The sequence below is a fragment of the Rhodovulum sp. BSW8 genome (genome assembly GCF_003314725.1).
In the GTDB taxonomy this organism is placed as follows: domain Bacteria; phylum Pseudomonadota; class Alphaproteobacteria; order Rhodobacterales; family Rhodobacteraceae; genus Rhodovulum; species Rhodovulum visakhapatnamense.
On the sequence record NZ_QNVX01000049.1, the window covers coordinates 55,140 to 112,214 of the forward strand.

Annotated in this window: 48 protein-coding genes, 1 pseudogene and 1 riboswitch (1 of these 50 cut by a window edge); of the genes and pseudogenes, 22 read left to right on the forward strand and 27 right to left on the reverse strand. The window is 70.1% G+C overall.

What is annotated here, in order from left to right; all coding sequences use genetic code 11:
- Nucleotides 1-26 precede the first annotated feature (26 nt).
- From DSD19_RS17300 to DSD19_RS17315, 4 genes are all read left to right on the forward strand, one after another.
- Nucleotides 27-737 (forward strand): HAD family hydrolase, encoded by a 711-nt coding sequence (locus DSD19_RS17300; RefSeq protein WP_075785526.1) that lies wholly within the window; start codon nt 27-29, stop codon nt 735-737.
- Nucleotides 738-832: 95 nt separating this feature from the next.
- On the forward strand, nt 833-2,602 hold the full coding sequence (locus DSD19_RS17305) for a DUF4153 domain-containing protein (protein WP_113670503.1): 1,770 nt from the start codon (nt 833-835) through the stop codon (nt 2,600-2,602).
- Between the two features lie 99 nt (nt 2,603-2,701).
- Nucleotides 2,702-3,289 carry a heme NO-binding domain-containing protein gene (locus tag DSD19_RS17310; RefSeq protein WP_075785528.1) on the forward strand — a complete coding sequence of 196 codons (588 nt, stop codon included), beginning with the start codon at nt 2,702-2,704 and terminating at the stop codon, nt 3,287-3,289.
- Nucleotides 3,286-4,323 (forward strand): GGDEF domain-containing protein, encoded by a 1,038-nt coding sequence (locus DSD19_RS17315; protein WP_075785529.1) that lies wholly within the window; start codon nt 3,286-3,288, stop codon nt 4,321-4,323. Before DSD19_RS17310 ends, DSD19_RS17315 begins: the two co-directional genes overlap by 4 nt.
- 87 nt (nt 4,324-4,410) lie before the next feature.
- Here DSD19_RS17315 and DSD19_RS17320 read toward each other — a convergent pair whose 3' ends face one another.
- Together DSD19_RS17320 and DSD19_RS17325 are read right to left on the reverse strand one after the other, a co-directional pair.
- On the reverse strand, nt 4,411-7,515 hold the full coding sequence (locus DSD19_RS17320) for an efflux RND transporter permease subunit (RefSeq protein WP_113670504.1): 3,105 nt from the start codon (nt 7,513-7,515) through the stop codon (nt 4,411-4,413).
- 19 nt (nt 7,516-7,534) lie between these two features.
- Nucleotides 7,535-8,734: an efflux RND transporter periplasmic adaptor subunit gene (locus tag DSD19_RS17325; protein WP_113670505.1), complete on the reverse strand. Its 1,200-nt coding sequence runs from the start codon at nt 8,732-8,734 to the stop codon at nt 7,535-7,537.
- A 186-nt stretch (nt 8,735-8,920) separates the two neighbouring features.
- On the opposite strand from DSD19_RS17325, the gene DSD19_RS17330 reads away from it, so the two are divergent.
- The 3 genes from DSD19_RS17330 (at nt 8,921) to DSD19_RS17340 (ending at nt 12,232) form a co-directional block, all read left to right on the forward strand.
- Nucleotides 8,921-9,523, forward strand: coding sequence for a TetR family transcriptional regulator (locus tag DSD19_RS17330; protein ID WP_113670506.1), 603 nt, complete (start codon nt 8,921-8,923; stop codon nt 9,521-9,523).
- Between the two features lie 94 nt (nt 9,524-9,617).
- Nucleotides 9,618-11,102, forward strand: a complete 1,485-nt coding sequence (gene glpK / locus DSD19_RS17335; RefSeq protein WP_075785533.1) for a glycerol kinase GlpK — start codon at nt 9,618-9,620, stop codon at nt 11,100-11,102.
- A gap of 2 nt (nt 11,103-11,104) precedes the next feature.
- Entirely contained in the window at nt 11,105-12,232 is a 1,128-nt protein-coding gene (locus DSD19_RS17340; RefSeq protein ID WP_113670507.1) for an iron-containing alcohol dehydrogenase, read from the forward strand.
- Nucleotides 12,233-12,439: 207 nt separating this feature from the next.
- Here the strand turns inward: DSD19_RS17340 and DSD19_RS17345 are convergent, their stop codons facing one another.
- The 8 genes from DSD19_RS17345 to urtA form a co-directional block, all read right to left on the reverse strand.
- Nucleotides 12,440-16,288, reverse strand: a complete 3,849-nt coding sequence (locus DSD19_RS17345) for a PAS domain-containing protein (protein WP_113670508.1) — start codon at nt 16,286-16,288, stop codon at nt 12,440-12,442.
- Between the two features lie 206 nt (nt 16,289-16,494).
- Nucleotides 16,495-16,677 carry a hypothetical protein gene (locus tag DSD19_RS17350; protein WP_075785536.1) on the reverse strand — a complete coding sequence of 61 codons (183 nt, stop codon included), beginning with the start codon at nt 16,675-16,677 and terminating at the stop codon, nt 16,495-16,497.
- Between the two features lie 100 nt (nt 16,678-16,777).
- A complete protein-coding gene (gene urtE, locus DSD19_RS17355; RefSeq protein ID WP_113670509.1) occupies nt 16,778-17,473 on the reverse strand; it encodes an urea ABC transporter ATP-binding subunit UrtE in 696 nt (231 codons plus the stop codon).
- A gap of 3 nt (nt 17,474-17,476) precedes the next feature.
- Nucleotides 17,477-18,217: an urea ABC transporter ATP-binding protein UrtD gene (urtD, locus tag DSD19_RS17360; protein WP_113670510.1), complete on the reverse strand. Its 741-nt coding sequence runs from the start codon at nt 18,215-18,217 to the stop codon at nt 17,477-17,479.
- Complete coding sequence (gene urtC / locus DSD19_RS17365; RefSeq protein WP_113670511.1) at nt 18,214-19,446, reverse strand: urea ABC transporter permease subunit UrtC; 1,233 nt, start codon at nt 19,444-19,446, stop codon at nt 18,214-18,216. The genes urtD and urtC overlap by 4 nt, the downstream gene beginning before the upstream one ends.
- Complete coding sequence (locus tag DSD19_RS17370) at nt 19,443-19,940, reverse strand: GNAT family N-acetyltransferase (protein ID WP_113670512.1); 498 nt, start codon at nt 19,938-19,940, stop codon at nt 19,443-19,445. The genes urtC and DSD19_RS17370 overlap by 4 nt, the downstream gene beginning before the upstream one ends.
- 4 nt (nt 19,941-19,944) lie before the next feature.
- Nucleotides 19,945-21,966 (reverse strand): urea ABC transporter permease subunit UrtB, encoded by a 2,022-nt coding sequence (gene urtB / locus DSD19_RS17375; RefSeq protein WP_113670513.1) that lies wholly within the window; start codon nt 21,964-21,966, stop codon nt 19,945-19,947.
- Nucleotides 21,967-22,020: 54 nt separating this feature from the next.
- On the reverse strand, nt 22,021-23,298 hold the full coding sequence (gene urtA, locus DSD19_RS17380; RefSeq protein ID WP_113670514.1) for an urea ABC transporter substrate-binding protein: 1,278 nt from the start codon (nt 23,296-23,298) through the stop codon (nt 22,021-22,023).
- Between the two features lie 488 nt (nt 23,299-23,786).
- Between urtA and DSD19_RS17385 the strand changes: the two genes are divergently transcribed.
- From DSD19_RS17385 to ureG, 10 genes and pseudogenes are all read left to right on the forward strand, one after another.
- Nucleotides 23,787-24,569 carry an urease accessory protein UreD gene (locus DSD19_RS17385; RefSeq protein WP_075787542.1) on the forward strand — a complete coding sequence of 261 codons (783 nt, stop codon included), beginning with the start codon at nt 23,787-23,789 and terminating at the stop codon, nt 24,567-24,569.
- A gap of 1 nt (nt 24,570) precedes the next feature.
- On the forward strand, nt 24,571-24,873 hold the full coding sequence (locus DSD19_RS17390; RefSeq protein WP_075785543.1) for an urease subunit gamma: 303 nt from the start codon (nt 24,571-24,573) through the stop codon (nt 24,871-24,873).
- Nucleotides 24,874-24,882: 9 nt separating this feature from the next.
- The gene (locus tag DSD19_RS17395; RefSeq protein WP_075785544.1) at nt 24,883-25,188 is read left to right on the forward strand and encodes an urease subunit beta; all 306 of its coding nucleotides are present in this window, start codon (nt 24,883-24,885) and stop codon (nt 25,186-25,188) included.
- Nucleotides 25,189-25,230: 42 nt separating this feature from the next.
- On the forward strand, nt 25,231-25,875 hold the full coding sequence (locus DSD19_RS17400; RefSeq protein WP_113670515.1) for a hypothetical protein: 645 nt from the start codon (nt 25,231-25,233) through the stop codon (nt 25,873-25,875).
- Nucleotides 25,872-26,234, forward strand: coding sequence for a lysozyme inhibitor LprI family protein (locus DSD19_RS17405; protein ID WP_207802486.1), 363 nt, complete (start codon nt 25,872-25,874; stop codon nt 26,232-26,234). Before DSD19_RS17400 ends, DSD19_RS17405 begins: the two co-directional genes overlap by 4 nt.
- A gap of 128 nt (nt 26,235-26,362) precedes the next feature.
- Nucleotides 26,363-28,105: an urease subunit alpha gene (gene ureC / locus DSD19_RS17410; protein ID WP_113670516.1), complete on the forward strand. Its 1,743-nt coding sequence runs from the start codon at nt 26,363-26,365 to the stop codon at nt 28,103-28,105.
- Nucleotides 28,106-28,254: 149 nt separating this feature from the next.
- Entirely contained in the window at nt 28,255-28,479 is a 225-nt protein-coding gene (locus tag DSD19_RS17415) for a hypothetical protein (protein ID WP_220086802.1), read from the forward strand.
- A 25-nt stretch (nt 28,480-28,504) separates the two neighbouring features.
- A pseudogene (locus tag DSD19_RS22450) lies at nt 28,505-29,002 on the forward strand (urease accessory protein UreE); the annotation flags it as partial.
- Nucleotides 29,003-29,300: 298 nt separating this feature from the next.
- Nucleotides 29,301-29,945, forward strand: a complete 645-nt coding sequence (locus DSD19_RS17425; RefSeq protein WP_113670518.1) for an urease accessory protein UreF — start codon at nt 29,301-29,303, stop codon at nt 29,943-29,945.
- Nucleotides 29,942-30,565, forward strand: coding sequence for an urease accessory protein UreG (gene ureG / locus DSD19_RS17430; RefSeq protein WP_075785550.1), 624 nt, complete (start codon nt 29,942-29,944; stop codon nt 30,563-30,565). Before DSD19_RS17425 ends, ureG begins: the two co-directional genes overlap by 4 nt.
- Here the strand turns inward: ureG and DSD19_RS17435 are convergent.
- The 9 genes from DSD19_RS17435 to DSD19_RS17470 all read right to left on the reverse strand — a co-directional run bounded on the left by DSD19_RS17435 (nt 30,562) and on the right by DSD19_RS17470 (nt 38,775).
- The gene (locus tag DSD19_RS17435; RefSeq protein ID WP_113670519.1) at nt 30,562-32,043 is read right to left on the reverse strand and encodes an NnrS family protein; all 1,482 of its coding nucleotides are present in this window, start codon (nt 32,041-32,043) and stop codon (nt 30,562-30,564) included. The two genes, ureG and DSD19_RS17435, sit on opposite strands and share 4 nt — an antisense overlap.
- 105 nt (nt 32,044-32,148) lie before the next feature.
- Complete coding sequence (gene modD, locus DSD19_RS17440; RefSeq protein ID WP_113670520.1) at nt 32,149-32,985, reverse strand: ModD protein; 837 nt, start codon at nt 32,983-32,985, stop codon at nt 32,149-32,151.
- A 133-nt stretch (nt 32,986-33,118) separates the two neighbouring features.
- Nucleotides 33,119-34,243 (reverse strand): molybdenum ABC transporter ATP-binding protein, encoded by a 1,125-nt coding sequence (gene modC, locus DSD19_RS17445; RefSeq protein WP_113670521.1) that lies wholly within the window; start codon nt 34,241-34,243, stop codon nt 33,119-33,121.
- Nucleotides 34,240-34,923, reverse strand: a complete 684-nt coding sequence (gene modB, locus DSD19_RS17450) for a molybdate ABC transporter permease subunit (protein ID WP_113670522.1) — start codon at nt 34,921-34,923, stop codon at nt 34,240-34,242. Before modB ends, modC begins: the two co-directional genes overlap by 4 nt.
- Nucleotides 34,924-34,926: 3 nt before the next feature.
- On the reverse strand, nt 34,927-35,706 hold the full coding sequence (gene modA, locus DSD19_RS17455) for a molybdate ABC transporter substrate-binding protein (protein WP_075785555.1): 780 nt from the start codon (nt 35,704-35,706) through the stop codon (nt 34,927-34,929).
- Between the two features lie 43 nt (nt 35,707-35,749).
- Nucleotides 35,750-36,550 carry a TOBE domain-containing protein gene (locus tag DSD19_RS17460; RefSeq protein WP_113670524.1) on the reverse strand — a complete coding sequence of 267 codons (801 nt, stop codon included), beginning with the start codon at nt 36,548-36,550 and terminating at the stop codon, nt 35,750-35,752.
- 314 nt (nt 36,551-36,864) lie between these two features.
- The gene (locus DSD19_RS21320; protein ID WP_117434412.1) at nt 36,865-37,164 is read right to left on the reverse strand and encodes a hypothetical protein; all 300 of its coding nucleotides are present in this window, start codon (nt 37,162-37,164) and stop codon (nt 36,865-36,867) included.
- The gene (locus tag DSD19_RS17465) at nt 37,049-38,293 is read right to left on the reverse strand and encodes a calcium-binding protein (RefSeq protein ID WP_113670525.1); all 1,245 of its coding nucleotides are present in this window, start codon (nt 38,291-38,293) and stop codon (nt 37,049-37,051) included. Before DSD19_RS17465 ends, DSD19_RS21320 begins: the two co-directional genes overlap by 116 nt.
- A 200-nt stretch (nt 38,294-38,493) precedes the next feature.
- Nucleotides 38,494-38,775: a hypothetical protein gene (locus DSD19_RS17470; RefSeq protein WP_113670526.1), complete on the reverse strand. Its 282-nt coding sequence runs from the start codon at nt 38,773-38,775 to the stop codon at nt 38,494-38,496.
- A 292-nt stretch (nt 38,776-39,067) separates the two neighbouring features.
- Here DSD19_RS17470 and DSD19_RS17475 point away from each other — a divergent pair, with 292 nt between their 5' ends.
- Nucleotides 39,068-39,808, forward strand: a complete 741-nt coding sequence (locus DSD19_RS17475) for an alpha/beta hydrolase (RefSeq protein ID WP_133260461.1) — start codon at nt 39,068-39,070, stop codon at nt 39,806-39,808.
- Nucleotides 39,805-41,085 carry a glycoside hydrolase family 15 protein gene (locus DSD19_RS17480; protein ID WP_113670528.1) on the forward strand — a complete coding sequence of 427 codons (1,281 nt, stop codon included), beginning with the start codon at nt 39,805-39,807 and terminating at the stop codon, nt 41,083-41,085. The genes DSD19_RS17475 and DSD19_RS17480 overlap by 4 nt, the downstream gene beginning before the upstream one ends.
- Here the strand turns inward: DSD19_RS17480 and DSD19_RS17485 are convergent.
- The 8 genes from DSD19_RS17485 to cobO form a co-directional block, all read right to left on the reverse strand.
- Nucleotides 41,064-42,317 carry a glucoamylase family protein gene (locus DSD19_RS17485; protein WP_113670529.1) on the reverse strand — a complete coding sequence of 418 codons (1,254 nt, stop codon included), beginning with the start codon at nt 42,315-42,317 and terminating at the stop codon, nt 41,064-41,066. The genes DSD19_RS17480 and DSD19_RS17485 overlap by 22 nt on opposite strands.
- Nucleotides 42,305-44,557 carry a glycoside hydrolase family 3 N-terminal domain-containing protein gene (locus tag DSD19_RS17490; RefSeq protein ID WP_113670530.1) on the reverse strand — a complete coding sequence of 751 codons (2,253 nt, stop codon included), beginning with the start codon at nt 44,555-44,557 and terminating at the stop codon, nt 42,305-42,307. The genes DSD19_RS17485 and DSD19_RS17490 overlap by 13 nt, the downstream gene beginning before the upstream one ends.
- A gap of 77 nt (nt 44,558-44,634) precedes the next feature.
- Nucleotides 44,635-46,530, reverse strand: a complete 1,896-nt coding sequence (locus DSD19_RS17495) for an ATP-binding cassette domain-containing protein (protein WP_133260462.1) — start codon at nt 46,528-46,530, stop codon at nt 44,635-44,637.
- 577 nt (nt 46,531-47,107) lie between these two features.
- Nucleotides 47,108-48,799 (reverse strand): di-heme-cytochrome C peroxidase, encoded by a 1,692-nt coding sequence (locus tag DSD19_RS17500; RefSeq protein WP_243628096.1) that lies wholly within the window; start codon nt 48,797-48,799, stop codon nt 47,108-47,110.
- 134 nt (nt 48,800-48,933) lie between these two features.
- Nucleotides 48,934-50,700 (reverse strand): ABC transporter ATP-binding protein/permease, encoded by a 1,767-nt coding sequence (locus DSD19_RS17505; protein WP_165828168.1) that lies wholly within the window; start codon nt 50,698-50,700, stop codon nt 48,934-48,936.
- A 139-nt stretch (nt 50,701-50,839) separates the two neighbouring features.
- Nucleotides 50,840-52,291 (reverse strand): cobyric acid synthase, encoded by a 1,452-nt coding sequence (locus DSD19_RS17510; RefSeq protein WP_113670533.1) that lies wholly within the window; start codon nt 52,289-52,291, stop codon nt 50,840-50,842.
- Nucleotides 52,288-53,802: a cobyric acid synthase gene (locus DSD19_RS17515; protein ID WP_113670574.1), complete on the reverse strand. Its 1,515-nt coding sequence runs from the start codon at nt 53,800-53,802 to the stop codon at nt 52,288-52,290. The genes DSD19_RS17510 and DSD19_RS17515 overlap by 4 nt, the downstream gene beginning before the upstream one ends.
- Nucleotides 53,803-53,947: 145 nt before the next feature.
- Entirely contained in the window at nt 53,948-54,580 is a 633-nt protein-coding gene (cobO, locus tag DSD19_RS17520) for a cob(I)yrinic acid a,c-diamide adenosyltransferase (RefSeq protein ID WP_075785567.1), read from the reverse strand.
- 107 nt (nt 54,581-54,687) lie between these two features.
- Nucleotides 54,688-54,898: riboswitch (cobalamin riboswitch) on the forward strand.
- Between the two features lie 137 nt (nt 54,899-55,035).
- On the opposite strand from cobO, the gene DSD19_RS17525 reads away from it, so the two are divergent.
- The 3 genes in view from DSD19_RS17525 to DSD19_RS17535 are tightly spaced (at most 10 nt apart) and all read left to right on the forward strand, a layout consistent with a single transcriptional unit that may run on beyond the window.
- Complete coding sequence (locus tag DSD19_RS17525; protein WP_237399934.1) at nt 55,036-55,830, forward strand: DUF4198 domain-containing protein; 795 nt, start codon at nt 55,036-55,038, stop codon at nt 55,828-55,830.
- Nucleotides 55,831-55,840: 10 nt separating this feature from the next.
- Entirely contained in the window at nt 55,841-56,458 is a 618-nt protein-coding gene (cbiM, locus tag DSD19_RS17530) for a cobalt transporter CbiM (protein ID WP_075785568.1), read from the forward strand.
- Nucleotides 56,455-57,075 carry the 5' portion of a cobalt ABC transporter permease gene (locus DSD19_RS17535; RefSeq protein ID WP_165828169.1) on the forward strand. 30 nt of this gene lie beyond the right edge of the window, so 621 of the gene's 651 nt are visible here — the first part of the coding sequence; its start codon is at nt 56,455-56,457; the stop codon falls past the right edge of the window. The genes cbiM and DSD19_RS17535 overlap by 4 nt, the downstream gene beginning before the upstream one ends.

Consider the following 57,075-nt stretch of genomic DNA (forward strand, 5'->3'; position numbering starts at 1 on the left):
ACGGGCCGGGGCAGACAGGAACCGGCATGGGCAAGATTTCGGCAGTCCTTTTCGACAAGGACGGGACGCTTTTCGATTTCCAGCGCAGCTGGGCGGGCTGGGCTCTGGATCTTCTGACCGAGCTTTCGGGCGGCAATCCGGCGCGCCGCGCGGCGCTGGCCGGTGCGCTGGGCTTCGATCTTTGCGCGGCGCGGTTCCGACCTGAAAGCCCGGTGGTCGCGGGCACGGCCGACGATGTGGTGCGGTTGATGCGGCCCTATCTGCCGGGCTGGACCGATGCGGCGCTGGGCGCCTATCTGACCGAGGCCTCGGCCCAGGCGCCGATGGTGCCGGCGGTCGATCTGGGGCCGCTGCTGTCGGGACTGGCGGCGCGCGGCCTGGCGCTTGGGGTCGCGACCAACGATGCCGAGGCCCCGGCGCTGGCCCAGCTCGAGGCGGCGGGCGTGCGCCGGGCCTTCGATTTCGTCGCGGGATTCGACAGCGGGCACGGGGCCAAGCCCGGGCCGGGGCAGGTGCTGGCCTTTGCCGAGGCGACGGGCCGCCGCCCGGCCGAGGTGCTCATGGTGGGCGACAGCCGCTTCGATCTGGCCGCCGGGCGCGCCGCGGGCGCCGCGACCGCCGCGGTGCTGACCGGCACCGCCTGCGCCGAGGATCTCAGCGATCTTGCGGGCGTCGTGCTGCCCGATATCGGCGCCTTGCCCGCCTATCTGGACCGGCTGGGCGCCGGGTCCGCCTGAGCGGCGGGGCTGCGTCCGGCGGGGCTGCATCCGGCGGTCTGGCCGGGGGCAGGGGGCGGCGCTATGCTCGCCCGACAGTCTGAACGGAGGCAGCGATGGCAGAAGCGGCAGAGGCCAGTCCGGGGCGGTGGATGCTGGGCGGTCTGGGCGCCTTGGCCGGGCTTGCGGCCTGGGTCCTCTTCGGCGTCCTGCCTCAGCCCATGGCGGCGATGGGGCTCGCCCGGCTGCATCTGTTTCTGGCGGCCTTCGGGACGGTCTTCTTCGGGGCGGGGCTGGCGATGGTCGGGGCGCTGCGGCCGGGGCGGGCGCTGGGCGCAGCCGCCGGTCTGGGGCTGCCGCTGGCGGGGCTGCTGACCTGGGCGAGCCTCCGCTTCGATACGGTCGCGGCCTTTCTGGGAGACGCTGTGGCGGTGCCCGCTTTCGCGGCGCTGCTGGTGCTGGCGACGCCCTTCGCGATCGCGGGGCTGTCGCCCGGGGGGCGCTGGTTCGACTATGCGGCGCTGTTCACCCGGGCCTGGCAGATCGTGGTGCGGATGGCCGCGGCCTGGCTTTTCGTCGGCCTGGTCTGGGGCATCCTTTTTCTGTCGAATGCGTTGTTCGGGCTGGTCGGCATCGGGGTCATCGAGTGGCTGCTCGATGTCGAGGCGGTGCCTTATCTGGTAACCGGGCTGACGCTGGGGGTTGCGCTGGCGGTGGTGGGCGAGCGGTCCGATTACGTCTCGCCCGATCTGGTGCTGGGCCTCTTCCGGCTGCTGCTGCCGGTGGTTCTGGCGGTGGTCGCGGTGTTTCTGGCAGCGCTTCCGGCGCGGGGGATCGGGCAGCTGTTCGGAGGGCTTTCGGCGGCCTCGATCCTGATGGCGATGGTCTTCGGATCGGTCACGCTGATCTCGTCGGCCGCCGATGCCGCCGACGACCGGCTGCGCCTTGGCGCCGTGACCGGCTGGAGCGCGCGGCTTCTGGCGCTGCTGCTGCCGTTTCTTGCCGGGCTTGCGGGCATCGCCATCGCGATGCGGCTGCGCCAGTACGGCGCGACGCCGGACCGGCTGCTGGCGGCCGCGCTGGCGGTGCTGGCGATGGGCTACGGGCTGGGCCATGCGGGGGCCGTGCTCAGGGCGCCGGGCTGGGCGGCCCGGGTGCGGCGGGTCAATGTAGGCATGGCGCTGGCGGCGGCGGCACTGGCGGCGGCGCTTCTGACGCCCGTGTTCGACCCGCAGCGGATCTCGGCCGCGAACCAGCTGGCGCGGTATGACAGCGGCCGGGTCGCGGCCGACGGGCTCGATCTCTGGACTCTGGGCCATGACTGGGGCCGGGCCGGGCGTGCGGCGCTCGACCGGCTGGCAGAGCGGGCCGGGGGGGACCCGAAGCTGGCCGAACAGCTTGCGGCGCTGGAAGCCGCCGAGACCCGCGCCGATTTCGAACTGGCGCGGCGCGGCGCGGATAGCGCGGCCGACCGGGCCGCTCTGGCCCGGACGCTGCCGGTGCGCCCGGCCGGGGCGGCCTTGCCCGAGGGGTTCCTGTCGAGCCTGCGGCCCTGGGAGCTGCAGCAGATCGGCAAGGCCTGCAAGGCGCGCACGCCCCAGGGCAACCCGGCCTGCGTCGCGCTGCTGGCCGATCTTTCCCAGGACCGGCCCGGCGACGAGATCGTCATTCTGGCGCAAGGCCCGGGCGAGGGCCCCTTGCTGCGCGCCTATTTCGCCGATGGCGACAGTTTTTCGATGCGCAGTCCCGATTATGTCGGCGGCGACGATCTTTACCGCGACGCGGCGGCGGCCATCGACGCCCTGCTGGCGGGGCGCTACGACCTGCGGCCGATGCGCCTGAACGCGGTCGAGGTCGAGGGCCGGACCCTGTTTTTCGGTCGTTAAGTCCAGGTGCCGCAGCGGCAGTTCGGTTTCATTTGCCATTTCTTAAGGCGGCGCGCTGAGGATCGCCCAGGCCAATCATCCAGGAGTGGGCCAGTTCGTATGCACGGGCTGATCAATCGCGCTATTCATTTCTTTCTTGCCGACACCTACGGCCGTCAGGTGTGGGGCGAGATTGTGCGCGATGCCGGGCTGGAACGCCATGCCTTCGAGTCGATGCTGAGCTATGACGACAAGACCACCGATGCGCTTCTGATCGCGGCCAGCGCCCGGCTTTGCCTGCCGCGCGCCATGCTGCTGGAAGACCTGGGCACCTATCTCGTGTCGCATCGCGCGCTGGAACCGGTCCGCCGTCTGCTGCGCTTCGGCGGCGAGACTTTTCTCGAGTTCCTGTTCTCGCTCGAGGATCTTCCCGACCGCGCCCGGCTGGCGGTGCCCGATCTCGACCTGCCCGAGCTGCGCCTGGCCGAAGACGTCTCGGACGGGTTCAAGCTCGACTGTCGCGGCGGCTGGCCCGAGGCCTTCTATATCCTGCAGGGCCTGTTGCGGGCGATGGCGGACGATTACGGCGCGCTGGTCCTGCTCGACCCGCTGGAAGAGCGGCCCGATGGCGGGCTTCTCGGGGTGCGCCTGCTCGACACGTCCTTCTCGGCCGGGCGCAGTTTCTCGCTGAAAGGGCCGATGGCATGAACCTGCCGCTCGATTCCCGGCCGCGCGACCGCGTGCTGGGCTTGCCCGGGGCCTCGCTCGACCGGCTGATGCCGATGCATGTCTGGATCAGCGCCACCGGCGATGTGGTCCGCACCGGGCCGACCCTGCCGCGGCTGGCCGGAGGGCCGGTGACCCTGCGGCCCTGGACCGAGGTCGTGACCCTGCGCCGGCCGCGCCCGACGATGCGGCTGGAAGAGCTGTTGCGGATGCAGGGGGTGGCGCTGAAATTCACCCTGAACGCGGTGCCCGAGATCGCCCTGAAGGGGCTGGTGGTGCCCTTGCCCGGCGGGGCGGCGCTGTTGAACCTGTCGCTCGGGATCTCGCTGATCGAGGCGGTCGGGCGGTTCGACCTGACCCTGTCCGATTTCGCACCGACCGACCTGGCGGTCGAGCTCTTGTATCTGAACGAAGCCAAGACCGCCGTCGCGGGCGAATTGCGGCGGCTGGCGCTACGGCTGAACGGGGCCCGCGTCACCGCCGAGGTGGAGGCCGCGACCGACACGCTGACCGGGCTGGCCAACCGGCGCGCCTTCGACGAGGCGCTGATGCGGCTTTCGGCCAGCGGGCTGCCCTTTGCGCTTTTGCAACTGGACCTCGATCTGTTCAAGGCGGTCAATGACAGCCATGGCCATGCCGCGGGCGATGCCGTGCTGCGGGCGGTGGCCGCGGTGCTGCGCGGCCATTGCCGCGGCCGCGATGTGGTGGCGCGGGTCGGCGGCGACGAATTCGTGATCCTGATGGTCGATTTCACCGACAGGGCGAAGCTGTCGGACAATGCCGCGCGGCTGATCGCGCGGCTCGAACAGCCGATGCAGGTGCAGGAGACCGAATGCCGGATCTCGGCCAGCATCGGAATCGCGCTGGCGACCCGGCAACGCCATCCCTCGCCCGAGGTGCTGCTGCAGGAAGCCGATATCGCGCTTTACGAATCCAAGCGCCGGGGCCGGGGCCGGGTGACCTTCTACGACGATTGGCTGGAACGGCGCCGGTCGGCCAACGGCGACACCGGCTGACCGGACGGGTCGGACCGGTTCCCGGCCCATGAAAAAACGCCCGGTCCTGCGGCCGGGCGTTTCGTTGTCCTGGGGGCGGGCGCGCCGCTACTTGGCCATCTTGCCCCCGGCGATCTTGCGGATCGCGGTATAGAAGAGCGGCACGAAGAGCACCCCGAGGATGGTCGCGCTGAGCGTCCCGCCCAGAACCCCCGAGCCGATGGCGTTGCGCCCGCCCGAGCCCGCGCCCGAGCTCAGCACCAGCGGCAGGACGCCGAGGCTGAAGGCCATCGAGGTCATGATGATCGGGCGGAACCGCTGTTGCGCGGCCTGAACGATGGCCTCGAACAGGCTGTCGCCCGCCTCCTGCCGGTCGCGCGCGAATTCCACGATCAGGATCGCGTTCTTGCCGGTCAGGCCGATCACCGTCAGCAGCGCCACCTGGAAGAACACCCCGTTCTCGAAATGCCCGAGCCAGGCCCCCAGAAGCGCCCCCAGAACCCCGATCGGCATGGCCAGCATCACCGCGAAGGGGATCGCCCAGCTTTCGTAAAGCGCGGCGAGGCACAAAAACACCGCCGCCAGCGACAGCGTGTAAAGCAAGGGCGCCTGACTGCCGGACTCGCGCTCTTCCAGCGAGAGCCCGGTCCAGGCGATGGCAAAGCCCGGCGGCAGCTGGCTGGCCAGCCGCTCCATCTCGGCCATGGCCTCGCCGGTGGTCACGCCCTCGGCGGGCGAGCCCTGCAGCTGCATCGAGGGCATGCCGTTATAGCGGTTCAGGCCCTGGGGGCCGAAATCCCAGCTGGCAGTCGAGATGTTCGAGAAGGGCACCAGCCCGCCCGAGTCGTTGCGCACCCGCCACAGCTCGATGTCCTCGGGCGTCGCCCGGGCATCGGGCTCGCCCTGGACATAGACCCGCTTGATCCGTCCGCGGTCGACGAAATCGTTGACGTATTGCCCCGCCCAGGCGACCGAGAGCAGATTGCCCACATCGGTCGCCGACAGCCCCATCGCACCGGCTGCGCGCCAATCTATATCCAGATTGAACTGGGCCGCATCCTCCAGCCCGTTGGGCCGGATCGATCCGATCAGCGGGCTTTGCGCGGCCATGCCCAGCAGCTGGTTGCGCGCGGCCAGCAATTCCTCGTGGCTCTGGCCGCTGCGGGCCTGCAGGTAGAAGTCGAAGCCCGAGACGTTGCCAAGCTCGATCACCGAGGGCGGCACGATCGGGAACACCATCGCGTCCTGGATCTGGCTGAAGGCGCCGAAGGCACGCCCGGCGATGGCCTGCACGCTTTGCGACGGGTCCTGCCGGTCGCCCCAGTCCTTGAGCTGGACGAAGCCGATCCCCATGTTCTGCCCCTGGCCTGCGAAGGAGAAGCCGACGACCGTGAAGACCGAGTCGACGTTGTCGGCCTCGGCGGTCAGGAAGTGGTTCTGGATCTGCCTGGCAACCTCCTCGGTGCGCTGGGCGCTGGCACCGGTCGGTCCCTGGACCAGCGTGAAGAGGATGCCCTGATCCTCGTCGGGCAGAAAGCCGGTCGGCGTCCGGACGAAGAGCAGCGCCATCACCGCGGCCAGCGCGAGATAGACCACCCCCACCCGCAGCGGTCGCCGCACGATCCAGCCCACGGTGGACCCGTAGCCTCCGGCGAGCTTCTCGAAGAAGATGTTGAACCAGCCGAACGGGCCGCGATGAGTGTGGACCGCATCCTTCGAGCGCAGGATCGAGGCGCAAAGCGCGGGCGTCAGGGTCAGCGCGACCAGCACCGACAGACCCATTGCCGAGACGATGGTCACCGAGAACTGCTGGTAGATGACCCCGGTCGAGCCGCCGAAGAAGGCCATCGGAATGAACACCGCCGACAGCACCAGCGCAATGCCGACCAGCGCGCCGGTGATCTGGCCCATCGACTTGCGCGTGGCCTCGCGCGGCGTCAGGCCCTCTTCCTCGATGATCCGTTCCACGTTCTCGACCACGACGATGGCGTCATCGACCAGAAGCCCGATGGCCAGCACCATGGCCAGCATGGTCAGCGTGTTGATCGAATAGCCGAAGATCGACAGGATGCCGAACGTGCCCAGCAGCACCACCGGCACCGCAAGCGTGGGGATCAGCGTGGCCCGGATGTTCTGCAGGAACAGCAGCATCACCAGGAACACGAGGATGATCGCCTCGAACAGCGTCTTGACCACCTCTTCGATCGAGATCTTCACGAAGGGGGTGGTGTCGAAGGGGATCACATATTCGACGTTTTCGGGAAAGAACTCGGAGAATTCCTCGATCTTCGCCTTGACCCGTTCGGCGGTGTCGAGCGCGTTGGCGCCCGAGGCAAGCCGGATCGCCATGCCCGCCGCGGGCTGGCCGTTGCGGTTGGCGATGGTCGAGTAGTCCTCGGCACCGATTTCGACCCGGGCGACATCCTTCAGTAAAACAAGTCCCCCGTCGGTTTCGGCGCGCAGCACGATCTGTTCGAAATCCTCGGGCGTCGACAGAAGCGACTGCGCGGTGATCGTGGCGTTCAGCTGCTGGCCTTCGGGCGCGGGCAGTTCGCCGAAGGCGCCGGCCGAGATCTGCGCGTTTTCCGCCGAGACTGCCGAGACCACGTCCCCGGGCGTCATGTCATAGGCGGCCAGCTTGGACGGGTCGAGCCAGATCCGCATCGCGTATTGCGCGCCGAAGACCTGGACCTCGCCCACGCCCTGGATCCGGGCGAATTCGTCGACGAGGTTCGATTCCATGTAGTCCGACAGGTCGACCTGTTCGAGCGACCCGTCCTTGGAAATCAGCGCGACCACCATCAGGAAGCTGGCCGAGGACTTGCGCACCGTCACGCCCTGGCGCTGCACCGTGTCGGGCAGCAGCGCGGTGGCCTGCGACAGCTTGTTCTGGACCTGCACCTGGGCGATGTCGGGGTCGGTGCCGGTCTCGAAGGTCAGATCGATCGAGGAGGTTCCGGCCGAGGTCGAGGAGGACGAGATGTAGCGCAGCCCGTCGAGGCCGGTCATCTGCTGTTCGATCACCTGGGTCACGGTGTTGGCGACGGTCTCGGCCGAGGCGCCGGGATAGGTGGCCGACACCGTCACGTTCGGCGGCGCGATCTGCGGATACTGCGCGATCGGCAGCGACGAGATCGACAGCAGGCCGATCCCCATGATCAGGATCGCGATGACCCAGGCGAAGACCGGGCGGTCGATGAAGAAACGGGCCATGACTTGGGTTCCCTGCCGATCAGTTGCCTTGGGCCGGCTGGCCCTGGTCGTTCTGGCCGTCGCCGCCCTCGGGCGCGGCGCCGCGTTCCTGCGGGGTCACCGGCACACCGGGCTGGACCTTCTGCAGCCCCGCGACGATCACCCGGTCGCCATCGGCCACGCCGTCGGTCACGATCCAGTCCGTGCCGCTGTCGCGCAGCACGGTCAGGACGCGGGATTCGACCACGTTGTCGGGGGTGACGACCAGCGCGGTCGGGCGGCCGCGCGTGTCGCGGCCGACGGCTTCCTGCGGCACCAGGATCGCGTTCGGCACGACGCCCTGGGGCATTTCGGCCTGCACATACATGCCGGGCAGCAGCAGCCCCTCGGGGTTCGAGAAGTTCATCCTGAGCAGGATCACGCCGGTCTGTTCGTCGACATGGGGCTCGGCCGCGGTCAGCATGCCCTCATATTCATAAGCGCTGCCATCGGGCAGGCTGAGCTGAACCGATACATCGGCATCGGCCAGCGCGGTCTCGGTATGTCCGCGGCGCCAGCGCACCAGTTCGGCCGCGGACATCGTCACGTCGACATAAACGGGGTCGAGCGTGCGGATCACCGCCAGCGGGGTGGACTGACCGGCGGTCACAAGCGAGCCCCGGGTGGTCAGCGACCGGCCGACCGTGCCCGACAGCGGCGCCTTGATCGTCGTCCGTTCCAGATCGATCTGCGCGGTCAGAAGCTGGGCCTCGGCCACCTGCAGCGCGGCCGCCGCCGAGTCGCGCTGGGCGACCGCGTCGTCCACCGTCTGTTCGCTGGCGACATTGCGATTGAGCAGCGCCTCTACCCGGCTCGCGTCCTTCTCGGCCGCCTTCAGATTGGCCTGGGCCTGGGCTACCGAGGCCTTGGCCGCGGCGACCTGCGCCTCGTAGGAGGCCGGGTCGATGGTATAAAGCGCGTCGCCCAGTTTGACCTCGGCGCCTTCCTCGAAGAGCCGGTCGATGATGATGCCGGCCACCTGCGGGCGCACCTCGGCCACGCCTGAGGCCACCACGCGTCCGGGCAGCCGGGTTCTGAGCGTGACGTCGCTGGCATGCAGCGTCACCACGGTCACCGCCGGCGGCGGGCGGTCGCCGCCGCCTCCGGGGGCCTGCGCCTGTGCCGCGGCCGCGCCGAGCGCCAGCACCACGGCAAGAAGGGGAAAGACGGACCGGACGGGTCGCGGACAGGATCGCGGCATGGCGGAGCTCCTCTCGGGGCTGTGGAATTCTGTCGGACGGATTTACAAAACCTGCGAGTTTCGGTATTTGCTTCCGCGCGTTTCTGCAACATCAAACTGCAATGCCGATATGACAGGAACCTTAATCCAGGGACAGTGGCCTTGAACCGATGCGAAGATGCACCAAAGCGGGGCCGCCCGCTGCAGATGACCGCTCTCGAACGCGAGACGGTGATTCTGGATGCGGCCGAACGGGTGCTGCTGGAGCAGGGGCTGACCGGCACGACGATGGCCGCGGTGGCGGGCGCCGCCGGCATGTCGAAGCGGACGCTTTATGCGGTCTTCGACGGGCGGACCGCGCTGTTCGCGGGGGTGCTGCGGCGGCTCCGGGTCCGGGTGGTCCGGCCGCTCGATCCGCCGGATCTGGGGCTGCCGCTGCCGGATCGCCTGCGTCGGCTGCTGGGGCCGGATCTGGCGCCGGGCATCTGTGCGGCCCCGCTGGAATTGCTGCGCGCGACCCTTGCCGAGGCGACCAGTGACTCCGATCTGGTCGAATTGCTGCTGGAGGAGGGGCCGCGCACCTTCCGCCGCGAGATCCGCAAGGAACTCGACCGCGCCGTCAAGCGCGGCGAGATCCGGCTGAGCGATACCGGAAAGGCGGCCGAACTGCTGCTGGACATGGCGCTGCCCTGCACGCTGGAAGACCTGCTGTGCAAGGGCTGCGGCGTGGCCGACGAGGTCGGCAGCATCCGCGAGCGGATCGACCTCGCGGTCGATGTCTTCCTCTCGGGCGCGGACGGTCGCGTCTGAGCGCGCGGCGCCGGGTTTCCCCTGTCTCTTCCTGTCCTGCCGGTTTGGCGATAGCACTTGGTTAACGAATGCAGGACGCAAGGAGGCAAACGCGATGAAGCATATCCTGGCCATCGATCAGGGCACGACCTCGAGCCGGGCCATCCTGTTCGGCACGGATCTTTCCGTCACCGCCACCGCTCAGGAGGAATTCGAGCAGCATTACCCGGCCAGCGGCTGGGTCGAGCACGATGCCGACGATCTCTGGACCTCGACCGCGGGGACCAGCCGCGAGGTGATCGAGCGCGCCGGACTGGGGCCGGAGGATATCGCCGCCATCGGCATCACCAACCAGCGCGAGACGACGCTGGTCTGGGACCGCACCACCGGCCGCCCGGTGCATAATGCCATCGTCTGGCAGGACCGCCGCACCGCCGATCTGTGCCGGGACCTGCGCGAGCAGGGCTGCGCGGCGCAGGTGACCGAGATCACCGGGCTGCTGCTCGACCCGTATTTCTCGGCCACCAAGCTCAAATGGATCCTCGACACTGTCGAGGGCGCGCGGGCCCGGGCCGAGGCGGGCGAACTGGCCTTCGGCACCGTCGACAGCTGGCTGGTGTGGCGGCTGACCGGGGGCAGGGTGCATGTGACCGACGCCACCAACGCGGCGCGCACGATGCTGTTCGACATCCGCAAGGGGGTCTGGTCCGAGGACATGTGCCGGATGCTCGACATCCCGATGTCGATGCTGCCCGAGGTGCGCGACTGCGCCAGCGACTTCGGCATGACCCGGCCCGATCTTTTCGGCCGCGAGATCCCGATCCTGGGGATCGCGGGCGACCAGCAGGCGGCGACCATCGGTCAGGCTTGTTTCGCGCCCGGCATGCTGAAATCGACCTATGGCACCGGCTGTTTCGCGCTGCTGAACACGGGCGACGCGCCGGTCGTCTCGAAGAACCGGCTGCTGACCACCATCGCCTATCAGATGGACGGCAAGCGGACCTATGCGCTGGAAGGCTCGATCTTCATCGCGGGCGCGGTGGTGCAATGGCTGCGCGACGGGCTGCAGGTGATCCGCTCGGCGGCCGAGACGCAGGGGCTCGCGGAACGGGCCGATCCCGGTCAGGACCTGGTGCTGGTGCCCGCCTTCACGGGCCTCGGCGCGCCCTACTGGAACGCCGATTGCCGGGGCGGGGTCTTCGGGCTGACCCGCAATTCGGGGCCTGCCGAATTCGCCCGGGCCGCGCTTGAATCGGTCGGCTACCAGACCCGCGACCTGCTGGAGGCGATGCGGGCCGACTGGTCGGCCGAGGGCGATACCGCGCTGCGCGTCGATGGCGGCATGAGCGCGTCGGACTGGGCGATGCAGTTCCTGGCCGACATTCTGGGCGCCCCGGTCGACCGGCCGAAGGTGCTGGAGACGACGGCGATGGGCGCGGCTTGGCTCGCGGGCCAGCGCGCGGGGCTTTACCCGGCGATGGCCGAGTTCGGCGAGACCTGGGCGCTGGACCGGAGCTTCACCCCGGCGATGGAAGCAGACGAGCGCGAGGCGCGCTACGGCCGCTGGAAACGCGCGGTCGCGGCCGTTCAGGCGGTCTGAGCGTGGCGGGTTTCGACTTCGCCGCGCCGGGGCGCATCGTTTTCGGCCGGGGCCGGGCGGCCGAGGCGGTGCCCGCGCTTCTGGGCTGGGGGCGGCGCATCCTTCTGGTGCGCGGCGGGTCGGTGGCCTTTGCCGACCGGCTCGCGGCCGATCTGGCCGGGGCGGGCGCCACGGTCTGCCAGATCCGCGGCCGGGGCGAACCCGATCTGCCGGGGCTTGAGGAGGCGCTGGCCGAGGCGCGGGCCTTCGCGCCCGAGGCGGTGGTGGCCATCGGCGGCGGTGCGGTGATCGATCTGGGCAAGGCGCTGGCGGCGCTGGTGCCCTCGGACCGGCCGGTGCTCGACCATCTCGAGGTGGTGGGCGCGGGCCTGCCGCTGCCGCGCGCGCCCTTGCCCTTGGCGGCCCTGCCCAGCACGGCGGGCACCGGGTCCGAGGCCACGCGCAACGCGGTGATCGGGGTGCCCGGGGCGGGTCGCAAGGTCAGCCTGCGCGACATCCGCATGCTGCCCCGTCTGGCGCTGGTCGATCCGGCCCTGACCGACGGCTGCCCGCGCGCGGTGACGCTGGCCTCGGGGCTCGACGCCATCGTGCAGGTGATCGAGCCCTATCTGTCCTGCCGCGCGACGCCCCTGACCGATGCGCTGTGCGCCGCGGCGATCCCCGAGGGGCTGGCGGCGCTGCCGCGGCTGATGACGGCCGAGGACCCGGCGGCGCGGGACGCGATGGCGCGGGTCAGCCTCACCGGCGGGCTGGCGCTGGCCAATGCCGGGCTTGGGGCGGTGCACGGGCTTGCGGGCGTGATCGGCGGGCGGACCGGGGCGGCCCATGGCGCGATCTGCGGGCGGCTGCTGGTGCCGGTTTTGCGCGCCAACCGCGCGGCGCTGGACGGGGCCGGGGGCGATCCCGCCCGGATCGAGCGGGTCCTGGACTGGATCGGCGCGGCCTTCGGCGGGCCGGGCGCGGAGGCTCTGGACCGGTTTGGGAACTGGATCGCGGCCTCGGGCCTGCCGCCCTTGCCAGAGATGGACCGCGCGGCGGTGGCGGCCGAGGCGCTGGGCTCGTCCTCGATGAAGGGCAATCCGGTGCCACTTTCGGCGGCGACGCTGGCTGCGGTGCTGGCCGAGGCCTGAGCGGGTCCGGGGTGGCCGGGGCAAGCCGGTCTGTTCGGGCCGGTCTGTTCGGTCCGGTCGGGTCTGGCCGATTGGTCCGGGGCGACTGGTGCGGGGCGACTGGTGCGGGGCGGTCGGGTCTAGCCGGTCCGCCAATCTGTCACCCGGGCAGTCTTGCGAACAGGACGTCCGGCGAACGGCACGTCCGGTGATCAGGCGGTCGGCCGGTCAGGCGGTCTGGCGCGTCTGATCCAGCGCGTAGGTCACCAGATCGGCCTCGCTCAGCGGGCGGGCGAACAGATAGCCCTGCAGCACGTTGCAGCCGATGCCGCGCAGGATGTCGGCATGGGCCTGGGTCTCGACGCCCTCGGCCACGGTGCCGATGCCCAGCGTTTCGGCGATCTCGACAATGGCGCGCACGAGGTTGCGGGCCTGCGGGTCGCGCGCGGCGGGCGAGACGATGCGGCGGTCGATCTTCAGCGCCGAGGGGCGGATCTGCATCACCCCGATGATCGAGGCATGGCCCGAGCCGAAATCGTCGATCTCGATATCGATCCCGGCCTCGCGGATCTTGTCGAGATGGAAGCGGAAGGCGTCGCTTTCCTCCTCGACGAGGATCGATTCCAGCAGCTCGAAGGTCACCCGCGTGTCGGTGGCGGCGATGTCGAGCGCGCCCGAGACCAGATCGGGGTCATGCATCCGCCCGGAACTGACGTTGAAGCTGATCTTGGGAACCCTGAGCCCCTGCGCCTGCCAGCGATCGAGCGCGCCGCGCGCCTTCTGCATCATGATGCGGTCGATCTCGGGCACGATCCTGAGCTGTTCGGCCACATGCATGAAGGCGTCGGGCGCCAGCAGCCCCTTGTGGGGATGGCGCCAGCGCAAGAGCGTCTCGACGCCCACCAGACGCCCGTCCTCGGCCGACACCTGGGGCTGGAAGAAGGGCACGAACTCGTCGTGCTCGAGCCCCTCCTGGATCTCGGCCGCAAGGCGCCGGTCGTTCAGGATCGACTGGTGCAGGTCGGAGGTGAAGAATTCCATCCGGTTCCGGCCCGCCTCCTTGGCGCGGTACAGCGCGGCATCGGCGAACAGCGACAGCTCGGCCCCGGTCTCGCGCAGATCCTCGGTATGGGCGATGCCGAAGCTCGCGCCGAAGCGGCAATGCCGCCCGCCATACATCAGCGGTGCGGCCAGCCGCGCCTGGATGCGTTCGACCGCCTCGCGCGCCTGGGCCGGCGTGACCCCGGCCCCGAGCAGGATCGAAAACTCGTCGCCGCCGATCCGCGCGGCGAAATCCGCGGGCCGCAGCGCGTAGCGCAGGACCTCGGCCACCCGGATCAGCACCTGGTCGCCTGCCTCGTGGCCCAGGGTGTCGTTGACATATTTGAAATGATCCAGATCCATGCGGATCAGCACCCCGTCGCGCGGGCCCCGGCCTTCGGCGGCGCCGCGCAGGCGGGCCGCCAGCTGCTGGTCGTAGGCGCGGCGGTTGGGCAGGCCGGTCAGCCCGTCATGCATCGCCTGATGCTCGTTCTCGCGGCGCATCCTGTCGGCCAGCAGATGCGCTGATTTCAGTTCGTTCTCGCGCTGGACGTCGCGGGTCACGTCGAGCAGAAGGCCGGTGAAGCAGACCGACCCGTCGGGCTCGCGCCGGGGTGTGGCCGAGCCCGACAGCCAGCGCTGGCCGTGCCGGACCGTCCGGATCCGGAACCGCCGACGCCAGGCGGTGAGCCGCCGGGCGCTTTCGTGGATGCTGGCGATGAAGGCCGGGCGATCCTCGGGGTCGATCTGCTCGAAGGCCATCGCCCGGGCATGGCCGGCCCGGGTCACCGGCGTATCGACCAGCTCGTCGAACTGGCCGCTGGTATACAGGAACTCGCTGCGCCCGTCGGGCAGCAGGCGGTATTCGAAGATCCCGCCGGGGGTGTTGTCGGCGATCGAGCGCAGCCGCTCATGGGCGTCGCGCACGGCCCGGGCGGCATCGGCGGCGCGGGTCGCGGCCTCCATGTTGTCGGTCACGTCCATCAGGTTGCCGAACCAGCTTTCGGTGCCGTCGGGCGCCTGGAAGCGCACCGCCGAGACCAGGATCCAGCGCATGCCGTGCCGGGGATGCAGCAGCCGGAACCGGTCTTCGAACCGGCTTTTGTCGCCATCGGCATCGTCGGCGCGGCGGCGTTCGCGGATGCGGTCGCGATCCTCGGGGTGGATGCGGGCATAGATGCACTCGCCATCGGCAGAGATCTCTGTCCGGGTCACGCCCATCAGCTCGGGCAGGCGGGCGCTGAAGTAGGGAAACCGGATCCGCCCGTCCGGCCCCTGCCGCCGCTCGTAAAGCGCGCCGGGCAGGTTGTCGGCGAGGGTCTGCAACAGCGCCCCGGCCTGGCGCGCGCTGGCGGCGGCCTCGGCCAGCATGCGCTCGCGCTCCTTGGTCTCGTCGATCAGGATCATCGCGCCCGCGATCAGATCGGCCAGCCCGCGGGCCGAGCGGTCGATCTTGCGCGCCACCGACCGGTACCAGTGATAGCTGCCGTCGCCATGGCGCTTGCGGTGATCGTGGACCAGCGTGTCGGTCCGCCCGGCCAGCATGTCGTCGAAGGCCGCCACGGCGCCCGGGCGGTCCGCGGGATGGACCAGCGCGTGCCAGTTCTCGACGGTCGAGGCAAAGGCCCAGGGCGCGTAGTTCAGCAGACGGTAGGTTTCGGCCGGGGCCCAGCCGGTCTGTTCGGCCGGGCAGACCGCCCAATGGCCGATCCCGCCCGAGCAGGCCGAGGTGCGCAGCATTTCCTCGCGCTCCCAGGCGGCATTGCGCGAGGCCTCGGCCTCGGCCAGCGCCTCGGCCAGACGCTGTTCGTTCCGTTTGCGCGCGGTGATGTCCTTGAGGCTGCCGCAGATCACCGGCGGGCGGCCCGGGCCTGCGGTGCGCACCGGGCGGGCGCTCGATTCGCACCAGATCCACGAGCCGTCGCGGTGGCGGACCCGGAAATCGGCATGATAGCTTTCGCGCCGCCCGGCGATCAGGTCGTCGATCCCGGCGATGGCGGCGGCGCGGTCCTCGGGATGCACGAGGCTCAGAAAGCTGTCCTGCGCGTCGGCAAGATCGCTGCGTTCGAGACCGAGGATGCGGTAGAAATGGTCGCTGCGGGTTTCGAGCCGCGTCTGGGGGTCCAGCATCCAGGGGCCGATGCCGCCGCTTTCGGTCGCGGCCCGGTGCAGCGCCACGGTGCGTTGCAGCATCCCACGGGCGGATTCGGCCTCGGACAGCGCCTCGGCCAGGTCGGCCGCCGCAGCCTTGTGCGCGGTGATGTCGATCAGGCTGCCGCAGATCATGGCGGGCACGGCCGGATCCTCGGCCCGGTAGCTCTGGGCGGTGACCTCGACCCATTTCCACGAATTGTCGCGGCAGCGCAGCCGGTAGCGCAGGCGGATCTGCGGCACCTCGGCGGCCACCAGGCGGTCGAAGGCCGCCACCGCCGCATCGAGATCGGCGGGATGGATGCGGGCGCGCACCCAGGCCGAGTCGAGCGCGACCGCGCCGGGGTCGAAGCCGAGCATCCGGTAATAGGGGTCGGTGGCCCACATCCGGCGCCGTTCCAGATCGAAATAGAACTGACCCACTCCGGCGGTTTCGGCGGCGATCTGAAGGACGCGGGCGTGATGGTCGGGGGGGATGCCCTCGCCGGTCGCCGGGCGCGGTGGCGGCGTGTCGGCCAGCGCGGGCCGGTCCGGGGCGGCGGCTTCGAGAACGATCGCCTCGATCCGGCCGGTGGCGTCGGGGACCGGGCGCAGGCAACAGTCGAAGACCCGTTCGGTTCCGTCGGCCGCCCGGAACCCCAAGCGCGCCCGCAGCCGTTCGGTGCCGGGCCGCTGCAGCGCCGCGCAGGCTTCGGTCAGGCGGGGCGCGTCCTGCGCGCAGACCAGCCCGTCGGCCCGGACCGGGGCAAGCGGGCGGTGCGGCTGGCCGAGGGCCAGCGCCATCGCCGGGTTGCCAGCCAGGACCCGCCCGTCCGGTGCGATCAGGAGCGCGGGGGCTGCGGCGTTTCCAAACAACCGGTGAAACGAGTTACGCGTCGAATCCATACGCCGTTCCGGAACCTGGGCATGGGGTGCCCTCGGATACGGTCTACGAAGCGAACCCCTAACAAGATCCTTAACGGCTCTGGTTCGGTCGCATTCGAAACGTTTTTCGGGCCGGTTCGGGGCGGTGTGCCACACTTCGCGCCGCGCGCGGCGCCCCCCCGATCATGCGCAGGTCCGCCAGGGCGCCGAGGGGGGAAGAATAAGCCTCAGCCCGCGACCGGGGCCGGGGGCTCGTCCGAAATCCACAGGCGGGCTGCCGCCGCCAGCACCGCGATGGTTCCGGTCAGCGAGAGGGTCGCGAGGGCCACCAGCCAGGACTGCGTCAGCAGAAGGGCCAGTCCCGCGCAGGCATACCCGACGGCCATTCCGACAAAGACCAGACCCAGCATGCCCGTTTCCCTTTCCCCTGCGGCGATTGTCACAGAAAAGGTGGGACTCGGGGCGAAAATAGGGCGGGGTCGGGGCGTTTTCGGTGCGGGGCCGCCGGTCTCAGACCGAGACGGCGCGGATCAGGCGGTCCTTTTCCAACTCGGCCTTGGGGCCCGACAGCGTGACCGCGCCGCGTTCCATCACGTAGAAGCGGTCGGCAAGGCCATAGGCGAATTCGAAATACTGCTCGACCAGCACGATGGCCATCCGGCCCTGGTCGCGCAGGTATTCGATCACCCGGCCGATCTGCTGGATGATGTTGGGCTGGATGCCCTCGGTCGGTTCGTCCAGCAACAGAAGCTTGGGCTTGGTGATCATCGCCCGGGCGATGGCCAGTTGCTGTTGCTGGCCGCCCGACAGATCGCCGCCGCGCCGGTGCGCCATGTCCCCGAGCACCGGGAAGAGTTCATAGATCTCGTCCGGCACGACGCGGTCGGGGCGGGGCAGGCAGGCGAACCCGGTTTCCAGATTCTCGCGCACGGTCAGCAGCGGGAAGATCATCCGCCCCTGCGGCACGTAGCCCACGCCGCGATGGGCCATGCCCTGGGCCGGGACCCGGCCGACGGCGGCACCGTCCAGCTCGATCCGGCCGCCCGAGCGGGGGTGGGTCCCCGAAATGGCCTTCAGGAGGCTGGTCTTGCCGACGCCATTGGTGCCCATGACGCAGGTCACCTCGCCCGCGCGGGCCTCGATATCGACGCCGTGCAGGATCTGCGAGCCGCCGTAATGCAGCGTCAGGCCGGTTGTTTTCAGCATCGCTCAGCGCCCCAGATAGACATCGATCACCTGCTGGTTCTTGGTGACATGGTCGAGACTGCCCTCGGCCAGGACCGACCCCTCATGCAGCACCGTCACCTTGCAGTCGAGCCGCCGCACGAACTCCATGTCATGTTCGACGACCACCACGGCGCGGGTCTTCGCGGCCTCCTTCAGAAGGTCGGTGGTGTGCTCGCGTTCGGCCAGGGTCATCCCGGCGGCGGGCTCGTCGACCAGCAGCAGGCGCGGCTCCTGCGCCAGCAGCATGCCGATTTCCAGCCATTGCTTCTGGCCGTGGCTCAGCTCGCCCGACTTTCGGTAAAGCTGGTCGCCAAGGCCGATCTCGTCGGCCAGCTCGGCCACCCGGGCGCGGTCTTCGGCGCTCTGGCGATAGGCCAGCACCTTCCAGGGCGCGCGGTCCTTCTTCAGCGCCATCAGCAGGTTGTCGAAAACCGACTGGTCCTCGAACACGGTCGGGCGCTGGAACTTGCGGCCCACGCCTTCGCGGGCGATCTGGCTTTCGCTCATCTTCAGGAGCGAGACCGAGCGTTCGCCCCAGAGCACCCGGCCGCTATCGGGGCGGGTCTTGCCGGTGACGATGTCCATGAAGGTGGTCTTGCCGGCACCATTGGGCCCGATGATGGCGCGCAGCTCGGCATGACCGATCTCGAACGAGAGGTTGTTGATGGCGCGGAACCCGTCGAAACTGACCGAGACGCCCGAGACCTCGAGAAGGGCGGTCATTGCTCGGCCTCCTTCTCGCGGAACGACCCGGTATCGGGGCCAAGATCGGCGCCATGGCGCGCGGGCGCGCGGCGGCCCGAGACCAGATCGAAAAGCCCGCCGATGCCCTTCGGTGCGAACAGCGTGACCAGAACGAAGCCGAGGCCCAGCAGCACCTGCCACCAGTCGACCCATTTGATCGTGTAGATCCCCAGCGGCAGGTCGGGCACCTGCCCGCCGGTGAACCAGGTCGACAGAAGCGACACGACGCCCGCGCCGATCACGGCCCCGTAAAGCCGCCCGCGCCCGCCGATGGCGACCCAGACCGCCAGGTAGATCGAGGCGATGGGCGCCATTTCGGCGGGGTTGATGATGCCCGCCTGCGGATAGTACAGCGCGCCCGCGATGCCCGCGATCACCGCCGTCAGGGTGAAGACGAAGAGCTTGTAGGACTCGACCGAATAGCCAAGGAACCGCACCCGGGCCTCGTCGTCGCGGATGCCCCGGATCACCGAGCCGAACTTGCCCGAGACGACGAAGGCCGCGACCAGATAGCCCAGCGCCAGTGCGGCGGCCGACCCCCAGAAGAACCAGATCGACAGCAGCGATTGCGGCACGTCCGCGGCGCCGGGGATGTTCTGCAGCCCCGAGAGGCCGTTATTGCCGCGCAGCCCGCTGTCGTTCTGGAACAGATACAGCGACAGCGCCAGCGTCATCGCCTGGGTCAGGATCGACAGATAGACGCCTGTCACGCGGCTTCGGAAGGCGAGCCAGCCGAAGACCAGCGCCAGCAGACCCGGCACCAGCACCACAAGGGCCAGTTGCAGCGGCAGCGAATGGGCGAAGGCCCAGATCGCCGGGAAGTCGGACCCGCCGACCACGCCGAAGATCTGGGTGCCGATGGCGTCGCGGATTTCCTGCGGCGTGGGCGGGATTTCGGCCTGGGCCAGCGAGGCGGCGACGATGGTTTCGGTCCGGGCATACATCAGCCACATGCCGATCATGTAGCCGCCAAGGCCGAAGAAGGCGAAATGGCCAAGCGACAGGATGCCGGTATAGCCCCAGACCAGATCCATCGCGATGGCGATCAGGCACAGGCACAGCGTCTTGCCCAGCGTCTTGACGAAGCTGGTCGAGATCAGGCCCATGCCGACGCCCTCGCCAAGGACCGTGACGGCGGCCACGAACGCCGCAAGCAGCCCGAGGAAGATCAGCACCGAGGGGTTTCGGGCGAAGAGGCTGTCTTTCATGCGCGTGCCTCCATCGGGGTGACGGATTTCGGGGCGAGGGACTTGGTGTAATAGGCGCTGTGCGGGTCGAGCCGGTAGGCGCCGAACGGGCCGCAGGGATGGAAGCCCTGCCGTTCGTAAAGCGCGCGGGCCGCCGCGAAGGGCGCGGTCGCGCCGGTTTCCAGCCAGAGCGAGAGATAGCCCCGGGCCCGGGCCTCGGTCTGGATCGCGGCCAGCAGCGCCGCGCCGACCCCTTGCCCGCGGTGGGCGGCGGCGGTGTGCATCGACTTGATCTCGCCCGCTTCGGGCGAGAGCGCCTTCAGCGCGCCGATGCCTGCAAGCTCGGGGCCGTCCCAGGCGGCCCAGACCGTGACCTCGGGGACGTCGAGCCCCTCGAGGGGCAGAAAATGACAGCTTTCAGGCGGGCTCGTCGCCGCGCAGAACGCGGCATGGGTGGCCAGAAGGCCGCGGATCGCCGGGTCGCACAGGTCGGCCAGAGCGATGCGAAGGGCCATGGTGTCAGTCTCCTGCCGCGCGGCCCCGCAGCGCGATGATGCCGCGCGGCCGGACCTGGATGAAGAGGATGATGAAAAGGATCATGTAGGTCTGGGCGGCCAGCGTGTTGCTGGGGTTCAGCCACTCGATGCCCTTCTGCAGGAAACCGATCAGCGTGGCGCCCAGCAGCGTGCCCCAGATGTTGCCGACGCCGCCCACCACGACGGTCATGAAGCTCTGCACGATATAGTCCTGCCCCAGTTCCGAGGTGACCTTGGCGTAAAGCCCGATGGCGACGCCCGCGACGCCCGCGATCCCCGATCCCAGTCCGAAGGTCAGCATGTTGATGCGGTCGGGATTGATCCCCATCGAGGCCGCCATGCGCGGGTTCTGGGTCACCGCGCGCACCTCGAGCCCGAGCCGGGTCCGGCGCATGATGAAGACGAAGAGCGCGAGGAACAGAAGCGCCAGCACGAAGATCGCGATCCGGATATAGCTGATCGAGACCACGTCGTTGAGTTGCAGCGCGCCGTCGAGCCAGGAGGGCGAGGTCAGCGGCCGGGCCTGGGTGCCGAAGATGTTCTTGGCCAATTGCTGCAGCGCGATCGAGATGCCGAAGGTTGCAAGCAGCGTTTCCAGCGGCCGGTTGTAGAGCCAGCGGATCACCAGTCGCTCCATCGCGACGCCGGCCGCGAAGGTGACGGCAAAGGCCAGCGGCAGCGCGATCAGGATCGAGACGGTGTAGTTCGGCACGAGCTGCTGGACCACATAGCCGGTATAGGCGCCCATCATGATGAATTCGCCATGGGCCATGTTGATCACCCCCATCACCCCGAAGGTGATGGCCAGCCCGATGGCGGCAAGGAAATAGATCGAGGCCAGCGACAGCGCGTCGAGCGAAAGATCGGCGACCTGGTTCAGCCCCACCTTGAAGGCGATGGCGTCCAGCGCGTCCTCGGCCGCCGCGGTCACCGCCGGGTCGGGTTCGGCATAGCGGTCGTAGAAGCTGTGGGCGTCAAGGGCCGCCTGCACCTCTTGGGCGGTGGCGGTGGGCGGCACGAGGCCCCGGGCCGCAAGCGCCGCATAGGCACGGTCGCGGGCCTCGTCGCTGTTCAGGTCTTCCAGCGGAATGCCCGCGACGGTGCCGTTCTCGATATGGGCCGCCAGCGCGTTGCGCTTGTCGGCGGGGCTGATGCGGGGCCGGGCCAGACCGGCCGCGACCAGCAGACGGTAGGCCTCGGCCTCGGGCAGGGCGTCGCTGCCGGGGGTCAGGCGGCGGGCGACATTCTCGCCCTCGGGCGGCGTGCCGGGGGCGACCGCGCGGGTGGTGGCGACCAGCGGGTTCAGCGCGGCGCGCACGTCGACGCCCAGATCGCCCGCGAAGCTGTCGATGGCGACGATCCGGTCGGCCGCGTCGGGGGCGTAGGCGATGGTCAGCAGCCGTTCCAGCCGCGCCTTGCGGGCCTTCAGCCCCGGGTCGGTCTCGGTCGCGATGGCGCCGCGCAGCGCCTGCAGATGGTCGGGCTCGGCGTCCCGCCCGATGGCATCGAGCGCCGCCGCGCGCCGCGCCGGGTCGGGATCGGACAGCTGGAACTGCACCAGCGCCGCGCCGATCAGCCCGCGGATGCCGCTGTTGGGCTTGAGCTGGTCGACTTCGTCCCGCGCGGCCTCGCCGGTCGCCTCGCCGGTCGCGATGTCGATCAGCCGAAGAGTGCCGCCGTCCGCGGGCTCGGCAAAGAAGAACAGCCCGTCGGACTTGCGCTGGTAAAGCGCCTTGTCCTGCCATTTCTCCAGCACGCTCTGGGCGGCGGGCAGGCCGCTGTCGCGCAGCGCCGCGATGGCGGGTCCTATGGTCCTGCGCGAGCTTTTCTCGATAAGCTCCCGGTTTTCCTGAAGAATGCTCTGGATCGGGCTGGTCTGGTCCGGGCCAGCTTCGACCTCGGCCCCGACCGGGCCGGACTGCGCCAGCGCGGGTCCCGCGTCCAGAGCCGCGAAAACCACCGAAACCACCACAAGGCAGGCGAAAAGGACGGAGAAAAGGCGCATGGGGGACCCTGCTCGGAGAGGAAGGGGGGCGGACAGGCCCGCCCCCGGTCCGGATCAGTAGTTCGACTTGATCTGCACGCAGGTCTTGGTTTCGGTGTTGTACATGCCGCAGTCGAGATCCTTCCAGTCCGAGGTCAGGACCGCCGATTCCGGCAGGTAGTCGGTCCAGGCGTCGCCCGGCACCGGATCGGTCTCGCTGATGATGTCGAACTGGCCGTCGGCGCGGATCTCGCCGATCAGCACCGGTTTGGTCAGGTGGTGGTTCGGCAGCATCTCGGCGGTCGAGCCGGTGAGGTTGGGATGGGTCTGGCCGATCATCGCGTCCGAGACCGCGCCGACGTCGGTGGTCCCGGCCTCTTCGACCGCATCCACCCACATGTTGAAGCCGATATAGGTCGCTTCCATCGGGTCGTTGGTCACCCGGTCCTGACCCATCCGTTCCTTCCACTTGGCCACGAAGGCCTCGTTTTCAGGCGACTCGGCGGATTCGAAGTAGTTCCAGGCCGCGAGGTGGCCGACCAGGTTCGAGGTGTCGAGGCCCGACAGTTCCTCCTCGCCGACCGAGAAGGCCACCACGGGGATGTCCTCGGCCGAGATGCCCTGCGCCGCCAGTTCCTTGTAGAAGCCGATATTGGCATCGCCATTGATGGTCGAGATCACGCCGACCTTCTTGCCGTCGGCGCCCAGCGCCTTGACGTCCGAGACGATCTTCGACCAGTCGGAATGGCCGAAGGGGGTGTAGTTGATGAAGATGTCGCTTTCCGGGATTCCCTTCGATTTCAGATAGGCCTGCAGGATGTTGTTCGTGGTGCGCGGATAGACGTAGTCGGTGCCCAGAAGCGCGAATTTCTCGACCCCCAGCTCGTCGAGGAAATAGTCGGTCGCGGGGATCGCCTGCTGGTTCGGCGCGGCGCCGGTATAGAAGACGTTCTTCGAGCTTTCCTCGCCCTCGTACTGCACCGGATAGAACAGCAGCCCGTTCAGTTCCTCGATCACCGGCAGCACCGATTTGCGGCTGACCGAGGTCCAGCAGCCGAAGATCACGTCGACATCCTGCACCGTCAGCAGCTCGCGCGCCTTTTCGGCGAACAGCGGCCAGTCGGAGGCCGGGTCGACCACGACCGCCTCAAGCTGCTTGCCCAGCAGCCCGCCCTTGGCGTTCTGTTCGTCGATCATCATCAGGACCGTGTCCTTCAGCGTCGTTTCCGAAATCGCCATCGTCCCCGACAGCGAATGCAGCACGCCCACCTTGATCGTGTCCTGGGCCCAGGCGGGCAGCGAGAACGCGCTGGCCGCGACCGCGCCAAGCAGGATTTTCTTCATGGATGTCATGGTCTACCTCCGGACGTCCCCGGCCCGCGCCCGGCCCTGCGCCTGACGCGCGGGCGGCTCTGGCCTGATCGCCACCTCTGTTGTTGCGTCCCGCGCGGCGCCTTCGGTCTGTCCGTCCCCCAGGCCGCCGCACACCCGCCTCGATCGACCCCGGTCGCCGGTGTGGGCGAGCGAAGGTTTTCCCCGGGCAGGCGGACTCGCAATCGCGACCCCGGGACCGGGCGGAGAATTCCCCGGTGGACGTGGAGAACAGCCCAGGAAACGGGCTCTATCGAAGTTGGTGATTAAATTTTGGGCTTAACAATATCCGCCTCCTTGGCTCGCGCCGAAAATCCGTGCAGAGCGGGCGGGGATGCGGGAAAAACCGGGCGGACAGGATGCACGCTTCGGGAAGGGGCAGGGACATCGCCTTTCATGACCCATCGGCCGCGGGCTTCGCGTCGGCCTCCGCGCCTTGCGCGCCGTCCCAGCCGCGCGCCCAGGGCGAGGTGCGGCTGTCGTCCAAGCCCGGCCCGCGCGGATCGGTCCTGGCCGGGCTACGGCAAAGCGGGGCCTTCAAGGCGGTGTTTCCGCGCCCGGCGCCCTTGCCCGGCGGCCCGCCGCTTGACGCGGTGCTGGTCAACACCGCGGGCGGGATCACCGGCGGCGACCGGTTTTCCTGCACACTCGAGGCCGGGGCGGGCAGCCATCTGCGCGTCACCACCCAGGCGGCCGAGCGCGGCTATCGCGCCCAGCCGGGCGAGACCGGGTGGGTCGCGAACCGGCTGACGGTCGCCGCGGGCGCGCGGCTCGACTGGCTGCCGCAGGAAACGATCCTGTTCGAGGGCTGCTGTCTGGACCGGAGCCTTGTCGCCGATCTTGCCCCCGGCGCCCGGCTTTTGCTGGTCGAGCCGCTGGTCTTCGGCCGCGCCGCGATGGGCGAGACCCTGCGTGCCGCGCGCTTCCGCGACCGGATCGAGATCCGGCGGGATGGCGTGCCGCTTTATCTCGACGCGCTGCGCTTCGAGGGCGATGTGGCCGCGCAGCTGGCCCGTCCGGCGGTCGCGGCGGGGGCCGGGGCGCTGGCCAGCCTCGTTCTGGTCGCGCCCGAGGCGGCGGCGCATCTGGCGCCGATCCGCGCGCTGCTGCCCGCAACCGGCGGCGCCAGCCTGCTGGCCGAGGATGTATTGGCATTGCGTCTGCTGGCGCCCGACAGTTACCACATGCGCAAGGTGCTTATCCCGGTGCTGACGCGCCTGACCGAAGCCCTGCCAAGATCATGGATGACCTGACATGCAACTGACACCCCGCGAAAAAGACAAGCTTCTGATCGCCATGGCCGCCGAGGTCGCGCGCAAGCGCCTGGCGCGCGGCGTCAAGCTGAACCATCCCGAGGCGATCGCCCTGATCACCGATGCCGTGGTCGAAGGCGCCCGCGACGGCCGCTCGGTCGCCGACATGATGGAGGCGGGCGCCCAGGTCGTGACCCGGGATCAATGCATGGAAGGCGTGCCCGAGATGATCCACGAGGTGCAGGTCGAGGCCACCTTCCCCGATGGCACCAAGCTCGTCACCGTCCACAACCCGATCCGCTGAGGTGCGCCGATGATCCCCGGAGAGATTTTTCCCGCCGAAGGCGAGCTGACCTTGAATGACGGCCGCGAGTCGCTCACCCTGATGGTGGCGAATACCGGCGACCGGCCGGTCCAGGTCGGCAGCCACTATCATTTCGCCGAGACCAACCCCGCGCTCGATTTCGACCGGGACGCCGCGCGGGGCCTGCGGCTCGATATCGCCGCGGGCACCGCGGTTCGGTTCGAGCCCGGCCAGCGCCGGGAGGTGCGGCTGATCCCGATCTCGGGACAGCGGCGCATCTTTGGCTTCAATCAGAAGGTGATGGGCGCCCTTTGAGACGCGCCCGCATCGAACGCCCCATCAGAAGGAAGTGTTGCGATGACTTTCACATCCCCGGCCTTTTCCGCCGCCAATCCGTTCCTGGCGGCGACTGTGATGTTCGATCAGCAGATGCGCCTTTATCAGGCCGCCACCGACATGATGCTGCGCGCCAACCCCTGGCTGGCGATGATGATGCGGACCAGCGGGTTCGACCCACTGACCGCGGATTCTGGGCTCAGCGCGGCCGACAGCGTCGATGAGATGCCGCTCGATGCCGGGGTGGCGTCCGAGACCGCTCCGGCGGCCATGTCGGGTCCGGCAGCCACGGCCAAGCTCGCACCCGCAAGGCCTGCGCCCGAACCTGCGCCCGAACCTGCGCCGCAGCCCGCCGAGGCCGCCACCGTGACGGCCTTCGCGCCCGCCGCACCCGAGGCCGCGCCCAAGCGTTCGCCGGCGCCCTCCGAGGCGAAACCGGAGGCCGCGCCCGCCCCGGCCGCCGCCGCATCCGGGCCGAAATCCGCGGCGAAATCCGCGCCGAAATCCGGGGGGGCTCCCGCCGACAAGCCCGCCTCAAGACCCGCATCGGCCGCGCCCCGCACGGCCCGGTCCGCGCGTCCGGCGACGCCCGGGCGGGCCCGCCGCAAACCATCGGCGCCGCCCGCCCCGCCCTCGGGCGGCGATGCGCCCGAGGGCGGATCGTGACGGCGCGTGGCGCGGTGGCGGTCCTGCTGATCGCCGCGGCTCTGCCCGGGCTGGCAGGCGCCGCCTGTCCGGGCAATACCCAGATCGAGATGAACGACTGTGCCGCCTCGGCCTATCGCAATGCGGACGCCCAGCTGAACGCGGTCTGGCCTGCGGCCCGGGCGGCGGCGGCCAGCTGGGGCGGCGACGGGATGCTGCTTGATGCGCAACGCAAGTGGATCGCCTTTCGCGATGCCGCCTGCGCTGTCGAAGCCGCCCAGTATCAGGGAGGCAGCATCCAGCCGCTGGTTCATGCCGAGTGTCTTCGTCGCCTGACCGAACGGCGCACGGCCGACCTGCGCGGGGTGTTGCCGCAATGACCGCCCCCGCTCTCCGGCGCATGGCGCGGTGCTGCGGCCGCGCCGGGGACTGCGGGCGTCTGCGTTCTTTCCCAGTTCCCGGCGGCGCACCCGGCGCCGCCCCCCTGTCCATCCGCAAGAGGTTCTAGATGCCTGCCACGATTTCCCGCGCGGACTATGCCGCGATGTTCGGCCCGACCACCGGCGACAAGCTGCGTCTGGCCGATACCGACCTGATCATCGAGGTCGAACGCGATCTGATCGCCGAGCGGGCAGGCGCGGCCGGTAACGGGCCGGTCTATGGCGAAGAGGTCAAGTTCGGCGGCGGCAAGGTCATTCGCGACGGCATGGGCCAGTCGCAGGCGACCCGCGCCGAGGGCGCGGTCGATACCGTCATCACCAATGCGCTGATCCTCGACTGGACCGGCATCTACAAGGCCGATGTGGGCCTCCGGGACGGCCGCATCTTCAAGATCGGCAAGGCCGGGAACCCCGACACCCAGCCCGGCGTCGACATCATCGTCGGCCCCGGCACCGAGGTCATCGCGGGCGAGGGCAAGATCCTGACCGCGGGCGGGTTCGACAGCCACATCCATTACATCTGCCCGCAGCAGATCGAGGATGCGCTCCATTCCGGGCTGACGACCATGCTGGGCGGCGGCACCGGCCCCGCCCATGGCACGCTGGCCACCACCTGCACGCCCGGGGCCTGGCATCTGGGCCGGATGCTGCAATCGGCCGATGCCTTCCCGATGAACCTGGCCTTCGCGGGCAAGGGCAATGCCTCGCTGCCCGGCGCGCTGGAGGAACAGGTGAAAGCGGGCGCCTGCGCGCTGAAGCTGCACGAGGACTGGGGCACCACGCCCGCCGCCATCGACTGTTGCCTGTCGGTCGCCGATGCGATGGACGTGCAGGTGATGATCCATACCGACACGCTGAACGAATCGGGCTTCGTCGAACACACCGTCGCCGCCATGAAGGGCCGCACGATCCACGCCTTCCATACCGAGGGCGCGGGCGGCGGCCATGCGCCCGACATCATCAAGGTCTGCGGCGAGGACTTCGTGCTGCCGTCCTCGACCAACCCGACCCGGCCTTTCACGGTCAACACGCTCGAGGAACATCTCGACATGCTGATGGTCTGCCACCATCTCGACAAGTCGATCCCCGAGGATGTGGCCTTCGCCGAAAGCCGGATCCGGCGCGAGACCATCGCCGCCGAGGACATCCTGCACGACATGGGCGCCTTCTCGATCATCGCATCCGACAGCCAGGCCATGGGCCGGGTCGGCGAGGTGATCATCCGCACCTGGCAGACCGCCCACAAGATGAAGGTCCAGCGCGGCCGCCTGGCCGAGGAACAGGGCGCGAACGACAACCTGCGGGTCCGCCGCTATGTCGCGAAATACACCATCAACCCGGCCATCGCCCACGGGATCAGCCACGAGATCGGGTCGATCGAAGAGGGCAAGCGCGCCGATCTGGTGTTGTGGAGCCCCGCCTTCTTCGGGGTGAAGCCGGAAATGGTGCTGATGGGCGGCACCATCGTCTGTGCGCAGATGGGCGACCCGAATGCCTCGATCCCGACGCCGCAGCCGGTCTATACGCGGCCGATGTGGGGCGCCTATGGCCGCTCGGTCGAACAGTCGGCCGTCACCTTCGTCTCGGAGGCGGCCCTTGCCGACGGCATCCGCAGCAAGCTGGGCCTGGCCAAGCAGACCGTCGCGGTCCGCCATACCCGCGGCATCGGCAAGCGCGACCTGAAACTGAACGACGCGATGCCCAAGGTCGAGGTGAACCCCGAGACCTACGAGGTCCGGGCCGATGGCGAGCTGCTGACCTGCGCGCCCGCCGAGGTGCTGCCGATGGCGCAACGCTATTTCATGTTCTGAGGCGAGAATGATCAAAGTGCCGGTTTGCGCTGCAATGCAGCAAAATAAGGGCGCCCGGGCATTGAATGCTCTGGGGCGGGCCGTATGTAAGCCCTATTTTAAGGGGAAAGGGGGGAAACCATGCCTGTGGACACAGACGGAGGTTTCCGATGGCGACTCCATTCATGACGGTCAAGTCCGTGCCCGGCGGCATGGCGGAACGGCTGGACCTGTTCTTCGCGGGCCTCGGTCTGGGGGTGAACCCCTATGGGCTCCGGCGCGCGCGGATGCGGGAGATCCAGAACCTGAACGCCTGTTCCGACGCGCAGCTGGCCAAACTTGGCATCACGCGGGACGAGATCCCGCGCTATGTCTTTCGCGACCTCTTCAACTAGGGGATTGCGCACCGGAGGCGGCGGCATGAGCGGGCTTCCGGTGGCGCTTGAGATCCGGCCCGGCGCAGGCGCGGGTGCGGACAGCGTGACGCTTGACTATGATGCGCGGTTCCTGCGCCGCAAGCGGCTGGTCAGCGATGGCGGGCTCGCCTTCCTGCTGGATCTGGCCCATACGACCTCGCTGGCCGAGGGCGATCTGATCGTGCTGGAAGACGGGCGCGGCATTGTCGTGAAGGCCGCGGCCGAACCCTTGCTGGAGGTCACGGGCACCGATCTGGCCCGGCTCGCCTGGCATATCGGCAACCGTCACACGCCCTGCCAGGTCGAAGAGGCGCGGCTTTTGATCCAGCGCGATCACGTGCTGCTGGACATGCTGGGCCGGATCGGCGCGACCGTGCGCGAGGTGGTCGAGCCCTTCACGCCCGAAGGCGGCGCCTATGGCCACGGCCGCACCCATGGCCATTCCCATGGCGACGCCCATGGGCATTCGCACGACCAAGGCCACGGGCACGATCATGACCACGGGCATGACCACGGGCATGACCACCACCACGCGCATGACCACGATCATGGGCATGACCACGACCACCGCGACGGGCACGATCACCCCCATCACCACGACCATGGCCACGCCCACGACCATACCCACGGGGCGGCGGACCATCTGCACGCGCATGACCCCGACCACGACCATGGGGCCGAAGGTTGCTGCGGCGGGTCGGGGCAGGGCGGCTGCGGCTGCGGCGGTCACGATCATGGCCCCCATGGGTCCGCGTCCGGACGCAGGACGGGCGGCTGCGGAGGCGGGGGCTGCTGCGGGCATGGCCACTGACGGCCAGATCCTGCGACTGGCGCAATGGCTTTCGCCCGCCTATCCGGTGGGGGCCTTCGCCTATAGCCACGGGCTGGAATCGGCGGTCGCGACCGGCGCGGTCGCGGACGGCGCCGCGCTGACGGACTGGCTGGCCGATATCCTGCGCTTCGGCGCCGGGCGGTCCGACACCATCTTCCTCAGGGCCGCCTATGAGGCGCCGCCCGAGGACCTGCCCCGGATCGACGCGCTGGCCCGCGCCTTCCAGCCCTCGGCCGAGCGGCGAACCGAGACCACGGCCCAGGGCGCGGCCTTCGCCCGGGTCACCGCCGCGGTCTGGCCGGACGATCTGCCCGATTTCACCTATCCGGTGGCGCTTGGCCGCGCCGCGCGGTTGCACGATTTGCCGCTCGGGCTGACCGCGCGGATGTATCTGCAGGCCTTCCTCTCGAACCTCGTCTCGGCGGGCATCCGTCTGATCCCCATCGGCCAGACCGAGGGGCAGAGGGTCCTGACCGCGCTGCAGCCGCTCTGCGAAGAGGTGGCCGGACTGGCGCTGAGCGAAACGCTCGACGATCTTGCCGGGACGAGTTTCCTGGCCGATATCGCGTCGATGACGCATGAAACCCAGTATTCGAGGCTTTTCCGCACATGACTTCCCCGCATGGCCCCCTTCGCATCGGCATCGGCGGCCCCGTCGGCGCCGGCAAGACCACGCTGACCGCAGCGCTGGCCCGCGCCTTTTCGAAGACCCACTCGATCGCGGTTGTCACCAACGACATCTACACCCAGGAAGATGCCGAGGCGCTGATGCGGATGCAGGTGCTGCCCTCGGACCGGATCAAGGGGGTCGAAACCGGCGGCTGTCCGCATACCGCGATCCGCGAGGATGCCTCGATCAACCTCGCGGCCATTGCCGAACTGACCGCCCGCTTTCCCGATCTGGAAATCGTGTTGATCGAGTCGGGCGGCGACAATCTTTCGGCGACCTTCAGCCCCGAGCTGGCCGATGTGACGGTCTATGTGATCGACGTGGCCGCAGGCGAGGAGATCCCCCGCAAGGGCGGGCCCGCGATTACCAAGTCCGATCTGCTGGTCATCAACAAGACCGACCTCGCGCCTTATGTCGGCGCCGATCTGGGGGTGATGGATCGCGACGCCAAGCGCATGCGCGGACCGCAGCCGACCGTTTTTGCCGCGCTGAAACAGGGCGAGGGCGTCGGGGCCATCGTCCGGCTGCTGTGCGAAATCGGCGGTCTGACCGAACCGGCCTAGGCCTCGTCCGGCATCCGGAACGGCCCGGCGCGTCGGCTTGGGCCGATGCCGCAGGCGCTGCCCGCGTTTCCGTGGTCATGGCCGCCGCAGCCGCACCCGCCCTGCCGACCGGCTTGCCCGCCATGACCGCCGCACCCGCCCTGCGCCTGCCCGCCGTGACCATGACCGCCGCAGCCGCAACCGTGACCATGCCCGTGCCCGTGCCCGTGCCCGTGCCCGTGGCCGCCCGCATTGAAGACCGGGTGGGTGACCGGGCCGCGCAGGCTGGGGATATAGCCGGTCAGGAACAGCGCCCAGCCGCCGCAGAAAGCGAGGGCCGTGGCATCGAGAAGGGGCTCGTACAGCGAAGGAACCGCAGGGGCCGCGAGCCGCAGCCAGACCGCGCCCCAGATCAGCGCAAACCCGGCCTTGTGGACCGGACCGATCCGCAAGAGCCCGCCCGCGCGCCGGGCCGCCGCCCGCGCCGCGATCGAGAAGGCGAGCCCCGACATCGCGCCCATCATCAGCGCGTGCACCGCGTCGGCCTCGCGCCAGGGCAGGGGCACCAGCGCCGCCAGCCCGGTCAGCGCCAGCCCCAAGGGCGCCCAGGCGAAGGCCAGCACCAGCATCAGCGCGGGCGCGTAGCCGAAGGCCGAGACGCTCCGCCAGTGCCGCATCCGCCAAAGCTGCGCCGCCCCGGCCGCGATCAACAGCGCCGAAGCGGCGGTCACGGCGCCGCCCAGCGTCAGTGCCATCGCGGCCAGCATCAGGACAAGCCCCGCGCGGCTGGCCATCGGATCGACCTCGGGCAGGCGGCCGCCCGTGCGCCCGACCCAGCCCGCGATGAAGGCGGGGGCCATGGTGCCTGCGATGATCGAGACCTTGATCGCGAAGAACAGCACCAGCACCCGGGTCATGGCGGCGTCGCCCGGAAAGCTCAGATACCCCAGCGCGGTTGCAAGGAAGGCCGCATCGGCCAGCCCCAGAAAGGCGATGGCGGCCGGGATGGCCCAGCGGTCCCAGCGCCTTTGCGAGACCACGGCGCGGGTATAGGCGGCCGTGAACAGCGCATAGAAGGCCAGGCCCGGCGCCAGCACCACCGCCAGCGGCAGCACCTGCCCCAGGGCGGCCGCCAGCCGCGCCAGCGCCCAGAGCCCGGCCAGCCCCATCAGCCCCCGCCCGGTCACCCGCCGCGCCCCGGTCCAGTTGGGCATCGCGGTGAGGAAATAGGCCGCCATCGCCGCGCCGCCGACGCCGACGGTCATCTCATGCGCGTGCCAGAGCGTCGTCGTCCCGAGCGCCGGGACCGGCAGCCCGATCCGGTCGCCAAACCGCCACCAGACCACCGCCAGCACCGCCCAGAGCGCCGAAAGCGCAAAGAACGGCCGGTGCGGCGACAGCCAGACATCGCGGACAAGCCGCCCGGTGGCGATCTCGGTCAGGGACGCGCCCCGGCCGCCGCGCCTGCGGGGCCGGATCTCGGGGACGGCATCGGTCATGGCAGAGTCCTCGGCTGGAATAAAGGTGAGTCTTGCGCTCAGGTTTACGCCCGACACGGCGCATGGGGCAAGAGGCCCGGATCAGGCCAGGTCTCAGGCCAAGGCTCAGGCCGGGGCGATGGCGACCGAAACATCGGCAGGCTTGGCGTAATAGGGCGAGGATGTGACCAGAACCTGCATGCCGGTCGCGGCATAGGCGGCGGCATTGGCGGCAGTGATGCCCCCGGCCGCGGCCAGACAACCGGTCCAGCCCGCCAGCGCGCGGGCGGCGGCGGCGGCCTCGTCGGGGGTGAATTTCTCTAGCTGAAGCACATCGGCCCCGGCCTCGGCGGCGGCCTCGGCCTCGGTCAGGGTCTTGACCTCGACCACCACGCGGCGCTCGGGGCAGGCGGCGCGCAGCCGGGCGATCTGGGACGCCAGCGCGTCCGGGCCGCCGAAGGCGCGGTGTTCGGGAAACAGCAGCACCGTGTCCGACAGCCCGGTGCGGTGGATCTCGGCGCCGCCCGCCACGACCGCCTTCAACGACAGCGCGCGGGTGCCGGGCACGGCCTTGCGGGTGCAGGCGATGCCGATGCCGGGGGTCACGGCGCGGGCCGCGCCGACGAGGGCGGCGGTGGCCGATGCCACGCCCGAGGCCCATTCGGTCAGGGTCTGCGCGACCTTCCAGCCCAGAAACAGCGCTTGGGCCGGGCCGGTGGCTTCGGCAAGCAGCGTGCCTGCCGCGACCGCTGTGCCGCTTGGGGCCGCGATCTCGGCCCGGGCGCCCAGAAGGGCGAAGATCCGCGCGGCCTCTTCGCTGCCGCAGACGGTCATGGGCCCGCGTGCGCGCATCGTCAGTTTGGCCCCGGATGCGCCGAAGCCGAGGCTTCGGGTGGTCAGATCGCCATAGGGGGCGTCTTCCTTCAGAAGGCCAAGCAGGGTGGCGTCGTCGAGCGGCAGCATGGCGATGGGGTCCTTTCGTTTGGGGCGCCCGGGCGGAGCGTCGCGGCCGCGAGTGGGGAGGGGCCTGCCCGGCCGCCTTCTGCCGCGTCGGCGGGGGGCTGGGGCGTGCCCCGCTTCCGGCAATGCGCGGTCCTCACCCCCGGCCCTCAGCGAAAGCGGGCGGCGCCAACGCGGCCGATGGGGCGGGTTCGGCCAGCGCCACGGCCTTGAGCCGCGCAACCACCAGCTCGCCCGGCTTCAGCGCCAGCCGGTCCCAGGATTTCAGCGAGACCCGCGCCAGAAGGGCTGCCCCCCGCCCGTCGGGACCAAGACGCAGGCGCACGGTCATCTGGTGGCCGCCCGCGGGCTCGGCGCCCTCGATCCGGGCGGGCAGGGCGTTCAGGATCGTGGTATCGAGCGGCGCATGCCGCCCGAGGCTGACATCGCTGGCGGGAATGCGCAGCCGCCGCCTGAGGCCGGCCGGCCCCAGATCGCCCGGCACGACGACCACGCCGCCCGGCACCCGCACCTCGGAGAGGCCGTATTTCGTATCGCGGCCCACCACCTCGCCGTCGATCACCGCGGCGGGCTGGGGCATGTGGATCAGGGGCAGCGCCGGATCGGCCAGCATCTCGGCCAGGGGCCCGGCGGCGCGGACCCGGCCCGCCTCCATCAGCACCAGCGTGTCGGCCAGCCGCTCGACCTCGGCGATATCGTGGCTGACATAAAGCACCGGGATCGACAGCGCCGCATGCAGCCGTTCGAGATAGGGCAGGATCTCGTCCTTGGAAAACCGGTCGAGCGCCGAGAGCGGCTCGTCCATCAGCAGCAATTCGGGCTGCGAGAGCAGCGCCCGGCCGATGGCGACGCGCTGGCGTTCGCCGCCCGAGAGCATCCGGGTCGGCCGGTCGAAGAGCGGCGCGATGCCCAGCAAATCGGCCACCTCGTCCTCGCCGATCCGGACCGGTCCCTTCACCCGGCGCAGTCCGAAGGTCAGGTTGGCGCGGACCGAGAGATGCGGGAAAAGGCTTGCCTCCTGAAAGACATAGCCGATGGCGCGGCGATGGGTCGGGCGGAACTGTCGGCCGTCCTGCCAGGTTTCGCCATTCACGCTGAGGCGGCTGCCCGGCAGGCGCAGAAGCCCCGCGATGGCGCGCAGCACGGTGGTCTTGCCACAGCCCGAGGGGCCGAACAGCGCGGTGATGCCCTCGCCCGGGGCGGTGAACTCGGCCGCCAGCGCAAAGCCGCCCAGCTGGCCGCGAAACTCGGCCTCGATCATCGTCGGCCTCCGTTCAGGCGCCGCTCGATCAGCATCATCGCCAGGATCACGACGAAGGACATCGCCAGCATGCCGCCCGCCAGCACATGGGCCTTGGGCCATTGCAGCGTCTCGACATAGTCGAAGATCGTCACCGACAGCACCTTGGTCCGGCCCGGGATGCCGCCGCCGATCATCAGCACCACGCCGAATTCGCCGACAGTATGGGCAAAGCCCAGGATCGCGCCGGTCATGATGCCGGGGCTTGCCAGCGGCAGGGCGACGCTGACGAAAGCGTCGAGCGGGGCTGCGCGCAGCGTCGCCGCGGCCTCCATCGGGCGCGGGCCCATCGCCTCGAAGGCGTTGCGGATCGGGTTCACGACGAAGGGCAGGGAATAGATGACCGAGCCCAGAACGAGCCCGGTGAAGGTGAAGGACAGCTGCCGCCCCAGCAGCGCGGTCAGCGGGCTGTGCGGCCCCATCGCGATCAGCAGATAAAAGCCCAGTACGGTCGGCGGCAGCACGATCGGCAGCGCGACCACGGTGGCGACGATCTCTTTCCAGACCCCGCCGCCCCGCGCCAGCCACCAGGCCAGCGGCGTCCCCACCAGCAGCAGCACGACCGTGGTGATGCCCGCGAGCCGAAGCGTCAGCAGGATCGTCTCGATCATCGCCGCGTCGAAGAGGGGGGACGCCGTCATCGCCTAGTCCTCGGTGCCGTAGCCGTATTTCCCGATGATGGCGAGCGCCTCGGGGCTTTTCAGGAACTCGACATAGGCCTTGGCGGCCTCGCTGTCGGCGCCCTTCGTCAGCAAGACTGCATCCTGCCGGATCGGGGTGTAAAGGTCCTGCGGCACCAGCCAGCGCGACCCGGTGTCATCCGCGATCACCTGCGACAGCGCGACGAAGCCCACCGGCGCGTTGCCGGTCGCGACGAACTGATGGGTCTGGCTGATGCTCTTGCCCTGCACGATCCTGGGCTCCAGCGTCCCGTAAAGCCCGAGCGCCTTCATCGTCTCGACCGCCGCCGCGCCATAGGGGGCGGTTTCGGGATTGGCGATGGCGACATGGGTCAGGTCGGGGTCTTTCAGCGCAGCCGGGCTGTCGTCGATGGCCTCGGGATCGGTGCTGAACAGCACGAGCTTGCCGACCGCATAGGTAAAGCGGCTGCCGGGCACGGCCAGTCCTTCGGCCTCGGCCTTTTCGGGGCGGGCCTGGTCGGCGGCGAGGAACACCTCGAAGGGCGCGTCCTGGGTGATCTGGGTGTAAAGCTGGCCGGTCGAGCCGAAGCTGTAGGTCACGTGATGGCCGGTCGCCGCCTCGAAGGCCGCGCCGATTTCGGTCGCGGCATCGGTGAAGTTGGCGGCAACGGCGGCAATGGTGTCGGCGGCGCGGGCCGGGGCGCTCAGCGCAAGGGCTGCCAGAAACGCCGCAGAGCCCGCGCGCAGGGCAGTCAGACGGAAGGTCATGATGGGTCCTTTCATGGAAGAAGACGGGGCCGGGTGTCGGGCAGGGGGACGGGTCGGGTCACGGCATGGCGACGATCACGTGACTGGCCTTGAACAGCGCGGTCGCGGTGCTGCCGACGGCGAAGTCGAGCGCATCGGCGCTGGTGCGGGTGATGATGGCGGTGATGGTCTTGCCCTCGCCCAGATCGAGCGTGACCTCGCTGTTCACGGGGCCGTCCTCGCGCGCCGAGACGGTGCCGGTCAGCCGGTTGCAGGCCGAGATGTTCGCGGGCGCCTCGCCCGCGGCCAGCATCACGAAGGTCGCCTTGATCAGGGCGAAGACCTCGGAGCCTTCGGCCAGCCCCATGTCGGCGGCGCTGCGCTCGGTGATGACGGCGGTCAGGGTGTGGCCGTCGGTCAGCGCCATGTCGACCTCGGTGCTGACGGCGCCGGGCGTGATCCGGGTCACGGTGCAGCGGAACGTGTTGCGGGTACTCGTTTGCATCATCAGGCTCCAAAGTGTGTTCACCGCGCCGCCCGGCGAGGTCTTCAATCCTGTGTCGATGGCGGCCAGCGCCTTGCCGAGCGAGGCCTCCAGCATGGAAAAACAGGCGATCAGGGCATGGCCCGCGCGAGTGACGCGCGCGCCGCCGCCGGTCCGCCCGCCCGGCGCGGCCTCGACCAGGGGCCGGGCGAAGAGGTTGTTCATCGAGCCGACCGCGTCCCAGGCCGCCTTGTAGGACAGCCCTATCTCGCGCGCGGCGCCCGCGATCGAGCCATTGGCGTCGATGGCCCGCAGAAGCCGGATGCGGTCGCCGCCGATCCGGGGGTCGCCCTCGCGCTGCAGCGTCAGGGCCGCTTTCAGGGATGGGTCCGACATCTGCCGGGCTCCTGTCGTCGCTGTGTTTCGCTATGTATAAAGCCGACATAACGGTGACGGTCGGAGCCTCGCAAGGCTGAACATTAACAAGTCAGACTTTATAGCGGATTTGCGGGGGCGGGGGCCGGATTGGCGCGATCTGTCGCAGCGAGGCGGTTGGAATGCCGTCCAATTTCTGGGCGATGGCAGCAGTGGCGCCCAAAAGGGCAGCAAGGCGACGGGCGGCGGAGCGAGTCGCAGGCGCATCGCTTGCCCTCCGCGGGGCGATGCCGCGCCGGCCCCGGGACCGAAGGCCGGGCCGGGCGGGACCGGAATCAGAGAAACAGGAAGTCGTCGATCCCGACGAGATCGCTGTCGATGCCGATCAGCTCGAGCTGGTTGCCGCCCGCGATCCGCACCACCGCATCGCCCGCCACATCCAGTACCGGCACATCGGTGGCGCTCAGGCCCTCGCCCAGCACCACCAGGTCGATCCCCGGCTCGAAACCGTGGATCCGGTCATAGCCGGTGGTTCCGTCCAGCGCGAACCGGTCCGCCCCGGCGCCGCCCCAGTTCTGGTCGTTGCCCTGGCTGTCGTGGAAGGTGTCGTCGCCCGCGGCCCCAAAGCCTGTCATCGCCGAAGGCGTCGTCGATCTGGCCGTTGCCCGCACCCGCGTCGAGCCTGTCATGGCCCGCGCCGCCCCGGAGGATGTCGTGCCCGCCATGCCCCTGCAGGCGGTCGTCGCCGTCAAGCCCGTTCAGGCAGTCGTCTCCGGCCCCGCCGGTCAGAAGGTCCGCCCCCGCCGTGCCGTCGCTGAAGACCGGCAGTGCCGGGCTGCAGCCCAGCGGCCCGCTCACCGCTCCGGCCCAGTCGGCGAGTACGGGGATCGCGGCCGAGGTCCTGGCCATCACCGGCCGGTTCCCCTGGCGGTCCCCGGTGAGCGTCAGCCACAGTGTATCTTCCGAGATCTGCGGCACCAGAGCCTGCCGCAGCCCGGTTTCGTAGAGCCGCGCCTCGGGGCTTTCGTCGACCCCGGGCGTGTCGGGCATGCCGTAGCCTGTGCGCCGGTCGGGGGCCAGCCCGGCGGTCAGGCTTTCGGCCCCGACATGGGCGATGCCGCCCGCGATACCGCCCGGATCCAGCACCGCCTGGACCGGCCCCTCCGTGCCAGGATCGCCCGCCGTGAGGAAGATCACGATCCGGTCCTCGGCCTCGAAGACATGGCTTTGCACCGTCTCGGCCTCGGCCGCCTCCTCGGCGGGGGCCGAGACCCGCCGGGTGCCGGTCAGGCTTTCGCTCATCATCCGCATCCTGGCGGCGGCGACGAAGGTTTCGAGCCGGTCCGTCAGATGCCCGGCATGGCCCATGTCGATCCCGCAGACCGCGCCCCGTTCACGCCCGAGTTCGGCGCGGCTGGCCAGCGTCTCCAGCATCAGCCGGGCCCGGGCCAGCCCGTAGTCGCGCGCGGCAAGCCCCGCGTCGAGCGCCACCGCCTGCCCGTCGGGGCCGGTGACGATGCCGCTTTGCAAGAAGGTTTCGAAGGCCACGTCGCCGCGCGCGTCGAGGCCGATGGAGCCGGGGTCGATTTCCAGCCCGAAAAGCGGCGCCTGGGCCGCGACAAACCGATCGAGCGCCTCGCTTCGGGTCAGGCTGTCGACGGTCCAGGCCGACAGGACCAGCGTCGGCGCGGAGCCGCCTGCCGCCTCGACCGCATCGGCCCAGGCGGCCCGGCCGCCGCGTCGGCGCGCTGATCGGCCCGGCACAGGCGGGGGGCAAAGCGGTGGATCGCCAGCTCGTCGATATGAGCCACCGCAAGCGGGCTCATCCGGCCCCTGATCGCGGCATCCTTGGCGGTCGTCCGGCCCGCCTGAACCGCGACCGACACGTCGACGAGCCCGGGATTGACGGCCGCATCGAAGACCGGGCGCGAGATTTCTTCGGCGGCGGCATTGGCGAGCCGACCTTAAAGCGCGGGGGCGTCGGCAAGGCTGTCCCGGGCGCAATATCCGTTGCCGAGTTCCTGGGTGAATTCCCGCGGCAACGGGCCGAACGCGCCGTCCAGAAGCCGCGCCATGAACCCGGCCGCCGCCGCGCGAAGACCGGCTTCGTCCCCGGTACAGGCCGCAAGCGGCAGGATCATCGAAAAGCTGGCATCGGCGGCGCGGGCATGGGCCAGCACCTCGGTCAGCCCGGCGCGGGTCGCGGCCGGGGGGCCGCCGGGCCAGCGGATCGCCTGCAGTCCCATGGCCTGATAGGCCGCGTCGAACCGCGCGAGATTTTAGCAGGACAGATAAAGCCCGCCGAAGACATCGCGGTCGAGCGCACCGGACAGAAAGCCGGTGCCGGTCTGCAGCGACAGGGGGACGGTGCCGTCGGGCATCGGGCGGACCTCCGGGCAGTCTTTCCCGGTCTGGCAGTGCCGGATCGGGTGGAGCCTGCGAACCTTGGAAATGTGTCGTTTCCGGTCTTGCAACAATTCCGGGGCCGGATCGCAAGGCCGGTCTTGCGGCGGCGCGCGGGCGGGCTAGACTCGGCGCATGAGTACGCCTTCCGCTCTCTGGACCGCCCGGTCTGGCCGCGACCGCGATGACGGGCCGGTGCCGGTCGTCATCGGCTGCGAAGCGGTGGTGCCTGTTGGCACGGTTCTGCTGGTGCATGGCCGCAATGGTGCGCCGGACCAGCCGCAGATCGCCGAGATCGCCGAGGCCTATCTGGCGCGCGGCTGGCGCGTCGTGGCGCCGGAACTGCCCAATTCCATCGCGCTGCCCGCTTCGGGGCCTGCCGACCGGCTGACCATGGACGGGCTGCGCCGTGCCGCCGCCGAGGTCATGGTCTGGACCCGCGCGCGCTGGCCGGACGTGCCGCTGGCACTGGCGGGCCACAGTCTGGGCGGCTTCGCCATCGGCCATCTGGCCGCCGATCTGGGCGATCCGCATCATGTGCTGGGCGTCTCGCCGGTGCTGTCGGGGGCGCGGCTGCTGGCCGCGCGCGTGGCGATGGGGCCGCCTGCCGTCGCCGCGCTGGAGCGCGAGGTGCCGCTGATGCGCGCGGGCATGGAAGCCGAGGATGCCGCGCCCGCGCTGGCCCGGGTCGCGGCACCGCTGGGCGTGATCACCGGGGCCGAGGATGGCATCGTGCCGCTGACCGATGCGCGCGCCTATTTCAACGCGGCGCCGAACGGGCGGTTCTTCGGGGCGCTGCCGGGGCAGAACCATTGCCCGGCCGGGCCCGACGTGGCCGCGATGCTGGGCGTCGCGCTGGCCGCGCTGGGCGCGTGAGCGCGGGGCCGGACCCGGGCTGGGTCGCGGCCCGGCGCGGGGCGGCCGCGCGGGCGCTGCGCCGGGCGGTTTCCGCCACGGGGCTTTCGCGCCACCGCGCGGGCTTCGGCTGGACGGTGGTGCCCGCGCCGGGGTCGATCCTGGCCTCGGCACGGGTGGCCTCATGGGACCCCGAGCCCGACTATTTCCACCACTGGACCCGCGATGCGGCCATTGCGCTTGCCGCCATTCCCGAGGCGATGGCGGCCGAGCCCGGGGCGGCGGGGTTCTGGCGGCGGGCGGTGGCCGATCATGTCCGCTTTTCGCTGGCGATCTCGGACCCCGACCGGCGCGGGCCGCCGGTCAACCCTTTGAAAGACAGCGCGACCGAGGCCTACCGGCCCTATCTGCGCCCCGATGCCGAGCTGGCCGCCCTGACCGGCCCCGCCTGGCTGGCCGAGCCGCGCTGTGCCGCCGATGGCGGCCCCGATCTCGAACGCTGGGGGCGGCCGCAATATGACGGCCCCGCGCTCAGGGCCGCGGCGCTGATGCGGCTGGGCGCGGCGATGCCCGAGGCGCGCGGCGAAGAGGCCGACCGGCTGATCGCGCGCGATCTCGACTTCACCCTTTCGGTGGCGGGGCAGCCCTGCCTCGGCCCCTGGGAGGAAGAGCCCGCCCGGCGCAGCGGCTTCACGCTGATCGCGCAATGGGATGCGCTGGAGCTGGGGGCACGGCGTCTCGGGCGGGCGGATCTGGCCGGTGCGGCCGAGACGGTCGCCGATTTGATCGCCGAAGCCGCCGATCCGGTCACGGGCGGCTGGCGCGAAAGCCTTGAGGCGGCGCCGGGGGGGCTCGACAGTGCAACGGTGCTGGCGCTGGTTCAGGCCGGCCGCAGCGATGGCCCCTTTGCCCTGACCGCGCCCCGGACCCGGGCGACGATGGCGGCGCTCGAGACGCTGTTTGCCGGGCTCTATCCCCTGAACCATGGCCGCGCGGCCCCCGCGCTGGGGCGCTGGGCGGGGGATGTCTTCTGCGGCGGCAACCCGTGGTTCCCGGTCACGCTGGGCTTTGCCGAGGCACATTACCGGATCGCGGCGGCGACCGGCGAAGCGGCCGAATTCGACCGGGCCGAGGCGTTGATGGCGGTGGTCGAAGACCTCGCGCCACAGGGCGACGACCTGCCCGAACAGGCCGACCGCGAGACCGGCGCGTCAACCTCCTGCCTCGGGCTCACCTGGTCGGCGGCGGCCTTCCTGATGGCGGCGGCCGCGCGCGATCAGGCGCTGGCGGCCAGATAGGGCGCGGAACAGCCCAGCCGCAGCAAGCCCCGCCGGATCTCGGGGCGGCCCGAGACCAGCCGCCAGATCAGCCCCGAGCGGTGGTTTTCCAGCCCCACGACAATCGGCCCCTGATCGATGGCCAGACGGCTTTCCGCCACCCAGTCGCCCTTCGGGCAGAAGGCATCGACAAAGCCCGCCTCGCCCCAGATCCGGTCGCCCAGATCGTCATGCAGATGGCGCAGAACCGGCATCGCCTCGGCGGGCGCATAGGGGAAGGACGAGAGCGCCGCCGTGGGGGTGATGACGCCGGTGTCGTGGGTCGGCGAATGGGCGGCATAGCCCTTGGGGTCGTCGCTGGCCGTGAGGCCCCAGCACGCGGCGCCATAGCCCGCATGGCCCCTGGGATTCGCCAGGCAATGGGCGCGGTTGACCAGCGCATGGGCGCGGGCCTGGGCGCCGTAATCGGCATAGGCGTCGGTCAGCCCGCGCGGGTCGATCCCGAGGAAGGGGTATTGCGAGAGGAACAGCGGCCCGCCCCAGTCGGGACCCAGCGGCAGCACCGTGCCGTCATAGCTGCGGCCGTTGAGAAAGGTGGGCGTCCGGACCCAGCTTTGGTGATAGCTTTCGGGCGGAATGGGATGGGTGTCGGACCCGGCGCCAAGGACGAAGACCGGCATCGCCTCGTTCCAGCCCCGGATCGGCAGGGCGTTCGGGGCAAAGGGCCGGTCGGGATGGCGGTGCCACATCACCGCGCCATCCTCGCGCAGATGCGCGGCCCAGTTCACCGCGTCGAAAAGCGCCTCGATCCGGGGGGCGATTTCCGGCGCCTCGGTGAAGAAGGCGGCCGCGCCCAGCAGGCCGGTCATCAGGAAGGCGGTCTCGACCAGATCGCCGCCATCGTCGCCCGCCATGAAGGGCAGGACGCGGCCGGTGCCGCCATGCAGGAAATGCGGGAACACGCCGTCGAAGCGGTCGGCGGTTTCCAGAAAGCCCACCAGCCGTTCGACCCGGTCGAGGATTTCGCGCCGGGGGCGCCAGCCGCGCTCGGCCGCGACGATCTGGGCCAGAAGCCCGAAGCCGGTGCCGCCGGTGCAGACCGTGTCTTCGATGTCATAGCCGAACGCGCCCGCGCTGCGTTCGCGCGCCATGCCGCTGACCGGATGGCTCCAGTCGAGGAAATACCCCGCCGTGGCCTGCGCGATGCGGTCGCGCAGCGCGGCATCGTCCAGGCCGCGGATCACGCCCGCCATGTCAGCTCCACCGGACGGGTGTCGCGGCTGTTCGGTCCGACATGCAGGACGACCCGGCCCGGGTCGCGGACCCAGCGCGCCTCTTCGAGCGAGGGCGCCAGCGGATAGCGCGCCAGGTCCGCCCCGATCTCGAAGACGACCTCGCGGGTGGCGCCCGGCGCCAGATCGACCTGGCGGAACGCCACCAGATGGCGGGCGGGCCGGGTGATCCGCGCCTCGGGGTCGGACAGGTAGACCTGAACCGTCTCGGTCGCGGGGCGGGGGCCGGTATTGGTCAGGGTCACGCTGAGGCGCACCCGGTCTTCCGGCCCGGCCTCGGCCGCCGACAGGCGCGGGGGGGCGTAGTCGACCTCGGTATAGGACAGCCCGAAGCCGAACGGGTAGGGCTGGCGGTCGCCCGGCAGATCCAGCCAGCCGGTGCGGAACTTGACGAAGCGGCCGGTCCAGGGGCGGCCGGTCGGGTCCTCGGCATGGCTGACCGGGGTCTGGCCGGGCGCGGCGGGCAAGGTGACGGGCAGCCGCCCCGAGGGTTCGGCGCGGCCGAAGATCAGATCGGCGACCCCCTCGGGCCCGGCGATGCCGCCATGCCAGGCGTAAAGCAGCGCGCCGCAACGCCCGTCCACGCCACCCAGCGCCAGCGCCCGGCCCGCGAAGACCGCGACGACCAGCGGCGTGCCGGTCGCGGCAAGTGCGTCCAGCAGACGGCGCTGCGGCGCGGGCAGGTCGGGACAAAGCCGCGACGAGGATTCGCCCGCATGTTCCTTGGCCTCGCCCAGGGCGACGACGACGACATCGGCCGTCTGCGCAACCGCGACCGCCTCGGCCAGCATCTCGGCCTCGGGGCGGGGGTCGCGGGTCACGGTGACGCCATGGACGTTCAGCCGGTCGACCAGCCAGTCCTCCTCGATCAGATTGCAGCCCGGGGCATGGGCGGGCGGGCGTCCGGCGATGGCGGTCATGGCCTCGAACAGCGGCGTCACGTCGGCGGCCCGCCCCGACACCGACCAGGTGCCCAGCATGTTCGCCCGGTCCCGCGCCAGCGGCCCGATCAGCGCGACCCGCGCGCCCGGGGCAAGTGGCAGGAGCCCGTCGTTTTTCAGCAGCACGGCCGAGCGGGCGGCGGCCTTGCGGGCCAGCGCCCGGCCCTCGGCCCGGTCGGGGGCGGGCGGGCTGCCGGTCAGCCCGCGCCAGGGATCGTCAAGCAGCCCCAGCCGCGCCTTGAAGCCCAGCACCCGGGCACAGGCGCGGTCGATCAGGGCGCGCACCCGCTCGGCCGGGACGGACAGCCCGGCCTCGGGCGCGTCGAGCCCGGCCTCGGCCAGGGCGGGCAGATGGGCCAGGTAATCCTCGCCCACCATGTCCATGTCGATGCCCGCCGCCAGCGCGCGCAGCGCCACGGTGGCGGGGCTGCCAAGCCCGTGGGCGGTCAGCTCGCGGATGCCGGTATAGTCCGACACGACAAGCCCGTCGAAACCGGTCTGGCCGCGCAGCCAGCCCTCGATCAATGGCTCATGGGCATGCATCGGCAGCTTGTTGACGGCGTTGAAGGCGGCCATGACCGAGGCCGCGCCCGCCGCCACACCTTGGGCGAAGGGCGGCAGGTAGATCTCCAGCAGGTCCTCCCAGGCCAGCGAGGCATTGTCGTAGTCGCGCCCCGAAAGCGGCGCCCCATAGGCCACGAAATGCTTGAGGCAGGCCGCGACCCGGCCGGGCGATGCGGGGTCGTCGCCCTGCAGGCCGCGGGTCATGGCGGCGGCGATGGCGCCCGCCAGATGCGGGTCCTCGCCCGGGCTTTCGGCCATCCGGCCCCAGCGCGCGTCGCGGGACACGTCGATCATCGGGGCATAGACCTGATGCAGCCCCTCGGCCGAGGCTTCGGCGGCGGCGAAACCGGCGGTCGCCTCGATCAGCGCCATGTCCCAGCTCGCGGCCAGCGCGATCGGCAGCGGAAAGACGGTGCGGTGGCCGTGGATCACGTCTTCGGCGAAGAACAGCGGGATCTTCAGGCGCGAGCCCGCCAGCGCGCGGTCCTGCAGGTCCCGCGCCGAGGCCAGCGACTTGGTGCCGAAGATCGCGCCGACCTGTCCCGCGTCAAGCCGTTTGGCCAGCGGCGTCGCGGTGGCGGCTCCGGTCACCAGACCCTCGCCCGCGGCCAGAAGGTTCAGCTGGCCGATCTTTTCCTCCAGCGTCATCTGCGCCATCAGCCGGTCGACGGTCTCGCCCCCGCGTCTGCGGTCCATGCGGGTCCCCCCCCTTGCGCCGGGCGCCTGCCCGTGTGCAACGCCCCGTCTGCTTTGTGCCGACGGCTCTGGGCCGTCTATTCCGCAGCGTGGCGGGCGGCGGCCAGACCCGGCGCCAGCACCGGACGGACCTGTCCGACGCCCCCCGCGATGTCGAGCACCGCGGCATAGAAGGGGCGGCCGTCCGGGCCGTAGGGCGCGGTTTCGCCATGCAGCACCGCAATCACCGCGGTCCGTGGCAATTCCTCGCACAGCGCGTCGTGGAAATCTACCGCAGCGTTTGCGTCGAGCGCCGAAGTCGCCTCGTCGAGCAGCAGGATATCGGGGCGCGTCAGCAGGATGCGGGCCAGCACGAGGCGCTGTTTCTGTCCGCCCGAAAGCACGGTGCGCCAGGTCTTGCCGTGATGCAGGTCGTGATGGAGCGAGGTGATGAACTGCCCCAGTCCGGCCCGGTAGAGGACGCGGGCCACCACCAGATCGCCGTGCTTCTCGGGAGCCTCGGGATAGCAGACCAGCGTCTTGAGGCTCATCCGTTCGGGCAGGTCGGGTTCCTGCCCGGCGAAGAACATCCGCGCGCCCCCGGCCAGCGCCACCCGGCCCTCGCCATAGGGCCAGAGCCCGGCCACGGCCTTCAGCAGGCTGCTTTTTCCGCAGCCATTGGCTCCGCGCAGGTAGATCCGGTCACCGCGGTCGAGCCGCAGGCGCGGCACGGTCAGGAAGGGTTCGGCATCGTGGCCGCGATGGCAGAGCGCAAGATCCCGGATCTCGACCAGCGCGCCCCGGGCGTCGCGGCGCCGGTCGAAGCGGCTGATCCCGGTTTCCGCATAGAAGTCCTGGCGCGCGCGCACGCGCTCGACCGCGCGGGCCAGTTCGGTCAGCCGCCCGGCATTGGCGCGCAGCGTCGCGATTTCTGGCATCACGTTGATGAACCACGAAAGATCGCCGATCAGCCCGGCGGTCAGCTCGCTGCTGGCGGCAAAGGTCTTGAAGCTCATATGCCCGGCCATGAAGGCGGGCAGGGCGGGCAGATAGGCCAGCAGCCGGTGCGACAGGAAGTTGTAGAGATCGGTGAACAGCATCATCGCCGCGCCAAGCCCGTTCTGCCGGCCCCAGGTCCTGTCGAGTGCTGCATAAAGCCGGGCATTGATCCGGCGCTGGGCCCGTTCCCCGCGCGAGGCGGCGATCTGCCCGACCCGGTGCAAAAGCCCGCCCAGCTCGCCCCGCCAGGCGCCGTCGCGGCGCTGGCGCTGCAGCTTCTGGCGTTCGAGGATGCGCCCGAGGCGCCAGGCGATCCAGGTGATCGCGGGCACGTAAAGCAGGATCAGCCCGGCAACCAGCAGGGCCGTGCCATGGGCGCCGGGCACCAGATCGACCCGGGCGGCGAGGGCGGGGCCGAACTGGGCCTCGATCCAGGCATTGGCCGAGGCGCCCCAGCGGTCGAGCTGCGGCACCGGCTGGCTGCGTTCGAGGATCGCGGCCGAGACGAACCAGACCGAGGTGATCGCGCCCCAAAGCCCCATGGTCAGCCCGATCAGCCCACCATAGAGCCCGATCGAGCATTCGTCGATCCGCTGGTCGATGGCATCGGGCAGGCGGGCGCCAAGTTCGGTTTCGCTGCGGTCGCTCATCAGATCGAGTGCGATGCGTTCGTCGGCCAGGATCGCCGCGTCGAAGCGGCCGACCAGCCAGGCGCGGGCGCGGCGGTGAAGCGTCGTGGACAGGAAGTGGCGGCAGGCGACGCCGCAGGCCCGCGCGGCGTAGATCCCGACCAGGGCCGCGGCGGCGGTCAGCAGCACCTCGGCCGGGTCGACGCCCGCCTCGGCGCGGTGGAAATTGGCCAGGGCCGCAAGGAAATCGGCGCTGGAGGTCGCGACCCAGACGCTGGCCTTGCTCAGAAGCGTCGTCAGTCCGAAGACCACGACGGTGAGGACCCAGGCCTCTTTCCAGCGGGAGGAGACCCAGTAGGCTGTCACCAGCCCCCAAAACCCAGTCAGTCTACACACAACCGCTCTCGCCCCGTTCGCGCGCACCTTCCCCGTGACGTGCCAGCCCCTTTCAGGCGGCCGCCCCGACAAGACGCCCTTGATTGTTTGTGTGGCGCCAGGGAGGCCGGATGGTTCCCCTTTCCGATTGCGCCGCGTTAACTGTCGGCGAAAAGTCGCCGAAAGTCCAAAAAATTCTCTCTTCGAAACGTGGATAATTCCCTACCCGGGGGCAGGGTGGGCGTCGTCGCGCCCGGCCGGGGGCGCGCTGGCGCCGGGCCGGTCGGTCCCGGAGAATCGGAAATGACGTATTTTCAAGTGGCTAGAGGTGAGCGATCCAAAATGGCTGGATGATTCCAATTCGGCGAAGATGTTGCTTGTTTGTCGCGTTCCGGTTGTCAATGGCGATCGCCGCCGCAGCCGGGGACTTGACGTCGCTGCAGTCCCGGTCGGCCAGTCGGTCGGGCGCAGAGATCCGCGGCGCAGGGTTGCTGGCCAGTCTTGCGCCGGTCGTCGGGAGGAAGGTGGCGGGGCCGGGACGCGGCGGGCGCGTCCCGGGGCTCGGGCCTCAGATCGACTTGAGATATTCCAGCAGGGCGCGCTTGTCCGCCTCGCTCAGAGTCGTGCCGTAATCGTGGCCGCAGCGGCTGTTGCCGGAGCTGATCTGGTCGCAGCCGGTGGTCTCGATCACGTGGTCGAAGGCGGTCTGCCCGGCGGCCATGCCGACCGCGTCGATGTCATAGGCAGGGCCGGGCGTGAAGGCGGCGGTACGCTCGGCGGGCGGGGTCAGCAGATCGCGCAGCGTGGGGACCGAGCCGTTATGCAGATAGGGCGCGGCCGCCCAGATCCCGTCCAGCACCCGGGATTCGTAGGCGCAGGCCGGGGCCGCCGTTTCAAGCGTGACGCCATCCGGTCCGCTGGTCGGGAAGGCGCCGCGCAGGTCGTCGAACCTGCCCATGAAGTCCTCATCGGTCGCAAGATCGGCGTGGGCCGCCGAGGCGAGGTCGCCGGTCGCGCGAAAACCGGTCGCGTGCTGGATGATCGCCCCGATCACCGACAGCCCGAGCAGGTCGAAGGCGGCGGCCTCGGCGCCAAGCGTCTTGCCCGACAGCGGCACCTTGGCGCCTTCCAGCACGCCGGTCTTGGCGGTGCGGGTCAGGATCTCGCATTCGCGTTCGTCGGTGCCCGCAGGCAGGATCGGCGTGGCCCAGGTCGAATGGAAGATCGACCGGAACGCGCCCTGTTTCTTGCCATGGCACTCGACGCAGCCGCCCTGGTCGGTTGCGCGGTCGAAGACGGTGCGGCCCTGCTCGGCCAGATCCTCGTCCAGCGCCCAGGGCCAGCGCGGCGCGCCGATCTTCCAGATCGCGTCCTCAAGCGATTTCAGCCCCTCCCAGTTCGCCGAATTGTCGGTGACATAGTCGCGGTCGAACAGAAGCCCGGGCTTGGCCGTCGGGTGGAACTCGCCGAAGACGCCATAAACCTCGCCCAGATTGCGGGCGAGCCCCAGAAGGTCGTTGCCATTCTCGGCAAAGCCCGGCCATTGGGTCATGTCCTGGCGCGCCGCGTTCCACAGGAACGGATAGCGCGTGGGCGCATCGGCGATCAGGATGTTCTCGGGGATCAGATAGGCGTCTTCGGGCGCCCCGAGATCGAGCCCGGTCAACCGGTTGAAGATCATCGACACGGCATCCAGCCGGGCCGGACCCCAGGCCGGATCGGGCAGCGAGCCCGCGATGAGGGTGTGAAACCGCTTGCTCCAGGTCTCGAGCTCGGCACGCAGGTCGGCGCGGTCGCCATCGCCGCCCGCCACCTTGTCGGCGAAGGCGTCGAAGGCCGCGTCATCGGCCAGAACCGCCAGCACGGCGGCATCGAGATCCGCGAGGAAGCTCTGGAAATCGACGATGGCCGGGCCGCCGTCGATCCGGTAAGCGGTGCCGCCGACCTCGATCTGGCGGGTATGGCAGGCGGCACAGGTCATGCCGATGGCGGTGCCGTCCGCGCTTTCGTTGGTGGTGAAGCCGACCGGCAGGGTTGCGTCGTCGTCGCGGTCGGGCATCGGCAGATAGCCGTAGCGCGCCAGACTGTCCGCCAGGAACGGCGTCCCGTCGGGCCCGGTCAGCGCCTGCATCCAGGCCAGCGGCATGATCCGCGAGCCCTGATCCTGGGTGTAGAAGGCCGAGCGCAGCGCGCCGGTCCAGCTGTCGCCCTGATCGACATAGACGGTCTGGGCCCCGAGGGGCGCGGCGACGGATAGCAAGAAAGCGGAAAAGACGGATCGAGCAAGCATTTGGTCCTCCCAGGGTTGAATGCCTTCGATCCTCTCATTCCTTGCGTGTGGTTTCCACAAGTTTCCGTAACGTCAAGAGTGGCACCGTCGGGCCGGGCCTTGCGTCAGGGGGCGGCGGTCCCGGCCCCGTGCCGGGCGCTGCCCGGTTCGGCGACGATCTGCACCACCCGGCCGAAGACCGGCGAGGGCGTGGCCCCGTCGCCGATGCCCAGCACCCCAAGCCGCGCCAGCCGCCCCTGCAACAGCGCCTCGATCCGGGTCAGCGCCTCCGGGTCGAGCTGGTCCAGCACATCGTCCATCACCAGCCAGTCGGGACAGCGCAGCAAGGCCCGGGCGAAGACCAGACACTGCTTGTCGCTCTGGCCCAGCAGCTGGTCCCAGCGCCCCGACTCGCCCAGCGCGGCGGCCAGATGCCCAAGCCCCACCGCGTCGAGCGCCGCCACCATCTGGTCATGGCCATAACGCTCGGCCGGTTCGGGGTAGCACAGCGCCAGATCGAGCCGCCCCGGCGGCACATAGGCCCGCGTCGGCAGGTACATCACCCGATCGGGCGGGGGCATCGCGATGTGGCCCTCGGCGCGGGTCCAGAGCCCGGCCAGCGTGTCGAAAAGAAGCGTCTTGCCCGAGCCCGAGCCGCCATGCAGCAGCACCCTCTCGCCGGGGCCGACGATCACCTCGGGCGGATCGAGCCGGACCCCAACCTGCGGGGTCACGACATGCAGCCCCGCGATCTCGATCCGGCCCGCGTCCTCGCGCCGGTCGATCCGCGGCCCGGCCGCTTCGGCCGCGGCTTCGGCGCGGTCGACCGCCAGCACCGCGCGGTGAAAGCTCGTGACCCGGAACAGCGTCGCGCGCCAGGTCGCGATCACGGCGAAATTGCTGACGAACCAGCGCAGCGATCCCTGCACCTGGGTGAAGGCGCCCGCCACCATCATCAGCTCGCCGATGCTCATGTCCGAGGTGAAGTAGAAGGGCGCGGCCACCAGGATCGGGGCGACGAGCGTGAACCAGCCATAGCCCGCCGTCACCCAGGTCAGGTTGGCGGTGGCCAGGATCACCGCCTCGACGATGCCGACGACGCCCGCGAAGCTGGTCTCGATCCGCGAAGTTTCGGCCCGCTCGCCGCGTTCGAGCGCGATCCGCCCCGCGGCCTCGCTGATCCGGACCAGATCGAAGCGCAAGACCGCCTCGCGGGCGGATTCCTCGGCCCGAAGCGCCACCAGCGGCCGGCCGACGCGCCAGCTGAGCCAGGAGGCCGCGACCGCGTAGAACAGCGCGCACCAGACCATGAAGCCCGGGATTTCATGGCTTTGGCCGCCGAAGCTCAGGGTGAACCCCTCGGATTTCTGCCAAAGCACGCCGATGAACGACCCCAGAAGCAGCGTCGCCTGAAACAGCCCGATCCCCAGCGCCGCGCTGAGATCGGCCAGCTGGTCGACATCGGCCTGCAACCGCTGATCGGGGTTCTCGCCGATCTTGCCCGCCCGCGACAGCCTCAGCGCGCGGCCCGGCGCCATCCAGTCGCGCACCAGCGCCCGGAACAGCCCGCGCCGCAGCGTCAGCTTCATGGTCTGGTCCAGCCAGAGCTGGCTGACATTCAGCACCAGAAGGACGCCCGCCAGCACCGCGAAGACCCCAAGCTGGGTCACGAAGGCGGCCATGTCCTTGCGGGTGAGGGCGTCGTAGAAGGGCTCGTTCCAGGCGTTCAGCCGGATCTGCATATAGGCGGTCAGCCCGATCACGCCGACCAGCGCCGCCACCAGAAGCGCCGCCCGCCGCCCGAAGCCCGAGCTGCGGAAAAGGCCCAGCGTGTCGCGGATCTGGGCGCCCAGCCGCGCGGGCGGGGCTGTCGTCCCGGTCCGCTCAACCAAGGTCCTGCGCCCGTCCATGGGGGGTCTTGCTCACCTGCGATCTCCTCTGGGTCGGGTCCGCTCGTGCCTTTTCCGATACGGGCGGCGGCCGGGGTTCGCAAGCGTCGGTCACGTCCGGCGGGCGCCGGGCGCAGGGGGCTCAGCGTGCCAGCGCCAGCAGCGCGTCGAGGTCCAGATCGGCCTCGATCTCGTCGGCCAGCCGGTCGAGCGCAGCCTCGACCCGGTCGGGGCCAGCCTCGGCGGCGGTCGCGCCCATCGCGGCAAGCCAGGCCGCGCGGAACCCGTCGGCGCCGAACAGCCCATGCACATGGCTGCCCCGGACCCGGCCATCGGCCGAGACCGCGCCTTCGGGCTGACCGTCGAGGCTCAGCCACGGCCGGGCGGTTCCCGGCCCCGAGACGCGCCCGGCATGGATCTCGTAGCCGGTGACGCGGGTGCCGCTGAGCATGTCCCGGGCGTCGACCGCCACGAGCCGCTTGTCGCCGGTCATGACCGTTTCGATGTCCAGAAGCCCAAGACCCGGCGTTTCGCCCGGTGGCCCCTCGATGCCCTCGGGGTCGCGCACGACGCGGCCCAGCATCTGATAGCCCGCGCACAGCCCCAGCACATGCCCGCCCCGGCGCAGATGGGCGCGGATGTCGATGTCCCAGCCCTCGGCCCGCACCGCATCGAGCGCGGCACGGGTGGTCTTGGACCCCAGAAGGATCACCGCATCCGCATCGCCCGGCACCGGCTGACCCGGTTTCAGCCAGCGCAGGTCCACCTCGGGTTCGGCTGCCAGCGGGTCGAGATCGTCGAAATTGGCGATCCGGGGCAGTTCGGGCACCGCGATCACCAGCCGACCGGCCCGGCCATCGCGCCGCCCAAGACCCAGCGAATCTTCCTCTGGCAGGGCGCGCGCGGCCTCGGACCAGCGCAAAAGCCCCAGCACCGGCCAGCCCGTTTCGGCGCGGATCTCGGCGGCGGCGGGGGCGAAGACGGCCGGATCGCCGCGGAACTTGGTCACGACCACGCCCGCGACCCGCGCCCGTTCGGCCTCGGTCCAGAGCCGGTGATGCCCGGTCACGGCCGCGGTCACGCCGCCGCGGGACTCGTCGCCCAGCAGGACCACGGGCAGGTCGGCGGCCTCGGCAAGGCCCATGTTCGAGATGTCCTGCGCGCGCAGATAGCGTTCGGCCCCGCTGCCCGCGCCCTCGATCAGCACCAGATCGCGGGTTTCGGACAGCCGGTTCAGGCTGGCCACGACCTCGGACCTCAAGGTCGGTTTGAGCGCCTGATAGGCGCTGGCCGACTGCCGCCCCAGCACGCGGCCGCGCAGCACGACCTGACAGTCGATATCGGTTTCGGGCTTCAGCAGCACCGGGTTCATGTCGACCGACAGGGGCACGCCCGCGGCGCGCGCCTGCAGCGCCTGTGCCCGGCCGATCTCGCCGCCATCCGCCGTCACGGCGGCATTGTTCGACATGTTCTGCGCCTTGAACGGCGCCACGGTCAGACCGCGCCGGGCATAGGCGCGGGCGAGCCCCGCGACCAGCAGGCTCTTGCCCACGTCCGAGCCGGTGCCCAGAACCATGAGGCGCCGGGCGGTCATCGGGCCAGCGTCAGCAGGGCATCGAGATCGAGATCGGTCTCGAGCTGGTCGGCCAGCGCCTCCAGCGTGGCCTCGATCCGGGCGGCATGGTCAAGCCCCGAGGCGCGGCCGCCCATCGCCGTCAGCCAGTGCCGCCGGAACCCGTCGGCGCCGAAGATCCCGTGCACATAGCCGCCCATCACCCGTCCGTCGGCCGACAGCGCGCCTTCGGGTCGGCCGTTCAGCATCATCCAGGGTCGGTCGAGGCCCGGACCGCGGGTCACGCCCATATGCATCTCGTAGCCGGTGATCCGGGCGCCGCTGACGGTGTCGAGGGCCGCGACCTCGGCCAGGCGCTTTTCGGGGCCGATTTCGGTCTCGATGTCGAGAAGCCCCAGCCCCGGCGTCTCGCCCGGCGGGCCTTCGAGGCCCTGCGGGTCGCGCACGGTGCGGCCCAGCATCTGGAACCCCGCGCAGATGCCCACGACCCGGCCGCCGCGGCGCAGATGCGCCTGAATGTCGATGTCCCAGCCGTTGGCGCGGATCGAGTCGAGCGCGGGCCGTGTGGTCTTCGAGCCCGGCAGCAGCACGACATCGGCCTCGGCCGGAATGGGCTCGCCGGGCCGGACCCAGCGCAGATCGACGCCCGGTTCGGCCGACAGCGGGTCGAGATCGTCGAAATTGGCCATCCGCGCGATATGGGGCACCGCGATCACCAGCCCCTGCCCGGTGCCCGAAGCGGGCCGTTCCAGCGCCAGCGCATCCTCGGCGGGCAGGCGCGAGGCCGCGTCGAACCAGCGCGCGACCCCCAGAAGCGGCCAGCCGGTGATCTCGGTGATGCTGCGGCAGGCCGGGTCGTAAAGCGAGAAATAGCCGCGGAACTTGTTCACCAGAAAGCCCGCGATGCGCGCCCGCTCGGGCTCGGTATGCAGCAGCCACGAGCCCACGACGGCGGCCATGGCCCCGCCCCGGTCGTTGTCGGTGACCAGCACCACCGGCAGGTCGGCGGCCTCGGCAAAGCGCATGTTGGCGATGTCGCTTTTGCGCAGATAGGTCTCGGTGCCCGAGCCCGCGCCCTCGACCAGCACCAGATCGGCCTCGGCGGCGATGCGGTTGAAGCTGTCCATCACCGCGGGCAGGAGCTTCGGCTTGAGTTCGTGATAATGGCGCGCGGGCCAGTTCCCCAGCGCGCGCCCCCGCAGCACCACCTGCGAGCCGACCATGGCCTGGGGTTTCAGCAGCACCGGGTTCATGTGGATCGAGGGAGGCAGACCCGCCGCCCTTGCCTGCAGCGCCTGGGCCCGGCCGATCTCGCCCGGAGGGGCCACGCCATCGGGGCCGGGGGGCAGGTCGCTGTCGGCGGCGACGGCGGCGTTGTTCGACATGTTCTGCGCCTTGAAGGGCGCCACCTTCACGCCGCGCCGCGCATAGGCGCGGCAGAGCCCGGCGACCAGCAGGCTCTTGCCCACATCCGAACTGGTGCCCTGGAACATCAGTGCCTTCGCCCGGCGCGGCGGGGCCGGGTCGAGCATCGGCACCGAGATCTCCGGCATCGGCGGCGCGGCATCGTCGGGGGGCAGGTCGGAAGGCGGGCTCGGGGTCCTGTGGGATGTCATCGGGGCTCCTGCGGCGTTCGGCAGGGGTGTCGGACGGGGCTTTCCGGATGTCAAGCGCGGCTCAGAACTCGACCCCCGGCTGGCCCTTGATGCCCGACCGGAACGGATGCTTGACCAGCGTCATCTCGGTGACCAGATCGGCGGCCTCGATCAGCGCCTCGGGGGCGTTCCGGCCGGTCAGCACGACATGGGTCAAAGGCGGCTTCTCGGCCTGCAGGAAGGCCACAACCTCGGCCGGATCCAGATAGCCGTAGCGCAGCGCGATGTTGATCTCGTCGAGCAGCACCATGCGGATCGCGGGATCGCGGATCAGCTCCTTGGCCTTCTCCCAGCCCTTTTCGGCCGCCGCGATGTCGCGGGCGCGGTCCTGGGTTTCCCAGGTGAAGCCCTCGCCCATGGCATGGAACTGGCAGAGATCGCCGAAATGCGAGGTCAGAAGCCGCCGCTCGCCGGTATCCCAGGCGCCCTTGACGAACTGGACGACGGCGCAGGGCATCTGATGGGCGATGCAGCGCAGGATCATCCCGAACCCCGCCGAGGACTTGCCCTTGCCGGTACCGGTATGCACGAGGATCAGCCCCTTCTCGCCGCTCTTGCCGGCCATGATCTTGTCGCGCGCGGCCTTCTTCCTGGCCATCTTGCTGGCATGGCGGGCGTCGTCGGCAGCGGTATCGGGGACGGTCTCGTCGGTCATGGGGGCTCCTTGCGCGTGTCGGGGACAGATTAGCGGGCGGGGCGGCCGCGTCAAACCCGCGCCGCGCCGCGGCGGTCGCGCCGATTGACAAGGCCCGAGCCGCTTGCAATGACGGAGCCGTGACCGGTTCGCCCGGGCCCCAAGGGTCCGGACGTGAAATGGGAACGCGGTGCGCCCCCGCAAGGGGCAAGTCCGCGGCTGCCCCCGCAACTGTAAGCGGCGAGCACGGCTGAGAACGCCACTGGGGATGACCCCCGGGAAGGCCAGCCAAGCTGAGACCCGCGAGCCAGGAGACCTGCCGGCCGCCCGTTTTCCCGCAAGGGGAGGCGGTTTCCACCGGACGCCGGGGTGCGCGTCTGGCCCGGATCGGCTGCGTTGCGGCCCGTTCGAGCCTCTCCTCCCCTCGTCCTTTCACCCGCGGCCCGTCCGGCCGCTCTTGTTGAAAGGCAACGACCTTGATCTTCCACGGCAATCTCCTGACCGCCGCGCTGGCGCTGACCCTTGTTCCCGGGGTGGCCGCCGCGCATTTCCAGCTGGCCTATACCGAAGAAAGCCTGATCGACGCGCCCGGCGACGTTCCGGTCAAGCTGATCTTCTGGCACCCGCAGGAAAGCGGCCCGGTCATGGACATGGGCGAACCGCTGGAATTCTACGCCATCCATCGCGGCGAAAAGATCGACCTTCACGCGACGCTCAGCCAGACGGTCTTCCGCGGCCCGACGAACGAGGCCGTGGCCTGGGATGGCAGCCTGCCGGTCAAGCGGATGGGCGACTACGTGCTGGTGACGGTGCCCGCGCCCTATTACGAAGAGTCCGAGGACATCTATATCCAGCAGATCACCAAGACCTATCTCAATCGCGGCCAGATGCCGACCGACTGGGACAGCCCGCAGGGGCTGAAGACCGAGATCGTGCCGCTGGTCAAACCCTATAACGTCATCGCGGGATCGACCTTCACCGGGCGGGTGCTGTCGGCGGGCCAGCCTGTCGCGGGCGCCGAGATCGAGATCGAATACATGGCGGCCGAGCCCGACATGGCGACGGGCGCGCCCAAGCCCGCGACCGCCGGGCCGCTGCCGGGCGGCGCCATCGTCGCCGTGTCGGACGAGAACGGCTATTTCACCTTCGGCGTGCCCAAGGCGGGCTATTGGGGCTTTGCCGCGCTGGGCGTGGGCCCCGATACCGAACATGACGGCAAGGAGCTCAGCCAGGATGCGGTGCTCTGGATCCGCGCCTTCGATCTGAAATAGGGGCAGGCCCATGCATATCGTGGACGGGGCGCTGGCGGCGCCCGTGGTGATCGGCGGCGCGGTGCTGGCGGCGGGGGGCGTGGCGCGCGGCCTGCGCGACCTGACGCTGGAAAAGACCCCGGCGGCCGGGATTCTGTCGGCCAGCTTCTTCGTGGCCTCGCTGATCCATGTGCCTATCGGCCCGTCCTCGGTGCACCTGATCCTGAACGGTCTGGCCGGGCTGGTGCTTGGCTGGGCCGCCTTTCCGGCGCTCTTCGTGGGGCTCTTGCTGCAGGCGGTCTTCTTCGGCTTCGGCGGGCTGACGGTGCTGGGGGTCAATACCCTGAACATCGCGCTGCCCGCGGTGATCGTCCATTACCTCTGCCGCCGGGGCCTTGCGCGCGGCACGCCCCGGATCGCGGCGCTTTGGGCCGGGATGGGCGGGGCGCTGGCCATCGCGCTGACGGCGCTTTGCGTCGGTCTCGCGCTGGCGCTGTCGGGCGAGGCCTTCCTGCCCGCCGCCCGGCTGGTCTTTCTGGCCCATATCCCGGTGATGGCGGTCGAGGGCCTTTTGACCGCCGCCGCCGTCTATCTTGCCGCCCAGGTGAAGCCCGACCTCTTCACGACAGTTCAAGGACCTCAACGATGATCCGTCCCCTTGCTTTGATGCTGGCGCTTGCGATGGCGCCGCTGCCTGCGCTGGCCCATAAGGTGGTTGGCGGGGCCTATGCCGATGGCGCGCTGATCGAGGGCGAGATCGGCTTTTCGAATGGCGACATGGCCGCCGATGCCCTGGTCGAGGTCTTCGACCCGGCGGGCACGCGGCTGGGCGGGACCCGGACCGATGGCGACGGCATCTTCACCTACCGCCCCACCGCCGCCGTCGCCCATGTCTTCCGCGCCGATCTGGGCGCGGGCCATGTTGCCGAATTCACCATGAGCGCCGAGGAGGTCGCCGCGATCCTCGACAGCCCCGCCGCCCGGGCCGCAGCGGAAACCGGGCAGGCCGCCGCCCCGACTGAAGCCGATGGCGCGGCCGGGATGGCAGGCAACCCCTCCACTTTCCCGCTGGGCCCGGGGCCTGCCGCGACTGCGGCCGCCGCACCGGGGCTGAGCGACGCCGACAAGGCCGCCATCGCCAAGATCGTCCGAGACGAGATGCGTCCGCTCAGGCGCGAGATCGCGGCTTATCGCGAGCAGAACGACCTGCAGTCGATCCTGGGCGGGATCGGCTATATCGCGGGGCTCTTCGGATTCGGGTTTTAC

Bases quoted from the DNA above. Each gene is read 5' to 3' on its own strand.
- DSD19_RS17300 (WP_075785526.1), top strand. From the start codon at position 27: ATGGGCAAGATTTCGGCAGTCCTTTTCGACAAGGACGGGACGCTTTTC.
- DSD19_RS17305 (WP_113670503.1), top strand. From the start codon at position 833: ATGGCAGAAGCGGCAGAGGCCAGTCCGGGGCGGTGGATGCTGGGCGGT.
- DSD19_RS17310 (WP_075785528.1), top strand. From the start codon at position 2,702: ATGCACGGGCTGATCAATCGCGCTATTCATTTCTTTCTTGCCGACACC.
- DSD19_RS17315 (WP_075785529.1), top strand. From the start codon at position 3,286: ATGAACCTGCCGCTCGATTCCCGGCCGCGCGACCGCGTGCTGGGCTTG.
- DSD19_RS17320 (WP_113670504.1), bottom strand. From the start codon at position 7,515: ATGGCCCGTTTCTTCATCGACCGCCCGGTCTTCGCCTGGGTCATCGCG.
- DSD19_RS17325 (WP_113670505.1), bottom strand. From the start codon at position 8,734: ATGCCGCGATCCTGTCCGCGACCCGTCCGGTCCGTCTTTCCCCTTCTT.
- DSD19_RS17330 (WP_113670506.1), top strand. From the start codon at position 8,921: ATGACCGCTCTCGAACGCGAGACGGTGATTCTGGATGCGGCCGAACGG.
- glpK (WP_075785533.1), top strand. From the start codon at position 9,618: ATGAAGCATATCCTGGCCATCGATCAGGGCACGACCTCGAGCCGGGCC.
- DSD19_RS17345 (WP_113670508.1), bottom strand. From the start codon at position 16,288: ATGGATTCGACGCGTAACTCGTTTCACCGGTTGTTTGGAAACGCCGCA.
- DSD19_RS17350 (WP_075785536.1), bottom strand. From the start codon at position 16,677: ATGCTGGGTCTGGTCTTTGTCGGAATGGCCGTCGGGTATGCCTGCGCG.
- urtE (WP_113670509.1), bottom strand. From the start codon at position 17,473: ATGCTGAAAACAACCGGCCTGACGCTGCATTACGGCGGCTCGCAGATC.
- urtD (WP_113670510.1), bottom strand. From the start codon at position 18,217: ATGACCGCCCTTCTCGAGGTCTCGGGCGTCTCGGTCAGTTTCGACGGG.
- urtC (WP_113670511.1), bottom strand. From the start codon at position 19,446: ATGAAAGACAGCCTCTTCGCCCGAAACCCCTCGGTGCTGATCTTCCTC.
- DSD19_RS17370 (WP_113670512.1), bottom strand. From the start codon at position 19,940: ATGGCCCTTCGCATCGCTCTGGCCGACCTGTGCGACCCGGCGATCCGC.
- urtB (WP_113670513.1), bottom strand. From the start codon at position 21,966: ATGCGCCTTTTCTCCGTCCTTTTCGCCTGCCTTGTGGTGGTTTCGGTG.
- urtA (WP_113670514.1), bottom strand. From the start codon at position 23,298: ATGACATCCATGAAGAAAATCCTGCTTGGCGCGGTCGCGGCCAGCGCG.
- DSD19_RS17390 (WP_075785543.1), top strand. From the start codon at position 24,571: ATGCAACTGACACCCCGCGAAAAAGACAAGCTTCTGATCGCCATGGCC.
- DSD19_RS17395 (WP_075785544.1), top strand. From the start codon at position 24,883: ATGATCCCCGGAGAGATTTTTCCCGCCGAAGGCGAGCTGACCTTGAAT.
- DSD19_RS17400 (WP_113670515.1), top strand. From the start codon at position 25,231: ATGACTTTCACATCCCCGGCCTTTTCCGCCGCCAATCCGTTCCTGGCG.
- ureC (WP_113670516.1), top strand. From the start codon at position 26,363: ATGCCTGCCACGATTTCCCGCGCGGACTATGCCGCGATGTTCGGCCCG.
- DSD19_RS17415 (WP_220086802.1), top strand. From the start codon at position 28,255: ATGGCGACTCCATTCATGACGGTCAAGTCCGTGCCCGGCGGCATGGCG.
- DSD19_RS17425 (WP_113670518.1), top strand. From the start codon at position 29,301: ATGGCCACTGACGGCCAGATCCTGCGACTGGCGCAATGGCTTTCGCCC.
- ureG (WP_075785550.1), top strand. From the start codon at position 29,942: ATGACTTCCCCGCATGGCCCCCTTCGCATCGGCATCGGCGGCCCCGTC.
- DSD19_RS17435 (WP_113670519.1), bottom strand. From the start codon at position 32,043: ATGACCGATGCCGTCCCCGAGATCCGGCCCCGCAGGCGCGGCGGCCGG.
- modD (WP_113670520.1), bottom strand. From the start codon at position 32,985: ATGCTGCCGCTCGACGACGCCACCCTGCTTGGCCTTCTGAAGGAAGAC.
- modC (WP_113670521.1), bottom strand. From the start codon at position 34,243: ATGATCGAGGCCGAGTTTCGCGGCCAGCTGGGCGGCTTTGCGCTGGCG.
- modB (WP_113670522.1), bottom strand. From the start codon at position 34,923: ATGACGGCGTCCCCCCTCTTCGACGCGGCGATGATCGAGACGATCCTG.
- modA (WP_075785555.1), bottom strand. From the start codon at position 35,706: ATGAAAGGACCCATCATGACCTTCCGTCTGACTGCCCTGCGCGCGGGC.
- DSD19_RS17460 (WP_113670524.1), bottom strand. From the start codon at position 36,550: ATGTCGGACCCATCCCTGAAAGCGGCCCTGACGCTGCAGCGCGAGGGC.
- DSD19_RS21320 (WP_117434412.1), bottom strand. From the start codon at position 37,164: ATGACAGGCTTTGGGGCCGCGGGCGACGACACCTTCCACGACAGCCAG.
- DSD19_RS17470 (WP_113670526.1), bottom strand. From the start codon at position 38,775: ATGGGACTGCAGGCGATCCGCTGGCCCGGCGGCCCCCCGGCCGCGACC.
- DSD19_RS17475 (WP_133260461.1), top strand. From the start codon at position 39,068: ATGAGTACGCCTTCCGCTCTCTGGACCGCCCGGTCTGGCCGCGACCGC.
- DSD19_RS17485 (WP_113670529.1), bottom strand. From the start codon at position 42,317: ATGGCGGGCGTGATCCGCGGCCTGGACGATGCCGCGCTGCGCGACCGC.
- DSD19_RS17490 (WP_113670530.1), bottom strand. From the start codon at position 44,557: ATGGACCGCAGACGCGGGGGCGAGACCGTCGACCGGCTGATGGCGCAG.
- DSD19_RS17510 (WP_113670533.1), bottom strand. From the start codon at position 52,291: ATGACCGCCCGGCGCCTCATGGTTCTGGGCACCGGCTCGGACGTGGGC.
- DSD19_RS17515 (WP_113670574.1), bottom strand. From the start codon at position 53,802: ATGCTCGACCCGGCCCCGCCGCGCCGGGCGAAGGCACTGATGTTCCAG.
- cobO (WP_075785567.1), bottom strand. From the start codon at position 54,580: ATGACCGACGAGACCGTCCCCGATACCGCTGCCGACGACGCCCGCCAT.
- cbiM (WP_075785568.1), top strand. From the start codon at position 55,841: ATGCATATCGTGGACGGGGCGCTGGCGGCGCCCGTGGTGATCGGCGGC.